A 54,440-nucleotide genomic window follows, 5' to 3' on the forward strand; every position below is an offset into this window, starting at 1 on the left:
CGGGCAAGGCGACCATCCTCGAGTCCGACGGGCGGATGCTCCGCTCCGAGCGCAGCGCGCTGCCGGCGCCGATCGTGCTCGTCCTGACCCGCTACGTGCACGTGCCCACCCGCCGGACCCTGCCGCCCACCCGTCGGACGGTCCTGCAGCGTGACGCCTTCCGGTGCGCGTACTGCGGGGCGGCGGCCGACACGGTGGACCACGTGCACCCCCGGTCGCGCGGGGGTCGGCACGAGTGGGGCAACGTCGTCGCGGCGTGCGTCCGCTGCAACCACCGCAAGGCGGACCGGCTGCTCACCGAGCTGGGCTGGGAGCTCGCCTACGTGCCCCGGGCCCCGCGCGGGGCGGCTGCGATCGTCCGGGGTGCGGGCGTCGACGAACCGGCCTGGTCGCCGTACCTCGTCGCCTAGGGTCTGCGTCAAGTCTCTCTCAAGTCCTCCCCGCGGTTCTCTCCGCGGAAGGTGCGGAAAGGGCATGCTCTGAGGCAGACTGACGGCTTGATCCACAGGAGGTCGGAGCGATGACGCACGAACGAGCGGTGCTGGTGGGGGTCGACGGGTCGGGCGCGAGCCTGCATGCCCTGGACTGGGCGGCGGCCGAGGCCCGGACCCGCGGGTGGCCCCTGCGGATCGTGTGCTCGTACTCGTTGCCGTCGTTCACGGCGGCCTCGCTCGACGGGGGCTACGCGGCGCTCGACGACACAGCGATCCTCGAGGGTGCCCGGGCGGTGCTGACCGAGGCCAAGGGGCGCGCGCTCGCGGCCGGGTCGATCGACGTGACCGCGACCGTCGCCACCGGTGACGCCGCGGGCGTGCTCGTCGAGATGTCGCGCGACGTCTGCCTCGCCGTCGTCGGCACGCGGGGGCGCGGGGGGTTCGCCGACCGGCTGCTGGGCACCGTGTCCTCGGCGCTGCCGGCGCACGCCCACTGCCCCACGGTCGTGGTGCCGTTGCGCGGACCGGGAGGCGCCGCGGTGCCCGACGACGGGGTGCTGCCCACCGTCCAGCCGCTGCGACGCATCGTGGTCGGCATCGATGGCTCGCCGCAGGCCGACCTCGCGCTGCGACGCGCGATCATCGAGGCCCAGGCGTGGGACGCCGAGCTCATCGCCGTCGCGGGGGTGCCTGTCGGCACCGGGATGGGTGTGCTGGCCTGGATGCCCGCGTCGATCGACCACGAGCAGCTGCTCGCGGACGCGACCGAGGGGCTCAACGTCGTGGTCGACCGGGCCCTGGCGGACTTCCCGGGCTTCACCGTGCGCCGCCATGTGCTGGACGGGTCGGGCGCCGAGCTGCTGACCGAGTTCTCGACCGCGACCGACCTGATCGTGGTCGGCTCGCGCGGGCGGGGCGGGTTCGCCGGGCTGCTGCTGGGCTCCACGAGCCAGGCGGTGCTGCACCACGCGAAGTGCCCGGTCATGGTCGTGACGAGTCGTGCCAAGGACTCCGAGACGCGGGGCTCCGAGGCCTGAGCGGCGAGGTGGCCGGCCCTCGGGCGAGCAGGGTCAGTCCGCGCGGGTCGGCGGCACGTCGGTGCGGCGCACGAGGGCCGAGAGCACCACGGTCGATCGCGTGCGGGCCACGAACGGCTCGGCCGCGAGCCGCTCGACGACCCGTTCGAGGTGGCGCATGTCACGGGCGCGGACCTGGATCATCAGGTCGACGTCACCCGTGACAGTGCTCGCCGCGACGACCTCGGGGTAGGTCTCGACCGCCGCCTGCATGGTCGCCGGGCTCGTCGAGCCGTGGCAGAAGAGCTCGATGAACGCCTCGGTGGTCCAGCCGAGCGCGGCCGGGTCGAGCCGCACCGTGAACCCCCGCACGACGCCGCGCGCCCGCAGCCGGTCGACGCGCCGCTTGACCGCGGGGGCCGACAGGGAGACCACGGCGCCGATGTCGGCGTAGCTCGACCGGGCGTCGACGGACAGCGCTCGCAGGATGGCCTCGTCCAGGGCGTCGAGCCCTTCGGGGCGCGGTTCGGGGGCGTGTGGCACCCGCTCATGATGCTGCACAGGCCGCCCACGTGCACCGACGCGATCCGGGGCACATCGCCCCTACAGGTTGCCGCCCCGGTTGCCGATGCTTGGGTGGTCGAGGAAAGTCGTGCACGACGAAGGGGATCCTCCATGGCGACCGTGCGGCACAAGCACCAACGGCGACTCGCGTCCATCCCGACGCAGCGGGGCAGCGAGCGGCTCGTCGAGGCGGCCGTGGCCCCCGTCGAGAGCCGTCCCGCGGCGTTCGTCCCCGCTCCCCGCGTGGACCCGTTGCCCCCCGAGACCGCGGCGCTGCTGCTCCCCGAGCTGGCCGGCCTGTTCGTTCCTACCGCCGAGCCGCTCACGGCGCCGGCCCCCACCGCCTCCCCGCTGCCGCTCCGGGCCCGGCCCTCGGTGGAGCGCCCCACCACGCAGCCTCCCGCCACGACGCCCGCGCAGCACGAGGCGCCCGCGGCCACCGGCCCCGACGGACGCCGGCGCACCGGCACGGTCGTGGTGAGCCTGGCCGTCGTGCTCGTGCTCGTGGGGACGGCAGGAGGCATCGCGCTGCACCTCGACCAGCAGGCCCGCGCCGCAGAGCTCGCCCTGATGCAGGAGCGCGTCGGCCGTGAGGTGGCCGCAGAGCGCGCCGACACCGCGTTCCTCCGGGGGCGCCAGGTCGAGGTCGCGACGGCCACGCGCCTCGCGTCACGCTCTGCCGAGGTCGCGGACACCGACGGCCTGATCGCCCAGGCCCGTGCCGTGCTGGACGCGAACCCGCAGGCGGGCGACGCCCCGCGCGCGGCCCTCCAGCAGGCCATCGACTCGCTGACCGCCGTGAGCGCGGCGCTGGGGCAGGGCACGAGCGCGCACGAGCTGCGTGCCGCCGGTACCACGCTCGCCGCACCGCAGCAGGCCGTCGTCGAGGCGCAGGCGGCGTGGCAGGCCGCCGAGGACGCCCGCATCGCCGCCGAGCGGGCCGCGGCCGAGGCCGCAGCGCAGGCCGCCGCAGCCAAGCAGCGGACCCGGGCACCCGCCGCGACGACCACCCGGACCCGCGCGACCACCACCGCTCCGGCCGAGTCGTCCGATGAGGCCGCGGCCCCGGTCGCCGGCATCGACGCGTACAGCGCGCAGGCGATCGGCAACGCGATCAACACCCACCGGGCCAACAACGGGCTGGGTGCGCTGAGCATCTCCGGGTCGTCGACCCTGCAGAACCACGCGGTCGCGATGGCCACCGAGGGGCGCATCTGGCACAGCGGCAAGGACAGCATCGTCGGATGGGTCCAGCCCGTGAGCGCGTCGGCCATGATCGACGCCTACGCGAACTCGCCGGCCCACAACGCGTGGATGCTCAACGCCGACGTCACGCGCATGTCGATCGGTGCTGTCACGCGCGACGGCCGGCTGTACACGGCTGTGCTCTTCAGCTGAGCGGCGACGGGTGGTCCGCACCGCTGCGGCGGTGCGGACCACCCGTCACGTTCGGCGGGTCTCGCTCAGCAGAGCGACTGGCCGAGCCGGTCGAGCGCCAGGTCGAGGTCCTGCCGGTCGATCGTGAGCGGCGGAGCCAGCCGGATCGTCGAGCCGTGCGTGTCCTTGGCCAGCACGCCGTGCGCCAGCAGACGCTCGCACAGCTCGCGACCGGTCATGAGCGCCGGGTCCACGTCGATGCCTGCCCACAGGCCGACCCCGCGGCTGCGGGCGATGAGCCCCGCCCCCGTCAGCGTGGCCAGCCGGGAGTGCAGGTGCTCCCCGAGCGTCCGGGCCCGGGCCTGCGGGTCGCCCGTGGCGAGCAGCTCGACCACGGCGAGCCCCACCGCGCACGCGAGGGGGTTGCCGCCGAACGTCGAGCCGTGCGTGCCGGGGGTGAGCACCTCGAGCACGTCCGAGCGGCCGACCACGGCGCTCACGGGGACGATCCCGCCGCCCAACGCCTTGCCGAGCGTCATGAGGTCGGGCTGCACGTCCCAGAGCTGGCACGCGAACGTGGTGCCGGTGCGTCCGAGCCCGGACTGGATCTCGTCCGCCACGAGCAGCACGTCGGCCTCGTCGCAGATGGCCCGCACCGCGGGCCAGTAGCCCGCCGGGGGGACCACGACGCCCTGCTCGCCCTGGATGGGTTCGAGCAGCACAGCGACCGTCGTCTCGTCGATCGCGGCGCGCACGGCGTCGGCGTCGCCGTAGGGCACCACGCGGAACCCGGGCGTGAACGGCCCGAAGCCGTCGCGCGCCTCGTGGTCGGTCGAGAACGACACGATCGTGGTGGTGCGGCCGTGGAAGTTCCCGTCCGCGACGACGATCGTGGCCTGCTCGGGGGCGACGCCCTTGACGTCGTAGCCCCACTTGCGGGCGGCCTTGACTGCCGTCTCGACGGCCTCGGCCCCGGTGTTCATGGGCAGCACGAGCGGGGTGCCGCGCAGCGCAGGTGCGGCCAGCGTCGCGAGCGCGTCGGCGAACGGCTCGAGCAGGTCGTGGCCGAAGGCCCGCGAGGACAGCGTGATCCGCTCGAGCTGGGCCCGAGCGGCCTCGAGCAGCGCCGGGTGGCGGTGACCGAAGTTCAGCGCCGAGTACCCGGCGAGCATGTCGAGGTACGCGCGGCCCTCGACGTCGCGCACCCACGCACCCGACGCCCAGGTGAGCGTGACCGGGAGCGGTGCGTAGTTGGGTGCGAGGCTGCTGCGTCGCGCGCCGGACTCCTGGTCACGGCTCACCGTGGTCGTCACGGCACGTCGCGGATCTCGAGCGTGCAGCACTTCGCGCCGCCGCCGCCCTTGAGCAGCTCGCTCGTGTCGACGGGGATCGTCGTGTAGCCGCGCTCGCGCAGCGCGGGGGCCAGGTCGACCGCGCCGGGGGCCACCACGACGTGCTCGCCGTCGCTCACAGCGTTCAGGCCGAGGGCCGCGGCGTCACGGTCGGTGGCGAGCACGGCGTCGGGGAACATCGCGCGCAGACGCTCCTGGGACGTGGGCGAGAACGCCGGGGGGTAGTACGCGACCTGCGGGTCGGCGGCGTCGCTCTGCAGCACCGTCAGTGCGGTGTCGAGGTGGTAGTAGCGCGCGTCGACCAGCTCGAGCGAGACGACCTCGTGGCCGGTGACCTGGGCGAGCTCGGCGTGCGCGGCGCGGTCGGTGCGGAAGCCCGTGCCGGCCAGGATCACGTCGCCCACCGGCAGGATGTCGCCCTCGCCCTCGTTGACCTCGGCCGCGGTGTGCGTGACGAAGCCGCGGTCGGCGAACCACTTCTGGTAGGCCGGGCCCTCGGGGCCGCGCTCGGGGTGGCGGAACCGGGCCGAGTAGACGATGCCGTCGACGATCAGCGCGCCGTTCGCGGCGTAGACCATGTCGGGCAGGCCCGGGATCGGGTCGATCGTGTCGACCGTGTGGCCCAGGTCCAGGTACACGTCGCGCAGCGTGCGCCACTGCTGGCGCGCGAGCTCGGTGTCGGTGTACCGGTTGACGTCCATCCACGGGTTGATCTCGTACGACACCGTGTAGTGCACCGGTTCGCACATCAGGTAGCGGCGCGGGGTGGCGACGCGGGGGGTGGACGAGCTCACGGCCATGGGGTGCTCCTTCAGGGGCAGGAGGGTGGGTGTCGCGTCATCGGGACGGAGTCACCTGACTCTACGAGGCGATCATGAACAACGTCGGACCGCGATGTTGTCCCCGAGGGCACGAATCATTGCGTGAATACCTGAGTGTGCGGCGATTCGTTGTGCGGCCCGGCGTTGCCGTGCGCGTGATGGTGCCGCCGCCGGTCGTCGACCTCGCGGGCCACCCGCGTCAGGGCTGCGCGCAGCATGAGCCGCAGCACCGGTGCCACCAGCATCCCGGCGGGCACCGGGCCCGCCAGGTGCACCCGCTCGGACCACGTGACCCGTGAGCGGTGCGCCCCGAGACCGGACACGACGATGCGCGCCTCGCCCGCGAGCACCGGACCGAGCTTGGTGAAGACCGCCACCCCCGGACCGTCACCGGGCGGGTCGAGCCGGTCGATGCGCATCCGGTCCACGATCCCCGGCGCGCCCTGCCGCGCGAACGGCCCCGACACCGCCACCACGACGGCACCGCGCACCGGCGGTCCCGGCGGCACCGCGACCCGCGTCCACGGGATCCACCGCACGTGGTGACGCAGGTCCACGAGCAGCGTGAAGGCCTCGGTGGCGCTCAGAGGGAGCACCCGGCTCACCGCGACCTCACGGCCGGGCCACGTGCGGGTCGCGTGCGTCCCGCGGTGCGTGCGCGGCATGCGCCACCCCCCTCGTGGGTTCGTGGGAACCCGCACGTTCCACGGTAGCGTCGCGGTCATGGAGAAGCGTGTGCTGGGACGAACGGGCAGGTCGGTCGGGGTCGTGGGCCTCGGCTGCTGGCAGCTGGGCGGGGACTGGGGCGAGGTGGCGGACGACGACGCCCTCGCTGTGCTCGACGCCGCGGTGGCCGGTGGCGTCACGTTCCTCGACACCGCCGACGTCTACGGCGACGGCCGCAGCGAACGGCTCGTCGGGCGCTTCCTGGCCCAGCGCGGCGGCACGCAGGACCTGACCGTCGCGACCAAGATGGGCCGACGCGCCGACCCGCACGTCGCGGGTGCCTACACCCTGGACGCGTTCCGCGCCTGGACGGACCGCTCGCGCGAGAACCTGGGCGTCGACACGCTCGACCTGGTGCAGCTGCACTGCCCGCCCACCGAGGTCCTCGGTCGTGACGCCGTCTACGACGCGCTCGACACGATCGTCGACGAGGGCCGCGTCGCGGCGTACGGCGTCTCGGTCGAGACGGTCGACGAGGCCCTCACGGCCATCGCCCGCCCGCACGTCGCGAGCGTGCAGATCATCCTCAACGCGTTCCGCCGCAAGCCGCTCGAGCAGGTGCTCCCGGCCGCGGCCGAGGCCGGTGTCGGCATCATCGCGCGGGTGCCGCTCGCGAGCGGGCTGCTCTCGGGCCGCTACGACGAGAGCACCACGTTCGCCCCGACCGACCACCGCACGTTCAACCGCCACGGCGAGTCCTTCGACGTGGGCGAGACCTTCGCGGGCGTGCCGTTCGAGGTCGGGGTGCGGGCCGCCCGCGAGGTCGCGGCGCTCACCCCCGCCGGGGCCACCACCGCGCAGCTCGCGCTGCGGTGGATCCTCGACCAGCCCGGCGTCTCGGTCGTCATCCCCGGGGCGCGCAACGCGGCCCAGGCGCAGGGCAACGCCGCAGCGGCCGATCTCCCGCCGCTCGACGACGCCACGAGCGACGCCCTCGAGCGCATCTACGACGAGCAGGTCCGCGCGCACGTGCACGGGCGGTGGTGAGCGGGGACCAGGTGCGCGCCGCCGCGCACCGGCCCGACGGCGACGCCGCCGGGCTGCACGTGGACACCAGCGCGGTGGACGCCTGGCTCGCGCACGGCACGCTGCCGTCGACGTGGCTCGTGGCCGCAGCCGCCGGAGACGAGGCCCCGCCCGTGGCGGCCCAGCTCCCGGACCCTGCGGTGCGGGACGACGTCGTCCGTGTCCGCGACGCGCTGCTCGACCTGATGCGGCCGTTCCGGCCGGCGCGGGAGGCGGCATGGCGCGCCGTGCTCGGCTCCCCGGAGGTGGGCACCGCCGGCGCGCACGTCGCGCTGTCCGTCGGGTGGCCCGCCCCGTACGACGCGGGCGTCCGCACAGCCCCGGACGGGACCGCGGTGGTCGTGCTCGACGTCGCGCGGCTGGCCGCGTACGGCCATCGCGCGGTGACCGGTGCGCGTCAGGTCCTGGACCACGAGCTCGCGCACGTCGCCATCGCCCGGTCGTGGCCGCTCCCGCCGCAGGCGGGCCACCTCGAGCGGCTGGACCACCTGACCTTCGACGAAGGTCTCGCGCACTGGCTCGCGCTCGGCGACCTGCCCCCCTTCGTGCCGGGGGCGCCCGGACGAGAGGGACGCGCAGCGACCGCCCGGGCGGCGCTCGCCGCGGCGCGCGAGCTCACCGGGCCCGAGGAGCAGCAGGCCGCTCGCGAGGCCGCGGCCGCGGCCGACGAGTTCTGGGACAAGTTCGGGTGCGTCGCCGGGCTGCTCGCGTTCGCCGACGCCGAGCACCGTGATCAGCTCCCCGGAGCGCGCCGCCTCGCCGCCGAGGGCTGGCGCGGGTTCAGCGCGTGCCTGCTCGACGACTGACCCGTCGCGGCGGACCGCTCGGGGGTGAGTGCGGGGAGGCCCTACCCGGTGCCACCCGAGCCCGGCGTGATCGAGCCGGGTGCGCCCTGGTCAGGGGCGGGGCGGAGCTCGGGGGCGCCGCCGCTCTCGATGACCTCGATGCGGGCCGGGAAGTGTGCCGGGGCCGGGCCGAAGGCGAGCCGCGCTCCCTGGATCACGGGCTTGCCGAGCGCCCGTGCCCCCGCGACCCCCACGGCCGCCCCGATGCCGAACGGCAGCAGCCGGCCGAACGCGAAACCGCTCTGCCTGGCTGCCTGGGCGCGGATCAGCCGACGGGTGAGCGTCGAGTTGACCGAGCGGATGGTCGAGGTGGGCATGCGCGTGAGCAGCGTCCGGGCGAAGTGCACGGTCGTGAGCTGCGCCGAGTCGGAGACGACCTTCGCGGCGGACTCGCCCAGGATCGTGGCGAGCAGCAGCGCGCGGCGCCGCTCGGCGTCCTCGACCTCGATGCCGTGCACGCTGGCCACCGCGAGCGAGAACGCCGCCGACGCCCCGAAGAACGTCGCCACGTCGCTCACGGTCAGCGCGAGCGCAACGCCTGTGCCCACGGACGGGGCGGCGGCCGCCACGCCCACCGCGGCACCGGTGCTCTGCACCACGCGCATGTACTCGCGCTCGAGCAGCCACACGATCTGCTGGGGCGAGGCCTCGGGGTTGCGCCGCCGCAGCGACTCGACGTGCGCGTGGATCGTGGCCGAGGGGATCGTCACGGCCTTGTCGAGCGCGGCGTCGAGGACGGGCGTGCGGCGCAGGTGCGGCGTCGCGGCACCCGGTCCGGTGACGTCGGTGCCGGGCGCCCCGCTGATCGATGCCCCGTTGCCCGACGCCCCGTTGCCTGACGCGCCACCGCCCGACGCGCCACCGCCCGACGAGTCGCGTCGTCGGCGCCGCGCGAGGCCGGGGCTCATCGTTCGCCCTCGACGGTCAGCTCCACCGTCGCGCCGTGGGTCAGGGTGCGGCCCACGGTGCAGTGCCCGTCGACGGCGCGGTGCACCACGGTCAGGAGCCGTTCGCGCTGCGCCGGGTCGAGGCTGCTCAGGTCGACCACGAGCCGCTCGGTCAGGACGGGGTACCGGTCCTCGTCGGGGTCGCTCGGGCCGGCGACGTGCACCTCGACGGCCACGTCGTCGCCCAGCCGGTGCGCGAGGGCCGAGTCGGCGCTCATGCCCGTGCACCCCGCGAGCGCGATCTTGAGCAGTTCGCCGGGGGTGAAGACGGCTCCGGCCTCGACCGGGCCGATCTTGACCTCGGCGCCGCGCGAGCTGCGGCCGGTGTACGTGCGTCGCCCGGTGCGCTCGACCCACAGGTCGGCGGGCGGCGCGGCAGGTGCGGGGACGGCGGGGGCCGGGTGCGGAGCCTGCGGTGCCTGGGGGGACTGCTCGGTGGTCATCCCGCGATCCTGCCACGGAGCCCCTGCGACGGCAGGGGCGACGGTCAGGCGGGGCGCGGTGCGCCGCGACGCACGTACGGCTCGAGCAGCTCACGGGCCCGGGCCCGTGCGGCATCCGCGTCGTGGCCGCCCTCGATCAGCCGGCTCGCGGTCAGGACGACGCCGTTGACGAGCTCGGCGGTGACCGCGGGGTCGGGCGCTCCGAGCTCGCGCAGGGCCTCGACCAGCGGCGTGAGGAGCATCCGGTGCATCTCGCGACTGTCCTGCGTGAGGGCGTCGCGGGGGGCGATCTCGGTCAGCGCTCGTGCGACGGCGTGCTCTCCCGAGGCCACGATGTCCAGGTTGGCGCGCACGTAGGCCAGGACGCGCTCGCCCGGGTCGGGGGAATCCATGGCCTTTTCCACGAGCGCGGACCACCGAGGGAAGATGTCGGCCACGAGCGCGCTGAGCAGCGCGTCGCGGGACGCGAAGTACTGGTAGACGCTGGGCCGGGCGAGGCCTGCCCTGGCCCCGACCGCGGCGAGCGTGGGCGGGGAGTCGGGGTGCTCGACGAGCAGCGCGTGCGCGGCGTCGAGGAGGGCCCGGTGCTGGGCTGCGCGGTGCTCGGCCACCGTCGCCGCCTGGATCTTCGGCACGGGCCCTCCTCGTCGTTCGTCGGTACGCCTGGTCGACGTCCCGGGTGGCGCGGCGGGGTCAGCGGGTCGCGGGCAGCGCGCCCGCGAGGGTCCCGTCGACCATCTCGTGCACGCGGTCGCAGTGCTGCAGGATGTCATGGTCGTGCGTGACCATCACCGTCGCGACACCCGCCTGGCGTGTCTCGCGGGCCAGCAGCTCGACGATCTCCTGGCTGCGCGCGCGGTCGAGGGCCGAGGTGGGCTCGTCGACCAGCAGCAGCGACGGCCCGCACACCAGGGCGCGGGCGATGCCGATGCGCTGACGCTCGCCGCCCGAGAGCTCGTGGGGACGGCGTCCGAGCTTTTCGCCCAGGCCGACCTCCTCGAGCAGCTCGCGCGGGTCGCGCCCGGGCGTGCCGCCGCGCATGTGCACCGCGAGGCGCAGCTGGTCGAGGGCCGTCAGGGCGGGCACCAGGTTGCCGGACTGGAACACGAAGCCGATGTGGTCGAGCCGGAAGCGGGTGCGCTCGCGGTCCTTCATGGCGGCGATGTCCCGGCCGTCGATCGTCACGGTCCCCTGGTCGGGCGTGGTGAGCGCACCGGCCACGGCGAGCAGGCTGGACTTGCCCGATCCGGACGGGCCGACGACGGCGACGAGCTCGCCGGGCCGGACGGTCAGCGAGACGGCGTCGAGCGCCGTCACGGTGCCGCCGCCGTCGCCGACCGTGAGCGTCACGTCGCGCAGCACCAGGCCACGGGCGTCGTCGGGTGAGACGTGGGTGGACGGGGTGGTGGTCATCGCTGTCCTCCGAGGGCCTTGAGCGGGTCGACCTTGGCGATGCGGGCGATCGCGAACGCTGCCCCGACGGTCCCGAGGACCACGAGCAGGGCGAACGCGAGCACGATCGCGGGGGCCTCGAGCGCGAACGGCATGGCCGTCCCGCTCAGCAGGCCGCCGCCGGCCACGCCGATCGCGACGCCGACGGCGCTCGAGGCCACGAGCACGATGAGCGCCTGGGCGAGCCCGTCGCGCATGAGGTACCCGGTGGACCCGCCCATGGCGCGCAGCACCGCGAGCTCCTGGCGGCGCTGGATGGTCCAGACGGTGAAGAACGCGCCGACGACGAGCGCCGAGATCGCGTACAGGAACACCTGGATGAGCAGGAGGGTCGAGGTCTCGGCGGTGTAGCCGGGCGACGCGCCGAACGACTCCGTGAGCGTCATGCTCGACGTCCCGGCGGCGGCGTCGCCGGCAGCGAGATCGAGGGTCGCGCCGTCCACGGCGCGTAGTGCGACGGCGCTGGCCTCGGTGTACGCGTCGGGCCGGACCTGTTCGCCCGCGGCGGCACCCGAGTGGATCTCCTGCCAGGTGGTCAGAGGCAGGTAGGCGACGTCGACGTGGCCGAACGTGTGCTGGTTGCCGGTGGTGCCGATGATCGTGAGCGTGGTGCCGATCCGGTCGATCGTCACGGTGTCGCCGATCGCGAGGCCGTCGTCGAGCACGGTCTGGCTCACGACGATGCCGTCGTCCGCGCCGAGCGCCTGGCCGTCGGCGACGTGGGGGTCGATGAACGAGCCGGGCTCGACGCCGAACAGCGCGAGGTCGACGGGCGCGCCGGCTGAGCTGTGCGCGTTGACGAGCATCGAGCCGAACGGGGCGGCGTCGGCGACGTCGGGCTGGGCGGCCCACGTGGTGACCTGCCCGAGGTCGACGATGCTCCGTGAGAACGCCGAGTCGGTCTTGGTGCCGCCGGCGAAGGCGAACGCGTCGACGGGCTGGTTCTTGAGGCCGGAGACGCCGTCGTTGACGAGGCCGGAGGACAGCCCGGAGAGGACGACCATGAGCACGGCGATGAGGGCGACGACACCTCCCATCAGGCTGAAGCGCGATCTGGCGAAGCGCAGCTCGCGGAGGGCGAGGAACATCGGGATCCTCTCGGGTCGGGGACGGTCGGCTCTTGCCGACGCCATGTCGACAAGATAGCAACATTGCGTCGGGAAGTCTGCACCGGGGGCGTGTGACGTCGCGCGGAGCGGTCCGCCATCCGGTGGACACGTGTCCACCGGATGAGACGATCGGACCGCACGGTGGACCGGGAAGCGCGTCGTGCGCCAAGATCCCCGCCATGAGCACCCCACGAGGAGCGGACGTCATGCGACTGGCCCAGGGCCACGTCGCGATGATGTGTTGTCGCCTCGTCGCGTGCCGCTGAGCCTGGCGCCGTACCGCCGCTAGGCCGCCGCCCCCGTCGCCGGGGGTGAGCCGCACCCCTCCGCCGCAGGTCGTCCTGCGCCCGAGGCTCGCACCGACCCCCCGCACACCCCGGCTCGCCACGCCTGTGGCGCACGCCCACGTGCACCCACCGGAAGGACATCTCCATGTTCCGCACCCTGATCCGCACATTTGCCGCAGCCTCGGCGGTCGCCCTGCTCGCCGCGTGCGGCAGCGCGGGTGACGCCGGCGGGTCCGACGACGCCGCGCCCGTGCGCATCGGCGTCGTCGGCGCGAGCGACGACTACTGGAAGGTCTTCACCGACGCGGCCGCCGCGGAGGGCATCGAGGTGAAGCTCGTCGACTTCACCGACTACACCCAGCCCAACCCCGCGCTCTCGCAGGGCCAGCTCGACCTCAACCAGTTCCAGCACCTGCAGTACCTCGCGCAGTACAACGAGGGGACCGGTGACGACCTGACGCCCATCGGCGCCACGGCCGTCTACCCGCTCGGCCTGTACTCCACGAAGTACACCTCGCTCGAGGAGATCCCCGCGGGCAGCGAGATCGCCATCCCCAACGACCCCACCAACCAGGCGCGCGCGCTGCTCGTGCTCCAGGACGCCGGGCTCCTGACCCTCAAGGGCGGCGGCAGCTCGGTCTCGATCCCCGCCGACATCGACGCCGCGAAGTCCACGGTCACCGTCACGCCCGTCGACGCGACGCAGACCGCCGTCGCGCTCCAGAGCGTCGCGGCCTCGATCATCAACAACGACTTCGTCACCGACGCGGGACTCAAGCCCACCGACGCGCTCTACCAGGACAAGGCCGACAGCCCCGGAGCGCGCCCCTACATCAACATCTTCGTGGCCCGGGCCGAGGACAAGGACAACCCCACCTACCTCAAGCTCGTCGAGATCTACCACTCCGACGCCGTGCAGGAAGCGTCGCTCGAGGCCTCGGGCGGCACCGCGGTGTTCGCCGACCAGAGCGCCGCCGAGCTGCAGGGCTACCTGGTCGACATCCAGAAGGCCGTCGCAGCCCAGGGCTGACGTCACGAGGCGACGGGGTCAGGAGCGCTCCTGGCCCCGTCGCCTCCGTACCCGCGGCCCCGCACCGGCCGCGCCCCCGCACCCCCAGGAGGACGAGCGCATGAGCGCCATGGTCACGTTCGAGCACGCCACGAAGGTCTTCGGCGGCGGTGAGCACGCCGTGCGGGCCGTCGACGACGTGAGCCTCGAGATCCGGCGCGGGGAGATCTTCGGCGTCATCGGGTACTCCGGGGCCGGCAAGAGCACCCTCGTGCGGCTCATCAACGCGCTCGAACCGGTCACGTCAGGGCGGGTCGTCGTCGACGGGCACGAGGTCAGCGCGCTCGGCGAGGGCGACCTGCGACGCGTCCGCTCGCAGATCGGCATGGTGTTCCAGCACTTCAACCTGCTCTCCTCACGCACCGTCGCAGGCAACGTCGGCTACCCGCTGCGCGTCGCCGGGTGGCCCAAGGAACGCCGGGCGGCGCGCGTCGCCGAGCTGCTCGAGTTCGTGGGGCTCACCGACAAGGCGCGGCAGCACCCGGCGCAGCTCTCGGGCGGGCAGAAGCAGCGGGTGGGCATCGCCCGGGCGCTCGCGGCCTCGCCCGCGCTGCTCCTGGCCGACGAGGCGACGAGCGCGCTCGACCCCGAGACCAGCCGCGACGTGCTCGCACTGCTGCGCCGCGTCAACCGCGAGCAGGGCGTGACGGTCGTGGTCATCACGCACGAGATGGACGTGGTGCGCAGCACGTGCGACCGCGTGGCCGTCATGGAGCACGGACGCGTCGTCGAGGTCGGCGACGTGTACTCGGTGTTCTCCGAACCGCAGGCGCCGGCCACCCAGCGCTTCGTCGGCACGGCCCTGCACGACCGCCCCGACGCCGACGTCCTCGCGCGGCTGCGGCACCGCCACCAGGGCCGCATCGTGACCGTCGGGGTCCGCGACGACGGCGGATCGGGCACCCTCCTGACGCGCGAGCTGCGCGAGCACGGGGTCGACGGCTCGATCATCTACGGCGGCATCTCCGAGATCGACGAGCGACCGTTCGGCAGCCTCACGCTCGAGCTCGTGGGCGACGACGGCGCGATCGACCGCCTGCTGTCCTCGCTGCGTCGCAGCACCGACGTGGTCGAGCTGACCGGAGGTGCCCGGTGAACCGCGGCTGGGACGTCCTGCTCCCCATCCTGTGGGAGTCGCTGGGCCAGACGCTCTTCATGGTGTCGGTGACCCTCGTGGTCGGCGGGTTCGCGGGGCTGCTGCTCGGGCTCGCGCTCTACACGACCCGCAAGGGCAGCCTGTTCTCGAGCGGGCCCGCGTTCAACGCGCTGAACCTGCTGGTCAACATCGTGCGGCCCATCCCGTTCATCATCTTCATCACCGCGATCGGCCCGCTCACCCTCGCGGTGATGGGCACCACGATCGGCACCACGGCCGCGATCTTCCCGATGACGCTGATGGCCACGTTCGCCACCTCGCGGATCGTCGAGCAGAACCTCGTCGGCCTCGACCCCGGGGTGATCGAGGCCGCCCGCGCGATGGGGGCCTCCCGGCTGCGCATCGTCGCCACCGTCCTCGTCCCCGAAGCGCTCGGCCCGCTGATCCTCGGCTACACGTTCCTGTTCGTGGGCATCGTCGACATGTCCGCGATGGTCGGCGCGATCGGCGGCGGCGGGCTCGGCAACTTCGCCATCGTCTACGGCTACCAGCGCTTCAACTGGCAGGTCACGTTCGTGACCGTCGTCGTGATCGTGGTGCTCGTGCAGCTCGCCCAGTGGCTCGGCAACACCCTCGCCAGGCGCGTCCTGCGGCGATGACCGGGTGTTGGTGGTCGGTCGTAGCGTGATCCGTACCGCAGGTCAGCCCGTCGATGCGAGGAGTCCTTGATGACCACACTGCCCGAACGACCGAACACCGCTCTGCTCGTGATCGACGTGCAGAACGGTGTCGTGGACGGAGCCCACGCACGCGAGGAGGTCGTCGCCCGGATCGCCGCGCTGGTCGGCAGGGCCCGCGACGAGCAGGTGCCGGTCGTCTGGGTGCAGCACTCGGACGAGGAGCTCGAGCGGGGGAGCCAGCCCTGGGAGTACGTCCCCGAGCTCGTCCGCGACGAGGCCGAGCCCGTGATCCACAAGAGCTACGGCGACTCGTTCGAGGGCACCGACCTCGAGGAGGTGCTGAGCGCGGCCGGGATCGGGCGGCTCGTGGTGGCCGGCGCCGAGTCCGACGCGTGCATCCGATCCACGATCCACGGTGCGTTCACCCGTGGCTACGACGTGACCCTCGTCGGCGACGCCCACACCGCCGGCGACAAGACCGCGTGGGGTGCGCCGCCCGTCGACCAGGTCATCGCGCACACCAACCTGTACTGGGGCTTCCAGGCGGCACCCGGCCGCATCGCCGCTGTGGTCCCGGCTGCCGAGGTGGCGTTCAGCGGCGTCTGACCCGGAACCGGCGGGCACGACGAGAGGGACGCACCCACCTGACGGTGAGCGCGCCCCCTCTCGTCGGTCAGGTCAGCGTGCGGCGACGAGCGCGGCCCACGTCTTCGGTCCGACGATGCCGTCGACCGTCAGGCCGTGCGACGCCTGGAACGACGTGACCGCGGTCCGGGTCGTCGCGTCGAACCGGCTGGTGACCGGGGCACCGAGGGCGCGCTGGACCACCGCGATCGCACTGGCGGAAGACCCGGTCCGGATGCCGCGGGCGATCTGCGCCGCCGGGACCGAGCTCGCGGTGAGCGGGGCGAAGCCCGAGCCGCCGTTGGCGACGTCGACGATCGCGGCCCAGGTGAGGGGGCCGACGATGCCGTCCGCGTACAGGCCGTGCGCGCGCTGGAAGGCCCTGACCGCTGCCGTCGTCTTCGCGCCGAACCTGCCGTCAGCCGGCGTCCCGACGACCGACTGGATGATCGAGACAGACGCCCCGCGGGCACCGGACCGGATGCCACGGTTGATGGTGGCGGCGGGGATGGCGCCGCTGCTGAGCACCGGCGCGGCCGCGGCGGGCGCAGCGGTCGCCGTGACATCCCACTCGAACACGAGGATCTCCGAGTGCGCGCCGTTCAGCGTGGCGCCCACCTGGATCTTGTGGTGGCCGATCGACAGGGCGGTCAGGTCGAAGGACGTGCCGGTCACGGCGATGGGGGAGGAGTTCTGCGCGCCCTCGGGCAGGTCCAGGAGGTACTCGACCTGGGCGCCTGCCGGCACCGTCACGGCGAAGTGCGCGTTCGTCGAGGTGGTCGACGCGGGCGGGGTGCTGGCCCACGCGATGGACGGCGCGACGGCGGTGACCTCGAAGGCGGTCGTGGTGCTCGTGCTGTTGCCGAGGCTGTCCACGGCCGTGAGGCGGAAGGTGTGCGCACCGGTCGCCAGGCCGGAGAAGCTGGCGGTCGTGGCGGTGCCCCAGCCGGCGGGCTCGCCGTCGAGCGACCAGGTGTAGCTGACGTCGGTGTCCGAGTCGGTCGACTCCCACCCGAACGTCACGTTCGCGGACGTCGAGATGGCGACCGGCGCCGTGACGATCGACAGCACCGGCGCGGTCGCGTCGACCGTGAAGGCGCCGGACGCGAAGGACGCGCCGTCGACCGAGGCATCCCAGTCGTAGCTGCCGTCTTCGTAGCTGGACCCGCTCCACTGCCAGAACCCGTCACCGTCCGCGACAGAGGTGTAGGCCGTGGACCCGACGTGGAGGTCGACCGACTCGCCCGGGATGGCCATGCCCTGGATCGTCGGGTCGGTATCCGTCGTGCGTGCGCTCGGTGACACCGTGACCGTCCTGGGAACCGGTACGGCGGTCGCCGGGGCGACCGTCCCGGCCGTCAGCGCTGCGGCGAGGATGCCGGCGGCGATGGTGCTGCGGCGCAGGCGCGAGGGGCGGGTCGTACGAGCCGACATGGTGGGCCTTCCGGTCACGGGCGACCCTGGTGGGACGCCCAGCACCCTTTGTATCGGCACCGACCGGTAAATAGTTGAACCTTCAGCGTCTCAAGATTTGATAGAAGCGGTCTCAGTCACCGAGCACGTCGTGCAGCGTGGTGGCGAAGCCGTCGGGGTCGCCCAGCATGCCGAGCGACCCGTCGAGGAACCCGACGTGGTCGCTCGGGAACACCACTGGTTCGAGGCCGAGCAGCCCGGCGATCGCCACCCCGGCCCGGTGCGCGAGCTGGCCCTCCGACTCGGCGCCGACCCCGATGACGATGCGGGTGGGTGCAGCCGTCAGCGCGTCGATGTCCGGCTGGTACGACGTGGACGTCACCAGGTTCTGCATCAGCAGCACGTCGTCGCGGCTGCCGTCGTCCTCGGTCGGCAGGCCGAAGGTCTGCGGGTCCGGCGCAGGGAGAGGCTCGTCCGGGAGCTCGCCCTCCCACATCGTCAGCCCGATGAACTGGGCCATCCCCGGACCGAACCCGTCTGCCGCATAGGTGGCGCGGACGGCGTCCACGGCTGCCCTCGCTGCCTCTCGATCGGGCAGCACCCCCGTGACGGGCGGCTCGTGGGCCACCAGCGTCACCACGTCCTCCGGGTACCGGGCGACGAGGGCGAGCGCGTTGATCGCACCGCCGCTGGTGGCGAAGAGGTCGACCGGACCGAGAGCGACCGCATCGATGATCTGGTGCAGGTCGTCCGCGTGCTGCTCGGGCGTCGACTCCGGCGCCGGGTCGGTGCGGGTGCTGCGCGCCGCGCCCCGCGGGTCGTACGTGACGACCGTGCGGGTGGGGAACCGGTCCACGAGCCCGCCGAACCAGCGGGCCTCCATCGGAGATCCGATGATGAACAGGGCGGCCCCGGTACCCGGGTCTCCGTCCCGCACGTCGTAGTGCAGCTCGGCTCCCTCCACGTCGAGGGTGTGGCTCGCTGCCGCGGTCGTTCCGTCGTCGGTCGCCATGCTCGCGACGCTACCCGGGTCATCCCGGGACGAACAGCCCAGACGGGGGCGTCGCCGGTCGGGCGACGTCCTCTCTCAGGCGGAGGCGTCGGCTGCCTGGCCGACGAACAGCTCCGACCGGTACGGCAGGGCGAGCTGACCGCCGTCGGCGTGGGCCGAGGCGAGGGCGCGCACGCGATCGAGGAACGCCGCACCGTCCACGGCCACGGCCCGTTGCACGTGGGCAGACGACGCGGCCATCTGCACGAAGTCGTCGACCGACATCGGGCGGGTCCACGTCACCGCTGAGGTGTGGACCTGCCCGCCGGCCGGGACGAACTGCGCCGCGAGCTCGCCCGCGACGTCGAGCACGCGGTACCCGCGGGTGTAGCCCGGGCTGCGCTCCTCGAGCAGGTCCTCGTACGCGCTGAGGAACGGGTCGCTCGCGTGGTCACGGTTGTTCTGCAGGATCGCGAGCAGACCACCGGGTGCGAGCGCCCGCAGCACGGCCCGGACGAACCGCTCCCGGTCCAGCCAGTTGTACGCCTGCGCCGCCACGACGACGTGCACCGGACGCCCCAGCGTCTCGAGGAACGGCTCGGCCTCGGTCAGCATCCAGGTGACCTCGGGGAACTTCGCCCGGCCCGCGGCGACCATGCCGTCCGACACGTCGACCGCGAGGTACTCGTGCACGTCGCGCAGCGCCGGGACCAGCCCCTCGAGCGCGATGCCGGTGCCGGCCCCCGCATCGACCACCGTCAGCGGTGTGCCCCGGGGTGCCAGCTCGGCGATCGTGGCGAACAGCTCGGACGGGTAGCGCGGGCGGCTGGCGTCGTAGTCGACCGCCAGGGCGTCGAACTCGCTCTTCGTCGTCATGCAGGGGGCCTCCTCGCACCAGGCACCGTTCGTGCCCGGTGCGATCCGACCGCCGGCTGCACGCCGTCCGCCCGCACGCCGTCCGCCCGCACCGGCGGGCCCAGCCCTGCCGGCGCACGAAAAGTAGCACCTGCCTGGTCGCGGGCCGGGGGACGATCGCCGTGCGCGAGGCGGTCGGGGCGTGCCTCAGGAGGTGACGGGTCGGAGGCCCTGCATCACGACCGCGAGGTAGAGACGGACGGCGGCGGCGCGGTCTGCGGTGTCTGTGGTGCGCAAGGTTGCCGCGTGCACGACCCCGCAGACGAGCGGCACGAGGTCTGCCAGCGTGACGTCCGGGTCGACCTCACCGATCCCATGAGCCCGGCTGAGCAGCTCACCGAGCAGCCCGACCAAGCGCTGCGCGCTCTGGGTCGTGGCCGGGAGGTCGTGCTGCGAGGCGGCGAAGACCTGGGCCAGGGCCGGGTCGGCAGCCTGTGCCTGCAGTGCGTCGAGCAGGAACTCCTCGAGCGCGCCCGCGGGATCCTGACCGGTCATGGCGCGCTCGCCGCGCTCGATCAGGTCGGCCATTCCCGGCTGCGCGAGCGTCTCCATGAGTGCTCCGGGCCCGGGGAAGTGCCGGTACACCGTGGCGACGCCCACCGAGGCGGCTCGTGCGATCTCGTTGAGCTGGATGGCGCGACCCGCATCGACGTGCTCGCGGCCGACCTCGACGATGCGCTGCCAGTTGCGGGCGGCGTCGGTGCGTGGCCGGGTGGTCGTCATGCTCTCAGGGTAACCGGATGGTGAATCCGGTTCGTGCTACGGTTCTCCGGATAGGCCATCCGTTTAGCGGTTCGACCTCGGCGTCGACACAGGCGAGAGCCACCGCGACCTGCGAGGGAGAGCTGACGATGAACGTCGATGTCAACGGGGTGGCCCGGAGCGTCACCGTGGTCGGTCAACCTGGGCACGAAGGCACCCGCGACCTCGTGCTGGTCTTCCACGGCTCGCGCCAGAACGGGCAGCGGCACCGCGCGTTCACCGGGAACTCCTACGATCGGCTCGCCCAGCAGGGCGCGGTCGTCGCCTACCTCGATGGCTACCGAGGCAACTGGAACGACGCTCGTCGGCAGAGTGCGTTCCCCACCCGGCTCAAGGGCACTGACGACATGGGCTTCGTCCGCGCGGTGATCGACGCCCTGGTGATGAGCCACGGAGTCGACCGCCGGCGAGTGCTCGCCGTGGGCTACTCCAACGGCGGGCAGATGGTCCTGCGCATCATCCACGAGGCGCCCGAGCTCATCGCGGGTGCGGCCGTCATCGCAGCCACGATGCCGGCCCCGGAGGACTTCCTCGTACCCGACGCACCAGCCGTGCCGTTGCCGGTGCTGCTGGTGCACGGCACCAAGGACCCGATCGTCCCTTACGGCGGGGGCGAGATGTCACGCTGGGCCCAGAGAGTGTTCAAGGTCGGCGGACGCTCGCTGTCGATGCCCGAGACGGCCGCCTACTTCGCCGGGCGCAACGGGATCAGCGCTGCACCGGTGCGCACGACGGTCCCCGGGCGCGATGGGGGGCGGCGCCGGACCTGGGTCGAGCGCACCCGCTACGGGCAAGACGGCTCAGCTCCCGTGGAGCTGTACACCGTGCACGGTGGCGGGCACACCGTTCCCGGCCCGCGCAGCGCACCGTTCGTCCTCGGCGCGACCACTCACGACGTGAGCACGGCCGACCTCGTGAGCGAGCTCTTCCGACCCCGGGACTGACTCGCGGGATACTCCGCACGTGCCATCCCGTCGGGTCCACAGAGAGGCCTCAGCCATGTCGCTCGCGCACCCCCTGATCCCCGTGTTCGTCGCGGGCATCGGCAACTCCGGGCCGGCCCACTGGCAGGCCGCCTGGCACGACGAGATGCCGCACGGCGTCTGGGTCGAGCACGAGTCGTGGGACAGGCCCGTCCGCGATGCCTGGGTGCGCGAGCTCGATGAGACGTTGCGGGCAGTCGAGGGCCCGAAGGTGCTGGTCGCGCACAGCCTGGGGTGCACGCTCGTCACCGAGTGGGCGGCCGAGCACGTCGACGACGAGGTGGTCGCTGCTCTTCTGGTGGCGGTGCCCGACGTCGGAGGGTCGGAGTTCCCCGCCGAGGCCCGTGGCTTCGAGGCCCCGAGGCGTCGCAGGCTGCCCTTCCGGACGATCGTCGTCACCAGCGAGAACGACCAGTTCGGGACGCCTGAGCATGCCGCTGCCGTCGCTCACGAGCTCGGGGCGGAGCTCGTGAGCGTCGGGCGCAAGGGCCACATCAACGAGCAGTCCGGTCTGGGTGGATGGTCGGAGGGCAAGGCCATCCTCGACGGGCTGCTGGACCGACGGCTCCGCGACCGCGTCGACCCGGAGTGAGCGCCCAGGTCGCGAGGTCGAGGTAAGCGGGAACCCGACCTTCCGGGTCAAACGCCGCGCTCCCGCTGCGGGCCCGGCGGGGGCCGGATAGAAGTCCCTGTGTGTCTCTCGCCCTAGCGCCTCCCATAGCCCCACCCCGGGTCCCCGCCGAAAACGCTCCCCGTCTGAGGGTCCTCGACCTGCTCCGGCTGGTCGCGGCGGTCGCCGTGGTGCTCTTCCACTTCACCGCAAGCACGAGACCACAGCAGGTGGCCGGGCGGGCTCCCGGCGGAGGTGTTCCCCGACCTGTCGTCCGTGACGCGCTACGGCTACCTCGGCGTGCACCTGTTCTTCGTGATCAGCGGCTTCGTCATCCTGTCGTCGGCATGGGGTCGCCCGGTCGGCTCGTTCGCGGCGTCGCGCGTCAGCCGCCTCTACCCGGCCTTCTGGGCCGCGGTGCTGCTGACCGCGACGCTGCGGTACCTGTGGCCGAGCTTCGAGGCGCGCTCCCCGGGCGAGGTGCTCGTCAACCTGACGATGCTGCAGGACCTGTTCGGCGTCCCACGCGTCGACGGCGTGTACTGGACGCTGTGGGTCGAGCTGCAGTTCTACCTGCTGATCGCGGTGTTCATGCGGGCCGGCATCACCACGAAGCGGGTGCTGGCCGTCGCCGCGACGGCACCTGCGTTCACCGTCCCGGCCACGCTGGTCTTCCCTGACCTGATCCGCACGTTCACGGTGATCGAGTGGCTCCCGCTGTTCTGCGCGGGGATGGTGGTCTACCTGATGCACCGCGGCGGGTCCAGCCGTCTCGCGTGGCTGGCCCTGGCCATCGACGTCGCCGCCGCTGCGCTCACGTCCGTGGTCAACACGACGAGCGCGATCGACCAGGTCGCCTCAGGCGCGCGGACGTCGTCGGCGGTCGTGGCGTGCGGCGTGGTGCTCTGCGTCGCCCTCGTCGCTGGCGCGACCCTCGTCCCGCGCGTGGCTCGCGTCGACTCGCGGTTCCTGACCCGTGCCGGGCTGCTGACGTACCCGCTCTACCTGACCCACGAGTACACCGGGTGGGCGTCGATCGAGGTGCTCGCCACCCACCTCCGCCCGATCCCGGCGCTGGTGCTGAGCGTAGGCGTCTGCCTGGTCGTCGCAGGGCTTGTGCACCTCATCGCGGAGCGATCGGTCCAGAAGCCGATGCGCCGGTACCTCGAGCGGACGCTCGGTGCGCCGCGGACGTCGGCAGCCCCGGCGCCCGGGCTGCGGCGCGACGCGTATCAGGCGGCCTCGGTCGCGGGGGCGAGCGCGGGCTGCGGGGGCTGAGCCGAGCTGCGGGTGGGGCGGGTGGCGCCGGCCCAGAACGTCACGACGCCGACTACCAGCCACGTCCCGAGGGCCAGCAGGGGAGCGCCGATGGCGGCGCCGTCGAAGAACGCGACGTCGCGCAGCAGGGTGCCGGTCGCACCGGGAGGCAGCGTCTGGCCGATCGCACCCCACGGCAGGGGCAGCATCTCGGGTGCGCTGGCGAGCCCGGACAGCGGGTTGCCGAGGATCACGACGACGAGCGCGGCGAGCCCGATGCCGATGCGGCCGAGCAGCTGCTCCAGGCCGAGCACCGTCATGCCGGTGGCGAGGACGCCGAGCGTCGCCGCGGCGGACGTCGCCAGGTACGAGCCGGTGAGCGTCCCGAACCAGAACTGCAGCACCGCGGTCATCGCCAGGCCCGCGAGGACGGCGAAGCCGAGCATCACCCCGACCCGTCGCCACGTGCCGGGAACGGCCAGCGAGATGGCGACGCCGGCGATCATCCCTCCGAGAGCGATCGGCAGCGCACCAGCGGCCAGGCCCACGCCTCGAGGGTCGTCAGGCGACATCGGCACCACGTCCTCGACGCTCGCCGTGAGGTCCAGCTGCGTCGCGAGGGCCTGGCCGACCGCCGTGACCACCTGCGCGACCGACGGGCTGGCCGCCGTCGCGGTCTGGATCTGCAGGCCGTCCGGGCCGAGCACGAGCGCGCCGTACACCTCGCGGTCCTCGATCATCGTGCGGGCCGCGTCGGACGAGGGGGCGACCGTGATCGCGAACGCACCGGGTTGCGCCTGCTCGAGGCCGGCCTCGACCTGCTCCGCCACCGCGGTGGGCGCGACGAGGGCGAGCGGGACGTCACGGGGCGCGGAGTGGATGGCCGGCAACCCGAAAGCGAGGAGCAGCATGCTCAGCAGCAGGGTGAGCGCGACGGGCAGGCCGATGACGACGCGCCGGTCAGCGCGGGGGCTGGTGGTGGCCATGGTTCCTCGATCTCGGATCGGAGCACTAGATACGGTCCGTATCTAAGCACGTCCGGGCCTCCGGGTCAGGCACGATGGGGCCGTGACTGAACCCCCCGTGCGGCGGCGTCGGCGAGCCGAAGAGCTGCAGGCCGAGATCCGGCAGGCCGTGCGCGCCGAGCTGTATGAGCGCGGCTACGCCGGGGTGACCTACGAGGGCGTCGCTCGACGGGTCGGCACGAGCAAGCCGGTGCTGTACCGCCGGTACGGCAGTCGAGCCGTGATGGTCCTCGACGCGCTGGTGCTGCCGGATGCCGAGCCGCTCCCCATCGCACCCTGCGGCCCGTTCGTGCAGGACTTCGCCGCACTGGTCGGCGTGGTCACGGACCGGTTCGGTCCGGCCAGCGTCAAGACGTTCCTCGGGCTCATGGCGGAGGCCGACGACGACACCGTCGCCAGGGCCACCGAGCAGATGTTCGGGGTCGTCGAGAGGTGGCTCGCGCAGATCGTCGACGAGGCGCGACTGCGAGGCGAGCTCGGGCCGCGGCCTGTTCCCCGACACGTCCTCGGGGCGGTGCTCTCGCTGGTCCGGGGCGAGGTCCTCTTCGCCCGCAGCACCAGGCGCGACGTCGACATCGACAGGCTTGCCGGCGACGTGATCCTGCCGCTGCTGCGCGTCACGACGACGCCCGCGTAACCGACCCTCGAGGCTCTGCGTCGTGAGCGGGGGTTCAGCCCCGGACCAGCTCGGTCGCGGAAGGGTCGCCGTCCAGGGCGGGGGCGTCGGTCGGGCGGGCCCAGTAGCTCCACCACGCCCAGCCCGACCCGACGGGCATCCAGCCGTCGCCGCTCGGGACAGACCCGTGGGTGCGGGTGTGCTCCCACTGGCGGTCGTCGCGTTCGACGATGTGGAACAGTGGGCCGTAGGCGACCGAGTGCCAGCCGTAACGGCTGGCGCGGGCGAGGACCGACATCTCGTTGAACGCGGTCAGCGGGCGCAGGATGAGCTGCGGTCGCGAGCCGCCGCCGGTGGTGGCCGCGGTCGCGGACGCGTCGGGCTGCCCGTAGCGCTGCTGGGCTGCCTGGCGGGTCATGCCCAGCACCGATCCGACCTGCTCCCAGGTGCAGCCGGCACTGCGCGCGGACTGCACCGCGGCGGCGAGCAGCACGTCGGTCTCGGAGCGTGCGGCGCGGGCCAGTGCGACGAGTTCGAGGTGCGCGTCGGCGTCGTGCGTGAGGCGCTCGCTCAGGGTGGGGTCGACGTCGTGCAGCGCGCGGGCTAGGTGGTCGCGGAGCGTGTCTCCGCCGGGCTGGGTGGGGCCGTCGTCGGGGGTCATGTGTCAACTATTGCTTGACGACATGAGTGCTGTCAACCACCAATTGACGAGGGAGTTTCTGCGGTCGCACCGCGCGAACGCTGGCACCCCGGCGGCGAACGGGCGCACGGTCGAGCTGACCCGCGCGCGTTCGAATGGTGGGGATGGCTGGCGCCATCGGCCCCTGAGGACTGCTTCCTCACTTCTCGGTCAGCTTGTCCGATACGGAAGATCAGCGGGGCGCGTGAGGCCGCCCTCGCACCGACCAAGGGATCGATGGACATGCCCGCTCGGAGCCGCCGAACAACTGCTGCCGTGGCAACGGCCCCCCTCGTACTGGAGAGCTCGTCGCACATCCTCACGATGAACTGGACGGAGCGGTCCTGATGCAGATCTCCGGAACGGCCGCGAACTACGCGACTGGCGCACGGCCTCAACGCAGTCCAGGGCCCAACGCGCTCGAGAGCCTCACGGATGAGGACCGTGCGTTCATTGCGGCGAGCACCGGTGTCGCTCTCACAGCCGACTCGATCGCGGCTCCCGCCGCTGCTTTTGACATCGCGTACGACCGTCAGGCTGGCATCCTGACCGGACAGATCGACCGCAGCTATTTGGACTCCGTCCTGTTCCGGTCGGAGGCCAGCGTCGCGGAGCAGACCAACGATCTCGGTCACGGGTCGAACGACGCCATCGAGTCGAGTCGCGACTACTACCAGCAGTGGTGGCGGGCCGCTGTGGTCGCCCTCGGCGAGGACACCAGCTCGGTCGACCTGGACCTCTGAGTTGCTCGACGCGGACCCATACTGCTCGACAGGGGGTTTCCGCGTTGTCATGGGCGCCGCCGACACGTCGGTACTTCTTGTACTTGGGTGGGCCGCGGCGTGCGACAGACCGAAACCGGACGTGGAGCGCCGACTGTCGTCGGGGCGACCCGATGGCCCCGCTCACCAGCTGCCCGAGTGGGCGGCTCCTGCCTGGTCCGTCGACGAGTTCGACGCAAGGGCGGACTCCGCCCTTGCGTCAGCTCACATGTCGCACTCGCAGACGTGGTTGAACTCCACGACCTGCTCGCCGACCTCCGGGTGCGCCCACGCCTCCGCCTCGGCGCGGCTGCAGAACGACCGACCGGCCAGACGTCCATTCGCAAGAAGGACGCCGACCTCGATGTCCTCGCGGGGGTCCGCCTGATCGGTGGTGGACGCAGGTGCTGTGGTCATGCGGACCTCCACGATGAACGGCGTTCGGTGTCGTCCGCCTCAACGCTCACGCGGGCGCGTCTATTCAGCGGCCGGCGGATGGATCTGGGACGCGACCAGGACAGGCGTGCACATCCGTGCGCTGAGCACGACCGCGGCCGGCAGTTGGTGCTGTGGCTCCCCAGGAGCCGTGAACCGCAGCGCGTCCCCGCCGTGCACGGTGGGCGGGACGAAGAACATCAGCGCACCCGACCCGCGCGCGGACGGCCAGTACTGCTGGACCCGGCCGCGGGCGACGACCGCACGCTTGTCGTAGGCGGTCACCGGACCGGACCGGTGGGCTTCCTCGAGGGCGCGGAGGTCCTGCTCGCGCACCTCGCCGTCCAGGACGGCGTCGCTGAGCGCGTCCCCGCTGGCGTAGAACAGCGCCGTCTGCGTGTGCTCCACGTCGAGCAGCGCCGCCGACGGCGTCGCGACCCCGAGGAGGTCGAGCACGGGGAACGCGGCAGGGATCGGGGTGAGGACCCGGCCGGGGAACGGCTCGAACTCCTGGCTCGCGAGCGCCGGGGTCCTCTTTCCCTGCCACCAGGTCGTGGCGGGGAACTCCAGCTGTGCGGGGTCGTACGTCGGCCAGCTCACGAGTACATCCGATCGATGGTCCTGGCGAGCAGGACCGTGGTGTTCATTCGGGCAGAGGCCACGATCACGTCACGAACCACGGCGGGCAGGTCGGTGGCGCTCAGCCTCACCATCAGCCCGTCCACGTTCGACAGGTCGTACTCGCCTCTCACGGTCGGCGCGCAGACCAGGGCGTACTCCCCGGTCACGTCCGAGTGTGCGGGCCACAGGCGCAGCAGGTTGCCGCGGTGCGCGATCGCGCGCTTCTCACGGGTGAACAAGACCGCGCGGTCGAAGTTGAACCAGTCGTGCTGCTCACGAGTCATGTCGGCGGGATTCACGTGGGCGTCGCTGACCTGGTACCCGATGCTGTAGAACCACGCGGTCGTCGCGTGCTCGAGATCGAACAGCGGCGCGGTCCCCGCATCGCCCAACGTCCCGGTCTCCAGACGCGGGAACGGCACAGGTGTGGGGACAGCGGGCGACGTGGCGTGCCATGACGTGTCGTCGGTGAGGGCGGCCAGCCATGCGGGGTCGATGCGCGCGGGGACGTACCCGTCCGGGAGCGCGTCGGTGATGGGTGGGCTCATGGACTGGATCGTGCCACCTGCAGAACTGACCGACCAGGTCCACGAAGTGCGGTGCCTTCGTGTGGAGGTCCATCGCCCGCAGGTCCTCGATAGCCCCGGTCGCCACCTGCCCGAGTCGCCGCCTCCTGCTGTGGCCCCTCGACGAGTTCGGCGGGTTCACTCGACCCCGGCCCACCCCGCTACCGTTTCGCGTGCTCCGCTGCCGATCACGGTAGAGTTCACGCGTCCGAACCAGCCCCGTCAGGGTCCCCGACGGACACCTCGGCACGAGTCAGTCTCCGCCAGAACCCGCGCGGGAATACCGCACGAGCTTCTGACCACGTTGCTGACCAGTGCCACGCGCCTGTAGCTCAGGGGATAGAGCACCGCTCTCCTAAAGCGGGTGTCGGCAGTTCGAATCTGCCCAGGCGCACTGTGTGTTGTTGCAGGTCAGGAGCGGTGGGTGTGCGTCGACTGACGTCACCGCGGTCCTCGCGCGGGCCTTGTGGTCAGCAAGCCCCGCAGCGGACGTTCGATGCCACGCGTGAAGTCAGTTGATCGGCCGGATCGCCGTCGCCTCCGCGGCCGCCGTCGTCAAGAAGGCCTTCGCGTAGATCTCCAACGCTGCCGCCTGCGCGGCTTCCATGTCTTGCGCGAGGGCCGCCGACTGGGCTTCTCGCTGTTCCGGGGACCAGTCCGGCACCGGGTCAGGTGCGGGACGGACGACGACGTCGAACTCGAATTCGGTCCTGATGCGTGGCCCGTAGGTGCAGACGGCGGCCGGGCACCAGAGGTCGAGCACGCCGGAGCCGTCGTCGATCGCGACGCGGCGGCCCGCGGCGGAGGCGGCGAGGCTCGTGACTACAGCGCGCACGGTCCCCTCCGATACGGCGCCCGTGGCGGCTTGCTGGAGCAGGTCGGAGATTGTTGTCGTCGCGCCCCGCAGTCGTCTCTTCTCGGGCGTTAGCCCGTCGGCGAGCAACCAGTGCTCCGGCCATGCAAGGACGTCTTCGTCAAGCTTCCGGACGTGCCCGAAGTGGTGAAGAGGCTGCGCCGCTGAAAGGCGCACGCTCAGCGCGTCCTCCCATCGGTCGTCTGGATCGAACTCGATGTACGAGTGGGTCTCGAGCTGATGATGGACGAATTCCCCCAGCTCGATCATCGTGGCCAGCAAGTCGACAAACGCTGACAGCGTGGGGAAGAGCAAAGAGTAGGGCGAGCCGGCGTAGGCCCAGCGAAACACGGGTCCTCCGCTTCCCCGACCGTCCTCCAGCTCGACGAAGAGGAACCCGTGGCTCTCGTACGCGACGGGAAAGAGAAGACGTGGCGTCATGCCGGGGAACTCGTCGCGGTGCGACTTCCAGCAGTGCAGCGCGAACGCGGCGTCGGTCGGATGCGGATACGGGGCGACGCTGATCGATGCCGGGTCGACGCGCTGCCAGAATCTCTCGAGTTCTGGGGGCAGGCGCAGCGGGGCGATCTCGGCGCGGATCTCAGCGAGGACTGCGTCGACGTCCTCCGCCGGACGGATCGGGGGCAGGCCCCGGCTCTTGTACGCAGTTTCGAGGTGGTCCAGGGCTTGGTCGATCATCTGGGGTTCCTTGGTCACTGTGGAGAAGTCGGCGCGCCGGGCGGCGGAGTTGAGGGAGGCATCGCCACGTCCTTGGCACATCAGGACTGACTCCCGGCGTGGGCGGGTGTTGGAGGAGCATCGGCATCCGTTCCATAGCCACCCAGCGCGCTTCGGAGAACAGGTGGGGGTAGAGGTCCATCGTCATCATCGCTGTGGCGTGCCCGAGGATCATCTGGACCGCCTTCACGTCGGCGCCGGCGGCGATGAGGAGCGAGCGGCGGTGTGGCGGAGGTCGTGGATCGTCGTGCCGGCCAGGCCGACCGCCTGCGTGGTCTCGGTCCAGCGGGAGCGGACCCAGAAGTTGGTGTTGGTCCAGATCGCGCCCGTCGGGCTGGGGAACAGGTGCGACCCGGGCTGGGACTCTCGATCTGGTCCCGGACGTAGGTCTCGAGCGTCGGCGGGACCGGCTCAGTGCGGGTCTGGTGCGCCTTCGTCGTTCCGAAGATCGCTCCGCTGGTTCGCGTCGACTGCGGAGCGGCCACCACACGAACTACCGGCGTGTACTTCCGCAGTTCAGTGCGTTATCCACGGGCAAAGATCGAACTTCTAAGCGGGTGTCGGCAGTTCGAATCTGACCAGGCAATGTTTGTGCTCACTGGGGATTTCCGTGACGTGAGCGTCCGGGCTGCGGTGTCCGTTCGGACGACAGCGGACGTCGGAGGCACGGCCGGTTCCAACCACTGCGGCCTCGACCAGCAGGGTCGGTCATCTGGGGCGCAAGACCGTCTGGGGGCACCGTCCCATGCCACGCGCGCAGCGACGAAATCGGGCGAAGGGTGGACTGCCTACGGCGCAGCGGCGCCCCTGACCCCTCCCCTCGGCGGTGGCTCAGTGATCTCACGTCCGTGGTGTTGCCGGTGTCGGCGCGACGCTGCACGCTGTAGCCCTCGTCCCGACGGAGGGCACCATGGGCAAGCTGATCTACGCGGCCAACATCTCGCTCGACGGATTCCTGGAGGACGAGTCAGGTTCGTTCGACTGGTCCGTGCCTGACGAGGACGTGCACGCGTTCTGGAACGAGCACGAGAGCCACATCGGCACGTCGCTCTATGGGCGCCGGATGTACGAGACGATGCGCGTCTGGGAGAGCGACGACTGGTTGGCGGACGAGCCTGCGGTGGTCCGCGAGTACGCGAACATCTGGCGCGACACCGACAAGATCGTCTACTCCTCCTCGCTCACCGATGTCTCGACCGCGCGCACGACGATCGAGCGGAAGTTCGAGCCGGCGGCAGTGCGACGGCTCAAGGAGTCCTCCGGTTCGGACCTGAGCATCGGAGGCGCGGGAATCGCGGCGGAGGCGTTCCGGCAGGGTCTGGTCGACGAGTGCGTGCTGCTGCTCTGCCCGGTCGCTGTGGGCGGCGGCAAGCCGGCGTTGCCCCGGGGCGTACGGCTCGATCTCGAGCTGCTGGACGAGCGACGGTTCGACAACGGCGTGATCTACGTGCGCCACGCGGTCCGGAACTCCGCCTGAGGCCTGCGGCCCCGGGCGACTGCTTCTGTGCCAGCGCACGCGGAAGATGCCGCTGCGACGTCAGCCGGATGATGATCGGGACGGGACAGGGCCCCCACCCGTGGTCGCCGGGCGGCATGAGGTGTCGTGAGCTGTTCCTGACCAAGCGGTGGATGGCCTGCGGGTAGGCTACGAACCACCACACCAGAGCGTCGGCCGTCAACGGTCCGCCCTCTCGTGCAGCGGGTGTCGGCAGTCGAATCTGCCCAGACGCACTGTGTCTGACGTCATGATGAACCGTCGCGCCAGGTGAGCGGAGTGCGGCGGACGCCCATGGGCGTAGGCGTGGGCAGATGGATGACGCCTGTCGCCCACGGAGTGAGCACGGACCCGCGATCGGCGCAGGCGGGGATGCTGCACCGTGCCCTGTGCTGTCGCCCGAGGCAGCCGTGGCGTGGCGCGCTGTGCCGCAGCAGCGGTACGGACGTACGAAGGAGGAGATGTGGCTCGACCAGGTCAACGCGGGTCCGGTCGCGCGCGCACCGACTCCGGCGCCCAGCGCCGCCGCCCCCAGCGTCCGGCTGAGCAGGGGATCATCCCCGTGCTCGCCGAGGTCGCCCGCGAGGTCGACAACGCCGTGCGACGCCCCCCGACACGCCCGGCGGTGCGCACGAAGTTCCAGGTCGTGGCGCTGCTCGTGCGTGAGGAGCGAGCCCGGTTGATGGCTGACAGCGGCCTGTCCGCGTCAAAGCGCACCGAGCAGCTCAAGCGGCTCGACGGGGTGGCGACGCAGCTGGCGAAGACCGCCGCCCGGGACACCTCGCTGCTCGAGCTTCTCGCTGAGGACGCTCGGGTCACCGACGCCGCGCGTGCCTTCAAGGCGACCGTGATGCGCGCCGGCGGGCTGGAGCCGCCGGAGGAGCCCGAGCCCGTGGCGCCGCCCGCGCCGTCGTTCAGCGCCGCGCCCCAGGTGGTGCCCCGCTCGGTGATCTCGCGCCAGCTGGCGAACCCGTTCCTGGCTCCGGACTACGAGGCCGCGGCCGAGCGGATCGCGACGCGGGCCCGCCGACTGGCCGGCTGGGAGCTGCTCGAACCGCTCTTCAGGTCGTTCGAGCGCGCCGCGACCGGCGCGCCAGCCTGCATGCCGCTGCCCGATCCGCGCCCGGTGCACACGCCTCTCGGCCGGGAGCTCATGCCGCACCAGGCCCGGGTCGTCACCGCCACGGCCCGCGGTCACCGCACGTTCCTGCTCGCGGACGAGCCCGGGCTCGGCAAGACGGCGCAGGCGCTGCTCGCCGCCCAGGTAGCCGACGCCTACCCGCTGCTGGTCGTGGTGCCCAACGTGGTGAAGACGAACTGGGCGCACGAGGTCGAGCTGTGGACGCCGCACCGTCGAGCCACGGTCGTCCACGGTGACGGCGACCAGGTCGACGGGTTCGCGGACGTCGTGATCGTGAACTACGAGCTGCTGGACCGGCACGTCGGCTGGCTCGGCGACCTGGGCTTCCGCGGCATGGTGGTCGACGAGGCGCACTTCATCAAGAACAAGACGTCGCAGCGCTCGCAGCACGTCCTGGCGCTGTCCGAGCGGATCCGCGCCCGCACCGGCCGCCCGCTGCTGATGGCGCTCACCGGCACCCCGCTGATCAACGACATCGAGGACTTCCGGGCGATCTGGCAGTTCCTCGGCTGGATCGACGACAAGCAACCGCTCGGCGCGCTGCAGGGCGCCCTCGAGGAGACCGGGCTCACCCCGGCCGACCCGGGGTTCTACTCTGCCGCGCGGGCCAGCGTGATCGACATGGGCATCGTGCGCCGCCGCAAGGTCGACGTGGTCGCCGACATCCCCGCCCGCCGCGTGGCGGACCTGCCGGTCGAGCTCGACGGCGCCGCCGGACGCTCGATCCGCGCCGCCGAGGTCGCGCTCACCCGTCGCATGGTCGAGCGCTACCGCGCCGCCATGGAGGTGCGCAGTGCCGAGGGGGTCGCGGACGGGATCGACCACGAGCTCGTGCGCCGGGTCGCGGCTGCCGAGCTCAAGGACTCCAGCTCGAAGGCCAGCGGCGAGAACGTGTTCACGATGGTCCGCCGGATCGGCCAGGCCAAGGCAGGGCTGGCCGCCGACTACGCCGCGCAGCTCTCCCGCAACGTCGGGAAGGTGGTGTTCTTCGCCAAGCACGTCGATGTGATGGACCAGGCCGAGCAGACCTTCGCCGACCGCGGCATCCGTTACGCCTCGATCCGCGGCGACCAGACGCCCAAGGCGCGCGAGAAGAACATCGCCGCGTTCGTCGACGACCCTGAGGTGTCGATCGTCGTGTGCTCCCTGACGGCCGCCGGCGTGGGGCTGAACCTCCAGGTCGCCTCCAACCTGGTGCTGGCCGAGCTGTCCTGGACCCACGCCGAGCAGACCCAGGCCATCGACCGGATCCACCGGATCGGCCAGTCGGAGCCCGTCACCGCGTGGCGGATCATCGCCGCGCAGACCATCGACTCCAGGATCGCCCAGCTGATCGACAGCAAGTCGGGACTGGCCGCCCGGGCGCTCGACGGGGCAGCCGACGAGGATCTCCCCTCGTCGACCGACGTCCAGCTCGAGGCGCTGGTCGGGCTGCTGACCGACGCGCTCGCCGCCGAGGGCATGGGCTGAGCCACGAGCAGGGCGCCGCTGCCGTGGATCAGTGTGCGTTGATCAGGCCACCTGGCCGCTGAGCCAGTTCTGCCACGCCTCGGTCTCGGTCGACGGGTCTCGGTTGTCGAAGTAGTGCGCGGTCGCGAAGACCATGTCGTTGTAGCCGTGGATCAGCATGTACATCGCGTCGTCGGTCTGCATGCCCACGAAGCTCGGCGGGCTCGCGAACTGCACGGTGCCGTCCACCGGCTCGATCCCGGGCACGCTGAGCCGCGCCGGCTGACCGTCCGCCGCGTCCTCGCCGACGCCGACCGCCGCGGTCAAGGCCGCCCACGAGTCCTGGGTGATCGGTCCCGGCAGGAAGAGTGAGCTCGTCGCGGTGCGCGGCGCGAAGTGGTTCAGGTAGAAGGCGAGATTGGCCATGTAGAGGCGGTCGCCGGCGGACAGGGCGTTGTACTCGCCCTCCCAGTCCTCGCCGAGGAGACCGCTGTGCGCCACGCGCACCACCGCGCCGCCCCCGTCTCGCGCCTCGATGAGCCACTCGTATGCCGTGAACGTGCCGTCCGGGTTCTCGTCCTCGTGCCACGCGTAGCGGTGACCGGGCTCCCAGGCCGTGATGGTGCCGTGGGACACCTCGCCGAACATCTCGAACCTGACGGTCTTCGTGGCGCTGTCGATCTCGGTGCGCCCCATGAGCCAGGAGTCGACTCCCGGCCCCGACGCGATCGCCTCCCACACCTCGTCCGGCGTGGCGTCGACGGTGAACTCGTCTCGGATCTCGAAGGGATGCGTCATGACGGCTTCTCCTCTGCTGGAGGGTCGGCGCCCGCGGTGATGCTCGGGTGCACCGCCACGACAAGGCGGTGCGGTCGACCGGTGTCGGTGTCGTACCTGCTGATCAGCTCGGCGAGCGTGTCCGTGAGCTCACCCACGAACGCGGCACGGTCTGCTGGCTTCGCGAACCGCACCTCGGCGTCGAGCCCGAACGTGGCGAGCGGCTTGTTGGCCCGCGCCGCCCCGTTGATGAGCGTGCCCGTCTCCCGAACGAGCCGCGCGGCGAGCGCGAGCAACCAGCGCGCGGACAGCCGATCGGGCGACTGAGCCGGATCGGGCGCGACCGCGGCGAGCGCGGCCGGCGAGATCACGTAGGCCGCTGCGGAAGCCCGCACGACCCGCTCGGTCATGTTGCCCTTGCGTCGCTCCTCGACCAGCTCCACCAGACCGTGCTGCTCGAGGACCTTGACGTGGTAGTTGACCTTCTGCCGGGCAAGTCCCAGCCGTGCCGCGAGTGTGGTCGCGGTGTGTGGCTCGGCCAGCGCTGCCAGCATCCGGGCCCGGATCGGATCGAGCGAGACCTCCGCGGCTGCGGCGTCCTCGATCACTGCGACATCGTGCATCTCCCAACGCTGTCACCGACAATTCCTGTTGTCAAGACCGCAAGAACTGTCGGTGAAGCGTCCTCTATGGCTCGTGCTCACCCGCCACAGCCATCGCAGACCTCGGGCCGGGGCCGGGCGCCAGGGAGCAGAGCGGGTTCCGTACTGGAAGCACACATGACCGGGTGGTCAGCCCTCCGCGGCGGACCGCGGCCGCCGACACGGCGACGAGGATCACGGCATGTCGACGAACCCTAGATGCCGGAACAGGCGCGCAGCCCGCTCGTTGGCGACGCTGACCCACAGCGCGACGGAGTCGTACCCGTCGGCCGCGAGCGCCTGGCACACCCGCCCGACCAGCCGCGTGGCCACCCCTCGACCCACCGCGTCCGGCACGGTGAAGAGAAACGCGACGAGGGGCACGTCGTCGGAGAGCACGGTGACGGCGGCTCCGACTGGCTGGCCGTCCTCGAGAGCCCACAGCCCGGTGGGCAGCAGCACCATCCACACCAGCGCGTAGTCGCGGATCATCACCGCGAAGAACAGGTCGAGGCCCACACCGACCACGAGCCCGAGGGCGTGCAGAGCGACCCGGCAGGAGCCAGCGCGCGCCTGCGGCAGGCGCGACCTGACCCGTCTGCCGCCTCCACCTTTCGATGCAACCTCCGACGTTCGTCCCTCTGCCCGGCGCGGCACGAGGCCCCCGATTCCTAACGTCAAGTCACGTCACCGACACACTTCGACGAGAGGACCCCCGATGAGCGTCATCACAGCTGAGGCCACCGCACCTCCCCGGCGCGGCGGCGCGCTCGACGTCGTCCGGCGCCGCCCGATCCTGTCGTTCTTCGTGCTGGCGAACGCGGCCAGCTGGATCGCGTGGATCCCGTACATCCTGTCGCTGCACGGCCTGGGCGTCTGGAACTTCCAGTTTCCGGGCGGGGCCATCGGCGGACAGCTCCTGGGCATGCTGCCTGGCGCCTACCTCGGCCCCATCGGCGCCGCGCTCTTCGTGACCGCGGTCGCGGACGGCCGTGCGGGGGTGCGTGCGTGGGTGCGGCGGCTGTGGCGGTGGAAGGTCAACTGGGGGTGGTACGTCGGCATCCTGGTCGGCGTCCCCGCCGCGATGGTGCTGTCCGCGCTGGTGTTCTCCGGCGGTGAGGCGCAGCTGCCGCGCGTGACCATTCTGGTTCCCCTCGTCGTCGGGCTCATCATGCAGATGCTGACGACCGGGCTCGCGGAGGAGCCGGGCTGGCGCGACTTCGCGCTCGTTCGCGTGCAGCGACTCCTGGGCGCACCCTCGGCGGCGGTCATCATCGGCGTCATGTGGGGCGTGTGGCACCTCCCGCTGTACCTGACGGAGTGGGGCGGCTGGCCCGACGTGCCCTGGTACCGGCCGGTCGAGCTCATCGCGTTCTGCGTCGCGTTCAACGTCGTGATGACGTGGGTGTTCAATCGGACCGGGCAGAGCCTCCCGATGGCGATGCTGCTGCACGTGAGCATCAACAACACGGCAGGGACCGTGTGGGGCGAGATGTTCCCCGCGATGCACAGGGACATGGGCCAGCACGCGCTGCTGGTGGGGGCGACGGTGGCCGCGGTCGTGGTGCTCATCGGCACCCGCGGGCGCCTCGGCTACCAGCCGGAAAGCCTCGACAGCGAGAGCGCTGACCAGCGCGTGGCGGCGCGTCTATCGTGACGTGGGTGATCGAGCGCCTCGCTCAGCACGGCCGCCGGACGGCGTACGTCGTCCCGGCGGCCTGCTGGGTGCTGTCGATGAGCCTTCTCGCCGCCTCCGTGATGGTGCAGCAGTCCGACCCGTCGGCCGCCCGTGGCGTGCCGGGGTTCGGCGACGCGGCGTGGTGGTGGTCGGCAGCGGTGCTGACCCTGCAGGCGGTCGTGCTCTGGGGGTGGCGGGCGTACCCCCGCGCCGCGCTCCTCGCGGTGGCCGCGGGGCTGCCCGCGCTCATGTTCCTCGGCGAGGCCATCGGTGTCGGCCTCGTGGCGGTGCTCGTCGCGACGTACCGGGCGGCCCTCGCGCCGCCCGCCCGGCGGCTCGCGCCGACCCTGCTCGGGGCCGGCGCCCTGGTGGCCGTGGGCGTCACCGCCGCCGGGATCCGGACCAGCAGTGCGGGGTCGGCCGCGGTCGTCGGGGGTCTGCTGCAGGGGTTGGCGGCAGTCGGCCTCCCGCTCTTGCTCGCGATCCTCGTCGGCGCACGGCGTGAAGCCGACGCCGCGCTCGCGGGCACGGCCGAGGCGCAGAGCCGGGAGCGTGACGCCCTGGTGCAGGTGGTCGTCGAGCGGGAGCGGACGGCGATGGCGCGCGAGCTGCACGACATCGCAGCCCACCACCTCTCGGGCATCGCGGTGATGACCGCGGCCATCGGCCGGCAGATCGACGTCGACCCGGAGGGCGCCAAGCGCGCGGTCGCGCAGGTCCGCGAGCAGAGCACGGCGATGCTGCGGGACCTGCGGAACCTCGTGGTGCTGCTGCGCGACACCGATGCGCCGTCCGACCCTGCCGGCCCGGTACGGGTGGAGACGCTGGCCGGCATCGCGGACCTCGTCGGGCGGGCGCAGGAGTCAGGTCTGGACGTCGCGCTCGAGACGTCCGGGCCCGTCGAGGAGGTGGCAGCCTCGGGCGCCATCGGCCCGCTCGCGCAGCTCGCGGCGTACCGGGTCGTCCAGGAGGCCCTGGCCAACGCCGCCAGGCACGCGCACGGGGCGCGCTGCACCGTGCGGCTCGACGTGCGCGAGGGCGAACACGTCGAGGTGCTGGTCCGCAACAGCGCACCCGGCCGCGGCGAGGCGCTGGTCCACCACGACCCCGGCTACGGTCTTGTCGGGATGCGGGAGCGTGCCGAGCTGACCGGCGCCACGCTCCGGTACGGGGCCACCGACGACGGTGGGTGGCGGGTCGCGCTCGCGATCCCTGTCGCAGTCGTACCTGCGGCGCAGACGACGAGCACGGGGGAGGCCTCATGAGCGACCTCAGACCGGCCCTCGCGACCGTGCGGGTGCTGGTCGCCGACGACCAGCCGCTCGTCCGCGCCGGCCTGTCCACGATGCTCGGCACCGAGCCGGGCGTCGAGGTGGTCGGGCAAGCCGCCGACGGGGCGACCGCGGTCGACCTCGCCCGCGCGCTCCGGCCCGACGTGGTCTGCATGGACATCCGCATGCCCGGCAAAGACGGCATCACCGCGACGCGCGAGCTGTGCGGCCCTGGCGTGGCGGACCCCATCCCCGTCCTCGTCCTGACGACCTTCGACGTCGACGAGTACCTGTTCGGTGCTCTCGAGGCGGGCGCGTCGGGCTTCCTGCTCAAGGACGCCGAGCCCGCGACGCTCATCGAGGCGGTCCGCTCGGTGGCCGCCGGTCACGGCATGCTCGCGAACGAGCTGACCAGGCGGGTGCTCCGCGAGGTCGTGACCCGGCGCCGGACGCAGCCCGTGACGGCCGCACGCGCGAGCGAGCTGCTGACACCGCGTGAGCTCGACATCCTGCTGCTGCTGGCGCAGGGCATGTCCAACGAGGAGATCGCGCGCGAGCTGTTCCTCGAGGTGTCGACGGTGAAGTCGCACCTGGCCCGGTCCATGCCGAAGCTCGGCGTCAGGTCGCGGCTCCAGGCGGTGGTGTGGGCGTACCAGAACGGCATCGTCGACATCGGAAGCTGATCGGGCACGGACCGCCCGGCGCCCTGCCGTCTCCCGCTACGCTCCCGCGGGGAGGTGGGACATGACCGGTTTGACCGCACCGTCACCTGGCCGATCGGAGACCCCGCGTCGGCAGCCACATCCGCGCTAGAGACAGAGGACGCTCGATGAGACCGCGGATCTCCCGGGCACCCCGGACCGTCGCCGTTCTGATGCTCCTCGGCGCAGCCATGGCGGCGTGCACGCCGGGGTCGGCCGATCCTGCGAGCGCGAGAAGCACCATGCCCGACGAGTCGCCGACGAAGTCCGGCACGGGCGAGGTCCGGCACGAGCTGGAGCCGCTGGTGAGCAGGATCCCGGCGCTGTCCGCGGCCACGGACGCGACGTGGTTGAGCGGCACGCTCGGCGACTCACGGGCGCCGGGACCCTCGCTCTACTGGATCGACGCCGTGGTCGTCCTGCCCGACGAGGCCGCTGACGGGATGCGTGCGTCGCTAGACCTTGAGCCCGCCGCGGGAGCGCCCGAGGTCGCCGACGGACTCGAAGCGACGCTGCCTGAGGGTGACCTGTTGCAGGGGGATGCGCTCGACGAGGCGTTCTCGGCCGGCGACTGGCAGACGACGGCGTACCTCGAGGCTCAGGGCAACCGCCTGGTGCTCCTGGTCGTCGGGCGATAGCGGGCGCCGGGGCGGACACCGAGATGCCCGACCGCCGTCCATCCGGCGGTCGGGCATCCCAGCGTGTCAGCGGCGGTTCGGTGGGTTCAGCGGGTGGTGGTCTGCGTCAGCGGCCCGAGCCGCCAGGGCGGGGCGTTGTCGTCGCCCGACACGTTCGGAGGCGGCGATCCGCCGGAGGATGACCGGGTTCACCGGGTCCCACCGGAGCTCATCGCCTGGACGGTCAAGCGTTGAGGGTCGCCGCCGCGGGCGTGCCGCGTCGCGCGCGAGCGGTTCCCCAGCAGACGAGCACGGCGGCGAGCGCTGTCAGCACCAATCCTCCGATCCTCACGGCGTGGCTGAACTCCGCGGCCTGCGCGGCAGTCCAGGTGGAGGCCGTGACGTCGCCGGTGAACAGCGCCGCGAGGATGGTTCCGCAGACGGCGATCCCGATGGCGGTGGCGACCTCGCTGGCGGTGTCGACCAGGGCGGCGCCGATGGTGGTGCGCTCCTTCGGGAGGCCCCTCATGACGTTGGTGCCCGCGACGACGCCGTTGACCCGCATGCCCGCGGCGACGAGCACCAGGGCGACGGCGACCCACACGTACGCGTACGTGCCCAGCGCGGCGTAGACGGACAGCCCGCACACGACGGCGGCGGCACTGAGCCACGCTGCCTTGTCGAACCCGAGTCGCTGCACGACCGGGCCGACGAGAGCCCCGCCGGCGATGAGCACGACGACCTGGGGCAGCAGGCCGATGGCCGCCTGCGCGGGCGTCCAGCCCCAGGCGAGCTGCAGCTGCAGGGTCACCAGGTAGCTGAGGCCCGCGGTCGCCAGACCCGTGGCGGCCTTGAACGCAAGACCGCTCGACACGAGCGGGCGTGCGACCAGCGCGAGGTCCAGGAGCGGGTGTCGAGCGGATCGCTCCCGCACGACGAAGGTGATCGCCGCGCCGACCGCCCCTGCGGTGATCGTCCAGGGGAGCCACGAGTCGGCCCCGATCTCGACGAACAGCGACGGCCCGATCAGGGCCAGCACGATCGTCAGGGTGCCCAGGATCGCGCCAGCGACATCGATGGGGGTGCGATGCAGATCGCTCGGGTCGTCGGTGGCGATGCCATGGCGGATGCAGACGAAGGCGAGCCCGGCGATCGGTACGTTCACGAGCAGCAGCACCTGCCACGGGGCGAAGGACAGCACGAACCCGCCGACCGTGGGTCCGAGGGCGAGCCCGATGAGCCCGACCGTGGAGATCAGCGTCGTCGCGCGGACGCGCAGCGCATCGTCGTCGAAGAGGCGGAAGGCCAGGGCGAGCGATCCCGGCGTCGTCATCGCGGCGGCCACACCCATCGCGGCGCGGACGACGATGAGCTGCTCCGCGGTCGTGACGACGGCGGTGGCCAGGCTCGCCGCGGCGAGCAGCGCCAGCCCGATGAGCATGACCCTGCGCCGTCCCACGCGATCGGCCAGGGCGCTGAGGGCCAGCATGAGCCCGCCGAAGACGACGGCGTACGCGCTCGTCACCAGCTGCAACGCTGACGCCGACGCGTGCAGCTCGCGACCGATGGTGGGCAGGGCGACGTTGAGGATCGAGTTGTCGAGCATCTCGAACAGGAACACGGCCGACAGGCCGGCGAGAGCGACCCACGCCTCGCGCAGCGTGCGAGGGGATCGAGCAGGGCGCTGGGCTGTGGCGAGCTGCTGAGCCGAAGAGGACATCTGGGCACACTCCTTCACGGGGAAGAAGTGGCGACTCATCCGATGCCGCGTGCGCGCGCCGGCCGCGAGAACTGTCCGGGCCTGCGTCTCTACTTCAGATGGCAGGACTGTACAACGAAACGGGTTCTGCGCACGTGCCGGGCAAGAGCGGGCGCCGGGGCAATCACCGAGATGCCCGACCGCCGTCCATCCGGCGGTCGGGCACCCCAGCGTGTCAGCGGCGGTTCAGTGGTTCAGCAGCTGGTGTTGGTCTGCGTCAGCAGCCCGAGCCGCCAGGGCAGCGCGTTGTAGTCGCCGGACGCGTTCGGATCCAGCCCCTGGTAGAGGTACCGCAGGTTGCAGGGGCTGATCTCCATGGTCTGGTCGGTGCCGGAGCGCACCATCTCGCCGTGGCTGATGTCGCGCGTCCAGGCGCCGGCCGGGAACGTGACGTTGTTGGCCCGGGCGAAGGGGTTGGCCTCGGTGTCGGCCAGCGCCGACCAGGAGCCGGTGATGGACGGGGCCGTCCAGGACCGGAAGTACCGCTTGCCGTCTGACCCGATGGCCTCGTGGACCATGAGCCAGCTGTTCTGCCCGGCGATCTTGTAGATGTTCGAGGCCTCGAACAGGCGGTTGCGGTTGGAGTCCTGCATCGCGATGACGGTGTTGGTGAAGCCGTTCGGGAAGTTCGCGACCGTCGTCTCCGAGCGGTACAGGTGCCCGTTGTCGTCGGAGGAGAACAGGTAGCACTTCGCGGTGTCGCAGACGGTCCAGAAGTCGACCCAGTACCCGTTGCCGATGTTGTCGCTGATGATCTGCGGCTGCGAGGAGTAGAAGTTCTTCGGAGCCGACCAGGACGCGGGGTTGGAGATGTCAGTGGTGGTCGAGTACGAGCCCCCGGCGCCGGTCTGGTAGACGAGGTACCACTGGTTCTGCGGGGCGAACCAGAACACCTGGGGTGCCGCGCGGTACCCGGAGCCGATGCCGGACCGGTCGAGGTAGTAGGGCGTCGCGGACGAGGCCTGCGACCAGTCCGTGAAGCTCGTGTACATCATGTTGTAGCCGTTGGCCCAGACCGTGGCGAAGACGTGCCACTTGCCGTTGGCGTACACGACGGTCGGGTCCTTGACCGAGGTCACGGCGTGCGAGCTGTCGGGCTTGGGGCTGATGAGCGCCCCGCTGGACGACCACCGGAAGCTCGACGGGAGGGCACCGGTGGATGCGGTCGGTGTCGGCGTGGGCGTCGGGCTGGTGGAAGGCGTCGGGGTGGTCGTGGGTGTCGGCGTGGGGTTGACGCTGCCGTTGCACAGCGTGCCGTTGAGCCGGAAGCTCGTCGGGTTGGTGTTGGTGCCGCTGAACGCACCGTTGAAGCCGAACTCCGTGGTGCCGCCTGCGGCGATCTGCGCGTTGTAGTCGACGTTGCGCGCGGTCACCTGGTTGCCGCTCTGCGTCACAGCGGCGCTCCAGGCCTGCTGCACGGTCTGGTTGCCGGGGAACGCCCAGGTCAGGTTCCAGCCGTTGATCGCGGAGCCATGGTTCGTGATCCGCACGTTGGCGGTGAACCCGTTGTTCCACTGGCTCGGTGCGGCGTACGTGACCGTGCAGCCGGCGCCGGCCGGCGGCGTGGTCGTGGTGGGTGTCGGGGTCGGCGTCGTGGTGGGTGTGGGGGTCGGCGTCGTGGTGGGTGTCGGTGTCGGGGTGGTGGTCGGGGTCGCCGCGTTGAGAGCGTCGAGCGTGGAGGTGTACGCGGCCTTCTTGTTGCCGGACGAGTCGAAGAGCAGCGGGTTCTCCCCGGTGCGCCAGGAGTCGTTGTCACGCACGCCCCACACCGTGATGCCGGTGCATCGCGCCACCGCCAGGCAGGCGCGCGTCACGGTCTGGTAGATGTTCGCCTGGTTGCCGCCCTGCGCGACGTCGAGCTCGGTGATCTGCACGTCCACGCCGAGGTCCGCGAACCGTTGGATGTTGGCCTGGTAGTCGCTCGCGATCGTCGTCCCGAGGTGGCTCTGGAGACCGACGCAGTCGATGGGCACGCCGCGGGACTTGAAGTCGCGGACCATGTTGTAGATGCCCGTGGACTTCGCGTTGATCCCGTCGGTGTTGTAGTCGTTGTAGCAGAGCTTGGCGTTGGGGTCGGCGGCGCGGGCTGCCCGGAAGGCGGCCTCGATCCAGTCGTTGCCCGTGCGCTGCAGGTTGGAGTCGCGGCGCCCGCCTGAGGAGCCGTCGGCGAACGCCTCGTTCACGACGTCCCAGGTGTGGATCTTGCCCTTGTAGTGCGTGGCCACCTGGGTGATGTGGTTGATCATGGCGTTGCGCAGGGCGGTCCCGGACAAGTTCTGCATCCAGCCCGGCTGCTGCTGGTGCCAGGCCAAGGCGTGGCCGCGCACCGTCTTCCCGTTGCTGGTGGCCCAGTTGAGGATCCGGTCGCCGTTGGTGAAGTTGAACTGGTTCTGCGACGGCTCCGTCGCGTCCATCTTCATCTCGTTCTCGGCCGTGATCATGGAGAACTCACGGTTGGCGATGGTCGTGTAGGCCGAGTCGCTGAGCTTTCCTGCCGCCAGTGCGGTGCCGAAGTAGCGACCGCTCTGTGCGGCGGCCGCGCCCAGGGTGCTGGCTGCAGCCTGGGCCGGGCCGGCCGCGGACAGTCCGGCGAGCACGAGCGCGGCGGACAGGGTGGTGGCGGCGAGTGCTTGTCGTCTCCGTCGTGGTGAGGGGGTCATGCGGGCCTCTCTCTTTCGAGCACCTGGCGTCGCCGACAGGTGGGCGGGACCGAGTGAGCCGTCCCGTTCTTCGCCAGCCGGCGGGCCGCTGCCGGACTCCTGCCTGCGGGCACGCGTGTGCGCCGCCGACCGGACCCCAGCTCGTGCGGACGTCCGTTGTCCGCGCCGGTGGGGTGTGCCTGTGGGAAGGACGAAAACGATCTCCAAGGCCGAGTGAGCGCTCACACTGGCACCGGTGCCGACGCGGGTTCCAGATGTGAAACGATTTAGTTCGCCAGATGGGGGACCGGCGCCACAACATCAGAGCTCGCGGCAAAGGAGCCACCATGAGCCAGGTCGAGCAGCTCGTGCCGATCACGCTTCCCGACGGGACGACCCTGCGCGCCACGGTCCATCGGCCGGTGACGACCCACCCGGTGCCCGTCGTGCTGGCGCTCACCCCCTACCCGGTGGACGCCGCCCGGCAGGAGATGGGGGAGTCGGAGCTCGTGGCCCGCGGCCTCGCGGTCGTCGTCGTGGCCCTGCGCGGCACCGGCTCGTCGGAGGGCACGTTCGTGCCGTGGCGACGGCACGTCGAGGACGCGCACGCGGTGATCGAGTGGTGCTCGCAGCAGCCGTGGTCCACGGGGTCGGTGGTGGGCTGGGGACGCTCCTACCTGGCGCAGACCCAGCTGTACCTGGCATCCACCGGTCACCCGGCACTGCGCGCGATGCACCTGGGGGTGTGCCCGGGCGACCCCGTGGGGATCATCTACCGCGGCGGCGCGGTGGTGCTGGGCTCGGCTCTCAGCTGGGCGACGGCGATGTCGCGCGGGGAGCTGATGCGCGCGGCGGCGCGGGGCGAGGACATGACGGCCGAGCTCGCCGAGTGGGAGGAGCTCGCGGCCGACCCCGACGCCGCTGCCCGCACAGCGCCGCTCGCCGACATCCCGCTGCTGGACCGGCGCTTCCCCGCCTGGCGGGACTGGATGACCCACCCGGCCGGTGACCCCTGGTGGCAGGAGCGGGCGCTCCCGCCCCGACCGGCCGTGCCGACGCTGTTCGTCGCCGGCTGGCACGACCTGTTCCGGGACCTCACGTTGCAGCAGTTCGCCGTCGCGCAGCACCCCGCGTCCCGGCTGGTCGTCGGGCCGTGGGGTCACGGCTTCCCCGCACAGGCGATGGGCGAGGTCGACTACGGGCGCGCGGCCGCACGCGGCGCCGAGCACCTGGGTGCGGACGGCATCGAGTTCCTGGTGGCGCACGCGACCGGTGCGCCCGACGAGGCGACCGGCCCGCGGGTCCGCGTCTTCGTGATGGGTGAGAACGAGTGGCGGGACCTCGAGGCGTGGCCGCCGCCGGGCACGGCCCCGACGCCGTGGCATCTCGCCCCCGATGGTGGGCTGGCGCCGGAGGTCGTGGACGGCACTGCCGAACCGTCCACGTTCGTCTTCGACCCGTGCGACCCGGTGCCGACGGTCGGGGGACCCAACCTGTTCGCCCGCGGCGACGCCGCCCGAGGGGCCGGACCGTGGGACCAGCGCCCGCTCGACGATCGGGCCGACGTGCTGCACTTCGTGTCCCCGCCGCTCGCCGACGACCTCACGGTGCTGGGCGACGTGGTGGTCCACCTGTTCGCGGCGACGGACGCGGTGGACACCGACTGGACCGCGAAGCTCGTCGACGTGCACCCCGACGGCACGGCCATCGCGGTGCTCGACGGGATCGCCCGGGTCCGCGAGGTGCTGGGCGAGCTGGTCCCACCCGCCGAGGTCCACGAGGTCCCCGTGGAGCTCGGCGCCACCGCGTACCTGTTCCGGGCGGGCCACCGCCTGCGCCTGGACATCTCCAGCTCCAACTTCCCCCGCTTCGACCCCAACCCCGGGACGGGCACCGGAGCAGGGGTCACCGACCGGTCGCAGTTCCGGGTGGCCCACCAGCAGGTGCACCACGACGGTCCCCACCCGTCGCGGCTCGTCCTGCCCGTCGCACCGTGAGCACGCGACGGTCCGTCACGGCGCCGCTCCCGCGGGGTGCGCTCGGCGCTGCGCTCGGCGCTGCGCTCGGCGCTGCACTCGGAGCCGCGATGCGGGCCGGGCCCCCGGTGCTCGCTACCGGTACTCGGCCACGACCTCGATCGACCCGACGATGTGCCGGTTGAGGTCCTGGAGGTCCTCCGCGGGGATCCAGTACTCCAGGATCGTCTGACCGCCGGCCTGCTGGACCTCGTAGCGATCCAAGAACGCCTTCTCGACCTCGAAGCGCGTCACGTAGCCGACACCACTTGCCTTGACGTTCCAGTCGCGGGCGATCTTGGTCGCGTAGTCCTCGTTGAGCACGGGGTAGAAGATCGGCTGATCAGGCAACCGTGGCGGCCACTCACGCCAAGCAGACGCCTCGACCAAAGCGAGCTCTTCCGGGCCGGTCGGACGCCAGAGCGTGACAGTCTCCACGCGGTGAATGGTGCCACGCGACGTCCGGACCGGCGCGTACTGCACCCGCGTCACCTGAGCTTGATGAGGCCGGCGTTCGTCGGGACGAACCCGCACGCGTCGAAGTAGAAGTTGCGCAGGTCGTCGTCGAAGTCCACGTGCAACCACTCGCAGCCAGCGGCGGCGGAGTGCTCACGCGCGACGGCGATCAGCCGTTCGCCGATCCCTTGGCGGCGGGACCGGAGAGCGACGGAGGTGTCCTCGACGAAGGCATGGACGCCGCCGTCCCAGATGATGTTGACGAAGCCGACGAGGCCCTGGTCGTCGCAGGCGATGACCCATCCCAGGCTGAGCCGGTCCAGCTGGCCGTTCCAGTCGTCGTCCACCAGGCGGTGGTCGAAAGCCTCCGCGTGCAGGGCGTTGACCTCCTCGTTGGTGAAGGTCCCTCGCCACTCGTAGTGGAGGGGTTCGCCAGCGGGACGAGGCACGGGAGGGCTCCTTGATGCGATGGGCAGGCGGGCCGACTCGTGACGATATCGACCGCGGCGGGGCGAGCGTCCAGTGGGGTTCGACGGGACGTCACCGCTGGCTCGGACGTCAGCCGACCCAGACGATCGCCGCGAGCCAGGCCGCGACGCCGGCGAGGACCAGCAGCGTCAGGTTCAGCCCGATGTTCTTGGCCTCGCCGCGCGACAGGTGCAGGCCCGCGGCCCCGATCTGCAGCAGCACCAGCCCGATCGCCGCGGCCAGCGCGAGCTCCGGCGCGACACCGGTCAGCGGCGGGAGCACCAGCCCGACCACCCCGAGCAGCTCCAGCACCCCGATGGTGCGGACCAGACCCAGCGGCATGTCGTCGACCCAGGCCATCATGGGCCGCAGCTGGTCTTTCGTCTGCAGCACCTTCTTTCCCCCGGAGTAGAGGTAGAGGACGCTGAGCAGGCCTGCGACGATCCAGTAGGCGACGGTCATGGGATTCCTCCGGCGTGGGTGACGAACGATGAGCAGCCACATCGTGGGTCACCGTCGAGACGGCTACAAAAGCCACATCCGTGTGCGTGACTGACAGGGAGCAGCGCATGTCGCAGTACGAGCAGGCGTGCCTGATCCGCGGTGACGCCGGGCGGGCCATCCGGGGGATCCTCGACCGGATCGGTGACAAGTGGACGCTGCTGGTCGTCGCGACGCTCGAGGGGGAGAGGTTGCGCTTCACCGAGCTGCAGCGGCGCGTCCCGGGCATCTCGCAGCGCATGCTGTCGCTCACGGTGCGACACCTCGAGCGGGACGGTCTGGTGCTGCGCACGGTGCATGCCGAGGTGCCTCCGCGCGTGGAGTACGAGCTCACGGGCATGGGCCGGACCTTGATCGGCCCGGCAGTCGCGCTCGCCGAGTGGGCGGTCGAGCACAACCCGGCGATCGAGCGCGGTCAGGCGGCCTACGACGCGGCGAGACAGCCCGCGAGCTGACCACCTTCCTGGGGTCGCCGGTAGTCTGAACCGGCGCGAGTGCGCCCGGCCGTCGTTCCGGCCCGCCCTCGCCGCCGTCGTGTGCAGTGCTGCGCGCACCCCCGCCTTGTCCATCAGGCCAGGTCGCGCGACCTGGTCGTGGGGCACCCGTGCCCCGAGACCGTGAACGGAACCTCACTGTGCCCAGCGCGCTCCGTGCCTCCCTGCCCGACGTCGCCGCGCGTCCGCAGCCCTCGCCGGGTGCGCCCGCGGCCGACGAGGTGCACTCCGTGCTGGCGGCGCTGCGGTCCCCGCGGCGGCTCAAGACCGAGGTCCTCGCAGGCCTCGTCGTCGCGCTCGCGCTGATCCCCGAGGCGATCGCGTTCTCGATCATCGCGGGTGTCGACCCGCGCATCGGCCTGTTCGCGTCGTTCACGATGGCGGTCTCGATCGCGTTCCTCGGTGGGCGCCCCGCGATGATCTCGGCCGCGACCGGCGCGGTCGCCCTGGTGGTCGCGCCGGTGGTGCGCGAGCACGGCCTCGACTACCTGGTCGCGACCGTGATCCTGGGCGGGGTCATCCAGGTGGCGCTCGGGCTGCTGGGCATCGCGAAGGTCATGCGGTTCATCCCGCGCGCGGTGATGGTCGGGTTCGTCAACGCGCTGGCGATCCTCATCTTCGTGTCGCAGCTCCCGCACCTGACCGGGGTGCCGTGGATGGTCTTCCCGCTGGTCGCCGTCGGCATCGCGATCATGGTCCTCCTGCCGCGCTGGACCACGGTGGTGCCGGCCCCGCTGGTTGCGATCGTGCTCCTGACGGCCACGACCGTCCTGGCCTCGATCAACGTCCCGACCGTGGGCGACGAAGGTGCGCTGCCCGACTCGCTGCCCTCTCTCGCCCTGCCCGACGTCCCGTTCGATCTGGCGACGTTGCGCATCATCGCCCCGTTCGCCCTCGCGATGGCCCTCGTCGGGATCCTCGAGTCGTTGCTCACCGCGAAGCTCGTCGACGACGTCACCGACACCCGCTCCAACAAGACCCGGGAGGCATGGGGGCAGGGCACCGCGAACATCATCACCGGCTTCTTCGGCGGCATGGGCGGGTGCGCCATGATCGGCCAGACCATGATCAACGTGAAGGTCTCGGGTGCCCGCACCCGCATCTCGACGTTCCTGGCGGGGGCGTTCCTGCTGGTCCTCGTCGTGGGGCTCGGCGACGTCGTCGCGATCATCCCGATGGCGGCCCTGGTCGCGGTCATGATCATGGTGTCGGTCGGCACGTTCGACTGGCACTCGGTGCGCCCCTCCACGCTGCGCCGCATGCCGAAGTCCGAGACCACCGTCATGGTCGCGACCGTCGCGGTCACGGTCGCCACGCACAACCTCGCCTACGGCGTGATCGTCGGCGTGCTCGTGGCGATGGTCCTGTTCGCCCGCCGCGTCGCGCACTTCACGACAGTGACCCGCGTGGACTCCGCCGACGATGACGACGCCCGACGCGTCTACGCCGTCGAGGGCGAGCTGTTCTTCGCGTCCTCCAACGACCTCGTCTACCAGTTCGACTATGCGGGCGACCCGCAGGACGTCGTCATCGACATGACGAACGCGCACGTCTGGGACGCCTCGACCGTCGCCACCCTCGACGCCATCACCACCCGGTACGCGGCCAAGGGCAAGACGGTCACCATCGTCGGCCTGAACCCCGACAGCGCCGCCCGCCACGACCGCCTCGCCGGGAACCTCGGCGCCGGCCACTAGACCGGGTCAGGTCCTGCGTGCTCGCAGGACGGTGTCGTGCACGGTGATCGGGTGCCCGTCGGGGTCTTCGGCCTGCCGGGGGCGGGCCTCGGCGACGAGCACCTGCCAGGTGTCGGGGTCGAGGGCCAGCTCGGCGACGAGCTGCTCGGGAGTGAAGAGCATGCTGCGCAGCCTCAGGCGGGGCAGCACCTGCAGGTCCAGGGGGTGGTGGCCCACCAGCAGCAACGTGCCGCCGGGTGCGACCGCCTCCGCGAGCCGGCCGAACATCCGGACCCTGGCGTCCGCCGGCAGGTGCATGAACTGGGCTGTGACCAGGTCGTAGGCGTCGGCCTCGGGCGGGTCCGCGAGCAGGTCCGCGTGCCGCCACCCCACGTCCAGGCCCTGCGCCTCGGCCTGGGCGGCGGCGCGCGCGAGGGCCACCGTGGAGATGTCCGTGGCGGTCACCCGCCAGCCGCGGGCAGCCAGCCACAGCGCATCGGCCCCCTCGCCGCAGCCCACGTCCAACGCGGAGCCGGGTGCCAGGTCGGTGGCCTCGGCGACCAGGACGGGGTTGGGCCGGCCGCTCCAGATCCGGTCCTCCTTCTCCCGGTACCGGGCTTCCCAGGCGTCCTGGCCGAACACGCGGTGCTCGTCGACGGCGATGCGGGTGTCCTCGGCGATCAGGTCGCCGTTGAGGGCTGCCCCCGCGGTGAGGCCCGCGGCGGCCGACGTGATGACCTGCGCTCGCGGATCGGCGACGTTGCCGGCCACCCAGACGCCGGGCACGGCCGTCATGCCGGTCGGGTCGGACGCGACGAAGCTGCCGACCACCTGCCCGCCCATCTCGAGGTCGGTGGTCGTCAGGCCGAGCGTGACCAGCGCGTCGGCGCGGGCATGGAGCGTCGTTGCGACGACCAGCGCCTGCCGCGGGACCAGCTCGCCGTCGGCGAGACGGACGCCGTCGGGCTCCCACGCGGCGACCTCGCCCTCGACCACCCGGATGCCGCGGGCCGCGAGCTGCTCGGCCTCGTCGTCGGTCGGCTGCGGCGCCGTGTGCAGGAACAGCACGACGTCGGCGCTCCACTGCCGGAACATCAGGGCCTGGTGCACGGCGAGGGCGCTGGTCGCGAGGACGCCGAGCGCCTGGTCGCGCACCTCCCACCCGTGGCAGTAGGGGCAGTGCAGCACGGTGCGGCCCCAACCCTCGGCGACCCCGGGGACGTCCGGCAGCTCGTCGACGAGACCTGTGGTGACGAGCAGGCGTCGGGCGGCGACCGACCGGTCGGCCAGTGTCACGAGGAAGGTGCCGTCGGGCTGTCTGCTCACGTCTCGAACGGTGCCGTCGTGGACCTGCACGCCGTACTGCTGCACCTCGCGGCGGCCGATCGCGAGCAGCTCGCCCGGCGGGGTCCCCTCGCGCCCCAGGTAGTTGTGCACGTGCCCGGCGGGAGCGTTGCGCGGCTCGCCCGCGTCGACCACCAGCACCGATCGGCGTGCCCTGCCCAGGGCCAACGCCCCGCTCAGCCCGGCAGCGCCGCCACCGATGACCACCACGTCGTACGTCTCGTCGTCCATGGGTCCAGCGTCCGTGCCCAGCCCCAGGTCTACCTAGGTTTGTTGCCGATACGGCAAAGTGGGGGCATGGCGAACCACCAGGACGTGCTGAAGGCGGTCGGACCACGGCTGCGGGCGCTGCGCCTGAAGAGCCGGCGGACGCTGGCTGACGTCTCCGAGGCGACGGGGATCTCGATCAGCACCCTGTCGCGCCTGGAGTCCGGGCTGCGGCGGCCCACCCTCGAGCTGCTGCTGCCGCTGGCCGAGACCTACCAGGTCCACCTCGACGAGCTCGTCAAGGCCCCCGCGACGGGCGATCCGCGCATCCACCTCACCCCGCTGCGGGTGCGTGGCTCGACGTACATCCCGCTGACCCGCCGTCCCGGCGGCGTGCAGGCCTACAAGCAGGTCATCGCCCCGAACTGGCCGACGGCGCCGCCCGAGCTGTCGGTCCACCCCGGCTACGAGTGGATGTACGTGCTGTCCGGCCAGGTGCGCCTGCTGCTCGGCGACCAGGACGTGACCCTGAGCGTCGGGGAGGTCGCGGAGTTCGACACGAACCTGCCGCACTTCGTCGGCAACCCCGGGCCGCACCCCGCCGAGATCCTCAGCCTGTTCGGTCGCCAGGGCGAGCGGATGCACGTCCGAGCCCGCCCGCGCACAGCCGACCGAGGCTGACCCGCACCCTCGCGGCCGCCCGCGCCGTGCATGTTGCGGGCGACACCCGTTGCCCTCGACTGGTTGCGCGTATAGCGTCTTGGTCATGGGTACAGCCCAGACCGTCGACGGTCGCCCGAGCTCGGACCTGACCGCTCGCGCGCGGATCCGCGACGCGGCGATCGAGTGCTTCGCCCGCGACGGGTTCGAGGCGTCGTTCCGCTCCATCGCGACGCGGGTCGACGTGTCGCCCGGGCTCATCACGCACCACTTCGGGTCGAAGGCCACCCTGCGCGCCGAGTGCGACGCGGAGGTGCTGCGCCAGTACCGGCTCGTCAAGGCCGACGCGATCACCCGCCCGAGCGCGCATCTGCTCGAGGCGCTCGCGGCCCCCGGGCTGAGCGGGACGCTGCTCGTCTACATCCTGCGGGCGATCCACGCTGGCGGGCAGCCCGCGCGCGAGTTCCTCGACCACCTGATGGCCGACGTCCGCGGGGTCATGGCCGATGCCGTCGCGAGCGGGCTCGTGCGTCCGTCGCGCGACGAGGAGGCGCGGCTGCGCCACCTCACGTACCAGACGATGGGCGCGCTCCTCGTCGAGTTCGTCACCTCGCCCGGCCTGACCCCTGACGAGTTCGTCGCCGCGCTCCACGCCGGGACGCGGGAGTCGGTGCTCCCGACGCTCGAGCTGTTCAGCGAGGGGCTGCTCACCAGCACCGACATGCTCGACGACTACCTGACCTACCGCGGTCGCCATCCCGCGGACGAGGCTCCGCCGGGCGAGACGGAACGCGCTGCTCGACCCACGTGACGGCTCCGGCCCGTCGTCGTGGTCCTACTCCGCCGGTGAGGGGAAGCGCATGTCAACGAACCAGACGATGGCCGTCGAGGTCGACGGCCTGACGAAGAGCTTCGGTCGGGTGCACGCGTTGCGGGGGCTCGACCTGACGGTGCCCACCGGGCAGGTCACCGGGTTCCTCGGGCCGAACGGATCGGGCAAGTCGACGACGATCCGCATCCTGCTCGGCCTGCTGCGCGCCGACGGCGGCACCGCCCGTCTGCTGGGCGGGGACCCGTGGGCCGACGCGGTCCGGCTGCACCGGTCGATCGCCTACGTCCCGGGCGACGTCGCGCTGTGGCCCAACCTCACCGGCGGCGAGGTCATCGACATCTTGTGCCGGCTCTCGGGCGGGCTCGACGCGCGGCGCAAGGCGGTGATGATCGAGCGGTTCGACCTGGACCCGACCAAGAAGACGCGCACGTACTCCAAGGGCAACCGGCAGAAGGTCGCGCTCGTCGCAGCCCTCGCGACCGACGCCGAGCTGCTCCTGCTCGACGAGCCCACCTCGGGGCTCGACCCGCTCATGGAGGCCGCGTTCACCGAGTCGATCCGCGAGGCGAAGGCAGCCGGCCGCTCCGTGCTGCTGTCGAGCCACATCTTCGCCGAGGTCGAGAAGCTCGCGGACCGGGTGACGATCATCCGCGACGGCGCCACGGTCGAGCAGGGCACCATCGCCGAGCTGCGGCACCTGACCCGGACGACGTTCACCGTCGTGCTCGGCGCGGGCGCGGACGCGGACACCCTCGCCGCGCAACCGGGGGTGCACGACCTGCGCACCGTCGACGGCCGCCTGACGTTCGCGGTGGACGACGTCGACCTGCCTGCGGTCCTCGCGCTCGTCGCCCGGCTGCGCCCGCGCTCGCTCGTCGCGAACCCGCCCTCGCTCGAGGAGCTGTTCCTGTCCCACTACGGCGACGAGCTCGCCGCGCTCGACGGAGCCCACCGATGACCGCGACCACTCACCCCCGGGTGGGTGCCGCCGCACCGGCCCGGCGTCACCCGGCGACCGGCACGCTCGCGGGCACGGGCACCCTGGCACGGCTCGTCGTGCGGCGCAGCCGGGTGCGGCTCGCGGTGTGGTGGGTCGTGCTGGTCGGGATGTTCGCGTACGTGGGCGCGTACTACCGCTCGCTGTTCGACACCCAGCAGCTGCTCGACGACTTCGCCGCACTGGGCCGCACCCCGGGCATGCGCGCGCTCACCGGTGTCGCCGCCACGCCGGACACCCTCGGGGGAGCGGTCTGGACCAAGATCTGGATGACGTGCGCCCTCGCGCTGGCCTTCGCCGTCCTGTTCCTCGTCACCCGGCACGGACGCGCCGACGAGGAGCTCGGCCGCACCGAGCTGCTGCGCTCGCGGGTCACGGGCCTGCACGCCGGGTCGGTGGCGTCGTGGCTCGTCGTCGGTGCGCTGTGCGTGGCGGTCGGGGCGGGCATCGCGCTGGTCTCGGTCGCGGTCGGCCTGGACCCCGAGGGTGCCGGAGTCACCGGCTCGCTCGTGCTCGGCGCCTCGGTCACGGGGGTCGGGCTGATCGGCCTGGGAGTGGGAGCGGTCGCCGGTCGGGTCGCGAGCACAGCGCGGGGCGCCAACGCCCTCGGCTCAGCTGTGCTCGGCGGGTTCTACGTGCTGCGGATGGTCGGTGACCTCGGCGACGGTCGGCTCAGCTGGGCGTCGCCGGTGGGCTGGGCGCAGCAGATGCAGCCGTGGGGCGCCGACCGGTGGTGGCCGTTCGGGCTGATCGTGCTTCTCACCGCGGCGCTGCTCGCGCTGGCGACCCGCATCGAGGCCCACGCCGACCTCGGCAGCGGCCTGCTCGCCGCCCGCCCCGGACCGTCCGGGGCACCCGCCCGCTACGCGAGCCCGCTCGCCCTCGCGCTGCGGCTGCAACGGGGCGCGATCATCGGCTGGACGGCCACTGTCGTCCTCACCGGGCTCTTGTGCGGCTCCGTCGTCCAGTCGATGACCGACCTCGTCGCGTCCGCGGACGCCGCCGCGTCCATCGCCGGCGGCACCGGCACCGCCGCGCTGCTGTCGCTGCTCGTGGTCATGATTGCCCTGGTCACCGCCGTGTTCGGGCTGCAGACCGCGGTCCAGCTCCGCACCGACGAGGCCAGCGGCATCATCGAGCCGCAGCTCACCGGGGCTCTGTCCCGCACCCGGTGGGCCGGGCAGCGGCTGCTCGTGCCCGCCGTCGGGTCGGCCGCGCTGCTGCTGATCGGCGGCGCGTGCCTGGGTGCGGCCTACGGCGCCGCCGTGGGTGAACCGGCCCAGGTCGGGGCGCTCGCGCTCGCGGCCCTCGCGTACTGGCCGGCCGTCATGGTGCTCGTGGGGATCGGCGTCGCGCTCTTCGGCTGGGTGCCGCGGCTCGCTGTCCCGGGGACGTGGGCCGTCCTCGCGGCGACGTGGTTCGTGGTGCTCATCGGCGACGCGCTGAACCTTCCCGGCTGGGTGGTCGACGTCCTGCCGTTCTCGGCGACGCCCTACCAGCCGCTCGACCCGATGACCTGGATCCCGCTG

Annotated in this window: 55 protein-coding genes and 1 tRNA gene (2 of these 56 running past the window's edge); 28 read left to right on the forward strand and 28 right to left on the reverse strand. The window is 72.0% G+C overall.

Features of this window, described 5'->3' with window-relative positions; genetic code table 11:
- Positions 1-410: the 3' portion of an HNH endonuclease gene (locus tag ACGIF2_RS07405; RefSeq protein ID WP_396045698.1), read on the forward strand. 91 nt of this gene lie to the left of the window's left edge; the window shows 410 of its 501 coding nt (coding positions 92-501); its start codon lies off the left edge, out of view; it ends in the stop codon at positions 408-410.
- A 110-nt stretch (positions 411-520) separates the two neighbouring features.
- Positions 521-1,471 carry a universal stress protein gene (locus ACGIF2_RS07410; RefSeq protein ID WP_396045081.1) on the forward strand — a complete coding sequence of 317 codons (951 nt, stop codon included), beginning with the start codon at positions 521-523 and terminating at the stop codon, positions 1,469-1,471.
- 33 nt (positions 1,472-1,504) lie between these two features.
- Here ACGIF2_RS07410 and ACGIF2_RS07415 read toward each other — a convergent pair whose 3' ends face one another.
- Entirely contained in the window at positions 1,505-1,993 is a 489-nt protein-coding gene (locus ACGIF2_RS07415; protein ID WP_396045083.1) for an Lrp/AsnC family transcriptional regulator, read from the reverse strand.
- A 132-nt stretch (positions 1,994-2,125) separates the two neighbouring features.
- Here ACGIF2_RS07415 and ACGIF2_RS07420 point away from each other — a divergent pair, with 132 nt between their 5' ends.
- On the forward strand, positions 2,126-3,412 hold the full coding sequence (locus tag ACGIF2_RS07420; protein ID WP_396045085.1) for a CAP domain-containing protein: 1,287 nt from the start codon (positions 2,126-2,128) through the stop codon (positions 3,410-3,412).
- 65 nt (positions 3,413-3,477) lie between these two features.
- Here the strand turns inward: ACGIF2_RS07420 and rocD are convergent, their stop codons facing one another.
- The 3 genes from rocD to ACGIF2_RS07435 all read right to left on the reverse strand — a co-directional run bounded on the left by rocD (position 3,478) and on the right by ACGIF2_RS07435 (position 6,229).
- Positions 3,478-4,704, reverse strand: coding sequence for an ornithine--oxo-acid transaminase (rocD, locus tag ACGIF2_RS07425; protein WP_396045087.1), 1,227 nt, complete (start codon positions 4,702-4,704; stop codon positions 3,478-3,480).
- Positions 4,701-5,543, reverse strand: a complete 843-nt coding sequence (ddaH, locus tag ACGIF2_RS07430) for a dimethylargininase (RefSeq protein ID WP_396045089.1) — start codon at positions 5,541-5,543, stop codon at positions 4,701-4,703. The genes rocD and ddaH overlap by 4 nt, the downstream gene beginning before the upstream one ends.
- A 116-nt stretch (positions 5,544-5,659) precedes the next feature.
- The gene (locus ACGIF2_RS07435) at positions 5,660-6,229 is read right to left on the reverse strand and encodes an SRPBCC family protein (RefSeq protein ID WP_396045091.1); all 570 of its coding nucleotides are present in this window, start codon (positions 6,227-6,229) and stop codon (positions 5,660-5,662) included.
- Between the two features lie 58 nt (positions 6,230-6,287).
- On the opposite strand from ACGIF2_RS07435, the gene ACGIF2_RS07440 reads away from it, so the two are divergent.
- Entirely contained in the window at positions 6,288-7,277 is a 990-nt protein-coding gene (locus ACGIF2_RS07440; protein WP_396045093.1) for an aldo/keto reductase, read from the forward strand.
- Positions 7,274-8,122: a hypothetical protein gene (locus ACGIF2_RS07445; protein ID WP_396045095.1), complete on the forward strand. Its 849-nt coding sequence runs from the start codon at positions 7,274-7,276 to the stop codon at positions 8,120-8,122. The genes ACGIF2_RS07440 and ACGIF2_RS07445 overlap by 4 nt, the downstream gene beginning before the upstream one ends.
- Before the next feature lie 41 nt (positions 8,123-8,163).
- Here the strand turns inward: ACGIF2_RS07445 and ACGIF2_RS07450 are convergent, their stop codons facing one another.
- From ACGIF2_RS07450 to ACGIF2_RS07470, 5 genes are read right to left on the reverse strand one after another with little or no spacing between them, the layout of a single operon-like run.
- Complete coding sequence (locus ACGIF2_RS07450; RefSeq protein WP_396045097.1) at positions 8,164-9,069, reverse strand: hypothetical protein; 906 nt, start codon at positions 9,067-9,069, stop codon at positions 8,164-8,166.
- Positions 9,066-9,551: an OsmC family protein gene (locus ACGIF2_RS07455; protein WP_396045099.1), complete on the reverse strand. Its 486-nt coding sequence runs from the start codon at positions 9,549-9,551 to the stop codon at positions 9,066-9,068. Before ACGIF2_RS07455 ends, ACGIF2_RS07450 begins: the two co-directional genes overlap by 4 nt.
- Positions 9,552-9,595: 44 nt before the next feature.
- Complete coding sequence (locus ACGIF2_RS07460; protein ID WP_396045101.1) at positions 9,596-10,186, reverse strand: TetR/AcrR family transcriptional regulator; 591 nt, start codon at positions 10,184-10,186, stop codon at positions 9,596-9,598.
- Positions 10,187-10,244: 58 nt separating this feature from the next.
- A complete protein-coding gene (locus ACGIF2_RS07465; protein ID WP_396045103.1) occupies positions 10,245-10,964 on the reverse strand; it encodes an ABC transporter ATP-binding protein in 720 nt (239 codons plus the stop codon).
- Positions 10,961-12,136: an ABC transporter permease gene (locus tag ACGIF2_RS07470; protein ID WP_396045105.1), complete on the reverse strand. Its 1,176-nt coding sequence runs from the start codon at positions 12,134-12,136 to the stop codon at positions 10,961-10,963. Before ACGIF2_RS07470 ends, ACGIF2_RS07465 begins: the two co-directional genes overlap by 4 nt.
- Before the next feature lie 408 nt (positions 12,137-12,544).
- Between ACGIF2_RS07470 and ACGIF2_RS07475 the strand changes: the two genes are divergently transcribed.
- From ACGIF2_RS07475 to ACGIF2_RS07490, 4 genes are all read left to right on the forward strand, one after another.
- On the forward strand, positions 12,545-13,429 hold the full coding sequence (locus ACGIF2_RS07475; RefSeq protein WP_396045107.1) for a MetQ/NlpA family ABC transporter substrate-binding protein: 885 nt from the start codon (positions 12,545-12,547) through the stop codon (positions 13,427-13,429).
- 100 nt (positions 13,430-13,529) lie between these two features.
- Positions 13,530-14,564 (forward strand): methionine ABC transporter ATP-binding protein, encoded by a 1,035-nt coding sequence (locus ACGIF2_RS07480; protein ID WP_396045109.1) that lies wholly within the window; start codon positions 13,530-13,532, stop codon positions 14,562-14,564.
- 59 nt (positions 14,565-14,623) lie between these two features.
- Positions 14,624-15,223 carry a methionine ABC transporter permease gene (locus ACGIF2_RS07485; protein ID WP_396045700.1) on the forward strand — a complete coding sequence of 200 codons (600 nt, stop codon included), beginning with the start codon at positions 14,624-14,626 and terminating at the stop codon, positions 15,221-15,223.
- Positions 15,224-15,292: 69 nt separating this feature from the next.
- Positions 15,293-15,850 (forward strand): cysteine hydrolase family protein, encoded by a 558-nt coding sequence (locus ACGIF2_RS07490; RefSeq protein WP_396045111.1) that lies wholly within the window; start codon positions 15,293-15,295, stop codon positions 15,848-15,850.
- Between the two features lie 72 nt (positions 15,851-15,922).
- Here ACGIF2_RS07490 and ACGIF2_RS07495 read toward each other — a convergent pair whose 3' ends face one another.
- From ACGIF2_RS07495 to ACGIF2_RS07510, 4 genes are all read right to left on the reverse strand, one after another.
- A complete protein-coding gene (locus ACGIF2_RS07495; protein WP_396045113.1) occupies positions 15,923-17,302 on the reverse strand; it encodes a peptidoglycan-binding protein in 1,380 nt (459 codons plus the stop codon).
- A 112-nt stretch (positions 17,303-17,414) separates the two neighbouring features.
- Positions 17,415-18,293: an alpha/beta fold hydrolase gene (locus ACGIF2_RS07500; RefSeq protein WP_396045115.1), complete on the reverse strand. Its 879-nt coding sequence runs from the start codon at positions 18,291-18,293 to the stop codon at positions 17,415-17,417.
- A 75-nt stretch (positions 18,294-18,368) separates the two neighbouring features.
- Positions 18,369-19,148, reverse strand: a complete 780-nt coding sequence (locus tag ACGIF2_RS07505; RefSeq protein WP_396045117.1) for a class I SAM-dependent methyltransferase — start codon at positions 19,146-19,148, stop codon at positions 18,369-18,371.
- Positions 19,149-19,334: 186 nt separating this feature from the next.
- Positions 19,335-19,910, reverse strand: coding sequence for a TetR/AcrR family transcriptional regulator (locus tag ACGIF2_RS07510; RefSeq protein ID WP_396045119.1), 576 nt, complete (start codon positions 19,908-19,910; stop codon positions 19,335-19,337).
- Positions 19,911-20,038: 128 nt separating this feature from the next.
- Between ACGIF2_RS07510 and ACGIF2_RS07515 the strand changes: the two genes are divergently transcribed.
- The 3 genes from ACGIF2_RS07515 to ACGIF2_RS07525 all read left to right on the forward strand — a co-directional run bounded on the left by ACGIF2_RS07515 (position 20,039) and on the right by ACGIF2_RS07525 (position 22,820).
- Complete coding sequence (locus ACGIF2_RS07515) at positions 20,039-20,893, forward strand: alpha/beta hydrolase family esterase (protein WP_396045121.1); 855 nt, start codon at positions 20,039-20,041, stop codon at positions 20,891-20,893.
- Between the two features lie 55 nt (positions 20,894-20,948).
- Positions 20,949-21,524, forward strand: a complete 576-nt coding sequence (locus ACGIF2_RS07520) for an RBBP9/YdeN family alpha/beta hydrolase (RefSeq protein ID WP_396045123.1) — start codon at positions 20,949-20,951, stop codon at positions 21,522-21,524.
- A gap of 294 nt (positions 21,525-21,818) precedes the next feature.
- On the forward strand, positions 21,819-22,820 hold the full coding sequence (locus ACGIF2_RS07525; protein ID WP_396045125.1) for an acyltransferase family protein: 1,002 nt from the start codon (positions 21,819-21,821) through the stop codon (positions 22,818-22,820).
- Here the strand turns inward: ACGIF2_RS07525 and ACGIF2_RS07530 are convergent.
- Positions 22,775-23,785 carry an ABC transporter permease gene (locus tag ACGIF2_RS07530; RefSeq protein ID WP_396045127.1) on the reverse strand — a complete coding sequence of 337 codons (1,011 nt, stop codon included), beginning with the start codon at positions 23,783-23,785 and terminating at the stop codon, positions 22,775-22,777. The two genes, ACGIF2_RS07525 and ACGIF2_RS07530, sit on opposite strands and share 46 nt — an antisense overlap.
- Positions 23,786-23,867: 82 nt before the next feature.
- On the opposite strand from ACGIF2_RS07530, the gene ACGIF2_RS07535 reads away from it, so the two are divergent.
- Complete coding sequence (locus ACGIF2_RS07535) at positions 23,868-24,461, forward strand: TetR/AcrR family transcriptional regulator (protein WP_396045129.1); 594 nt, start codon at positions 23,868-23,870, stop codon at positions 24,459-24,461.
- Positions 24,462-24,495: 34 nt separating this feature from the next.
- Here the strand turns inward: ACGIF2_RS07535 and ACGIF2_RS07540 are convergent, their stop codons facing one another.
- Positions 24,496-25,101, reverse strand: a complete 606-nt coding sequence (locus ACGIF2_RS07540; RefSeq protein WP_396045131.1) for a hypothetical protein — start codon at positions 25,099-25,101, stop codon at positions 24,496-24,498.
- Positions 25,102-25,466: 365 nt separating this feature from the next.
- Here ACGIF2_RS07540 and ACGIF2_RS07545 point away from each other — a divergent pair, with 365 nt between their 5' ends.
- Positions 25,467-25,862 carry a hypothetical protein gene (locus ACGIF2_RS07545; RefSeq protein ID WP_396045133.1) on the forward strand — a complete coding sequence of 132 codons (396 nt, stop codon included), beginning with the start codon at positions 25,467-25,469 and terminating at the stop codon, positions 25,860-25,862.
- A 243-nt stretch (positions 25,863-26,105) separates the two neighbouring features.
- Here ACGIF2_RS07545 and ACGIF2_RS07550 read toward each other — a convergent pair whose 3' ends face one another.
- The 3 genes from ACGIF2_RS07550 to ACGIF2_RS07560 are packed head-to-tail and all read right to left on the reverse strand — an operon-like array spanning position 26,106 to position 27,484.
- Positions 26,106-26,297, reverse strand: coding sequence for a hypothetical protein (locus ACGIF2_RS07550; protein WP_396045135.1), 192 nt, complete (start codon positions 26,295-26,297; stop codon positions 26,106-26,108).
- A gap of 60 nt (positions 26,298-26,357) precedes the next feature.
- On the reverse strand, positions 26,358-26,915 hold the full coding sequence (locus ACGIF2_RS07555) for a hypothetical protein (RefSeq protein WP_396045137.1): 558 nt from the start codon (positions 26,913-26,915) through the stop codon (positions 26,358-26,360).
- The gene (locus tag ACGIF2_RS07560) at positions 26,912-27,484 is read right to left on the reverse strand and encodes a hypothetical protein (RefSeq protein WP_396045139.1); all 573 of its coding nucleotides are present in this window, start codon (positions 27,482-27,484) and stop codon (positions 26,912-26,914) included. The genes ACGIF2_RS07555 and ACGIF2_RS07560 overlap by 4 nt, the downstream gene beginning before the upstream one ends.
- A gap of 339 nt (positions 27,485-27,823) precedes the next feature.
- Between ACGIF2_RS07560 and ACGIF2_RS07565 the strand changes: the two genes are divergently transcribed.
- A tRNA-Arg gene (locus tag ACGIF2_RS07565) sits at positions 27,824-27,896 on the forward strand.
- A gap of 117 nt (positions 27,897-28,013) precedes the next feature.
- On the opposite strand, the gene ACGIF2_RS07570 is transcribed toward ACGIF2_RS07565, so the two are convergent.
- Positions 28,014-29,054, reverse strand: a complete 1,041-nt coding sequence (locus tag ACGIF2_RS07570) for a hypothetical protein (protein WP_396045141.1) — start codon at positions 29,052-29,054, stop codon at positions 28,014-28,016.
- Positions 29,055-30,003: 949 nt separating this feature from the next.
- On the opposite strand from ACGIF2_RS07570, the gene ACGIF2_RS07575 reads away from it, so the two are divergent.
- Together ACGIF2_RS07575 and ACGIF2_RS07580 are read left to right on the forward strand one after the other, a co-directional pair.
- Positions 30,004-30,570, forward strand: a complete 567-nt coding sequence (locus ACGIF2_RS07575; protein WP_396045143.1) for a dihydrofolate reductase family protein — start codon at positions 30,004-30,006, stop codon at positions 30,568-30,570.
- A gap of 481 nt (positions 30,571-31,051) precedes the next feature.
- On the forward strand, positions 31,052-33,199 hold the full coding sequence (locus ACGIF2_RS07580; RefSeq protein ID WP_396045145.1) for a DEAD/DEAH box helicase: 2,148 nt from the start codon (positions 31,052-31,054) through the stop codon (positions 33,197-33,199).
- 42 nt (positions 33,200-33,241) lie between these two features.
- Here ACGIF2_RS07580 and ACGIF2_RS07585 read toward each other — a convergent pair whose 3' ends face one another.
- The 3 genes from ACGIF2_RS07585 to ACGIF2_RS07595 form a co-directional block, all read right to left on the reverse strand.
- Complete coding sequence (locus tag ACGIF2_RS07585) at positions 33,242-33,976, reverse strand: SRPBCC domain-containing protein (protein ID WP_396045147.1); 735 nt, start codon at positions 33,974-33,976, stop codon at positions 33,242-33,244.
- Entirely contained in the window at positions 33,973-34,578 is a 606-nt protein-coding gene (locus ACGIF2_RS07590; protein WP_396045149.1) for an ArsR/SmtB family transcription factor, read from the reverse strand. The genes ACGIF2_RS07585 and ACGIF2_RS07590 overlap by 4 nt, the downstream gene beginning before the upstream one ends.
- 213 nt (positions 34,579-34,791) lie before the next feature.
- A complete protein-coding gene (locus ACGIF2_RS07595; RefSeq protein WP_396045151.1) occupies positions 34,792-35,124 on the reverse strand; it encodes a GNAT family N-acetyltransferase in 333 nt (110 codons plus the stop codon).
- A gap of 190 nt (positions 35,125-35,314) precedes the next feature.
- Between ACGIF2_RS07595 and ACGIF2_RS07600 the strand changes: the two genes are divergently transcribed.
- From ACGIF2_RS07600 to ACGIF2_RS07615, 4 genes are all read left to right on the forward strand, one after another.
- Positions 35,315-36,253, forward strand: coding sequence for a CPBP family intramembrane glutamic endopeptidase (locus tag ACGIF2_RS07600; RefSeq protein ID WP_396045153.1), 939 nt, complete (start codon positions 35,315-35,317; stop codon positions 36,251-36,253).
- 5 nt (positions 36,254-36,258) lie between these two features.
- Positions 36,259-37,539 (forward strand): sensor histidine kinase, encoded by a 1,281-nt coding sequence (locus tag ACGIF2_RS07605; RefSeq protein ID WP_396045156.1) that lies wholly within the window; start codon positions 36,259-36,261, stop codon positions 37,537-37,539.
- Positions 37,536-38,228 (forward strand): response regulator, encoded by a 693-nt coding sequence (locus tag ACGIF2_RS07610; RefSeq protein WP_396045158.1) that lies wholly within the window; start codon positions 37,536-37,538, stop codon positions 38,226-38,228. The genes ACGIF2_RS07605 and ACGIF2_RS07610 overlap by 4 nt, the downstream gene beginning before the upstream one ends.
- A 260-nt stretch (positions 38,229-38,488) precedes the next feature.
- Positions 38,489-38,884 carry a hypothetical protein gene (locus ACGIF2_RS07615; RefSeq protein ID WP_396045160.1) on the forward strand — a complete coding sequence of 132 codons (396 nt, stop codon included), beginning with the start codon at positions 38,489-38,491 and terminating at the stop codon, positions 38,882-38,884.
- Positions 38,885-39,107: 223 nt separating this feature from the next.
- Here the strand turns inward: ACGIF2_RS07615 and ACGIF2_RS07620 are convergent, their stop codons facing one another.
- Positions 39,108-40,583, reverse strand: a complete 1,476-nt coding sequence (locus ACGIF2_RS07620; protein WP_396045162.1) for an MFS transporter — start codon at positions 40,581-40,583, stop codon at positions 39,108-39,110.
- A 233-nt stretch (positions 40,584-40,816) separates the two neighbouring features.
- Complete coding sequence (locus ACGIF2_RS07625; RefSeq protein ID WP_396045164.1) at positions 40,817-43,282, reverse strand: non-reducing end alpha-L-arabinofuranosidase family hydrolase; 2,466 nt, start codon at positions 43,280-43,282, stop codon at positions 40,817-40,819.
- 326 nt (positions 43,283-43,608) lie between these two features.
- Here ACGIF2_RS07625 and ACGIF2_RS07630 point away from each other — a divergent pair, with 326 nt between their 5' ends.
- Positions 43,609-45,258: a CocE/NonD family hydrolase gene (locus ACGIF2_RS07630; protein WP_396045166.1), complete on the forward strand. Its 1,650-nt coding sequence runs from the start codon at positions 43,609-43,611 to the stop codon at positions 45,256-45,258.
- A 114-nt stretch (positions 45,259-45,372) separates the two neighbouring features.
- On the opposite strand, the gene ACGIF2_RS07635 is transcribed toward ACGIF2_RS07630, so the two are convergent.
- The 3 genes from ACGIF2_RS07635 to ACGIF2_RS07645 all read right to left on the reverse strand — a co-directional run bounded on the left by ACGIF2_RS07635 (position 45,373) and on the right by ACGIF2_RS07645 (position 46,662).
- The gene (locus ACGIF2_RS07635) at positions 45,373-45,714 is read right to left on the reverse strand and encodes a hypothetical protein (protein WP_396045168.1); all 342 of its coding nucleotides are present in this window, start codon (positions 45,712-45,714) and stop codon (positions 45,373-45,375) included.
- A gap of 50 nt (positions 45,715-45,764) precedes the next feature.
- On the reverse strand, positions 45,765-46,181 hold the full coding sequence (locus tag ACGIF2_RS07640; RefSeq protein ID WP_396045170.1) for a GNAT family N-acetyltransferase: 417 nt from the start codon (positions 46,179-46,181) through the stop codon (positions 45,765-45,767).
- A 109-nt stretch (positions 46,182-46,290) separates the two neighbouring features.
- Positions 46,291-46,662 (reverse strand): DoxX family protein, encoded by a 372-nt coding sequence (locus ACGIF2_RS07645; protein WP_396045172.1) that lies wholly within the window; start codon positions 46,660-46,662, stop codon positions 46,291-46,293.
- A gap of 107 nt (positions 46,663-46,769) precedes the next feature.
- Here ACGIF2_RS07645 and ACGIF2_RS07650 point away from each other — a divergent pair, with 107 nt between their 5' ends.
- Together ACGIF2_RS07650 and ACGIF2_RS07655 are read left to right on the forward strand one after the other, a co-directional pair.
- A complete protein-coding gene (locus tag ACGIF2_RS07650) occupies positions 46,770-47,156 on the forward strand; it encodes a winged helix-turn-helix transcriptional regulator (protein WP_396045174.1) in 387 nt (128 codons plus the stop codon).
- A gap of 179 nt (positions 47,157-47,335) precedes the next feature.
- The gene (locus ACGIF2_RS07655; protein WP_396045176.1) at positions 47,336-48,892 is read left to right on the forward strand and encodes a SulP family inorganic anion transporter; all 1,557 of its coding nucleotides are present in this window, start codon (positions 47,336-47,338) and stop codon (positions 48,890-48,892) included.
- A gap of 6 nt (positions 48,893-48,898) precedes the next feature.
- Here the strand turns inward: ACGIF2_RS07655 and ACGIF2_RS07660 are convergent, their stop codons facing one another.
- A complete protein-coding gene (locus tag ACGIF2_RS07660; RefSeq protein ID WP_396045178.1) occupies positions 48,899-50,446 on the reverse strand; it encodes a methyltransferase domain-containing protein in 1,548 nt (515 codons plus the stop codon).
- Between the two features lie 66 nt (positions 50,447-50,512).
- Here ACGIF2_RS07660 and ACGIF2_RS07665 point away from each other — a divergent pair, with 66 nt between their 5' ends.
- The 4 genes from ACGIF2_RS07665 to ACGIF2_RS07680 all read left to right on the forward strand — a co-directional run.
- Entirely contained in the window at positions 50,513-51,103 is a 591-nt protein-coding gene (locus ACGIF2_RS07665; RefSeq protein WP_396045180.1) for a helix-turn-helix domain-containing protein, read from the forward strand.
- Between the two features lie 85 nt (positions 51,104-51,188).
- Positions 51,189-51,893 carry a TetR family transcriptional regulator gene (locus tag ACGIF2_RS07670; protein ID WP_396045182.1) on the forward strand — a complete coding sequence of 235 codons (705 nt, stop codon included), beginning with the start codon at positions 51,189-51,191 and terminating at the stop codon, positions 51,891-51,893.
- A gap of 49 nt (positions 51,894-51,942) precedes the next feature.
- Positions 51,943-52,872 (forward strand): ATP-binding cassette domain-containing protein, encoded by a 930-nt coding sequence (locus ACGIF2_RS07675; protein WP_396045184.1) that lies wholly within the window; start codon positions 51,943-51,945, stop codon positions 52,870-52,872.
- A protein-coding gene (locus ACGIF2_RS07680) for an ABC transporter permease (RefSeq protein WP_396045186.1) crosses the window boundary here: on the forward strand, positions 52,869-54,440 show its 5' portion. 81 nt of this gene lie beyond the right edge of the window; the window shows 1,572 of its 1,653 coding nt (coding positions 1-1,572); its start codon is at positions 52,869-52,871; its stop codon lies off the right edge, out of view. The genes ACGIF2_RS07675 and ACGIF2_RS07680 overlap by 4 nt, the downstream gene beginning before the upstream one ends.

The sequence above is a fragment of the Cellulomonas sp. P22 genome, assembly GCF_044392165.1.

Excerpts from the sequence above, each read along its gene's own strand:
- ACGIF2_RS07515 (WP_396045121.1), top strand. The coding sequence starts at position 20,039 with ATGAACGTCGATGTCAACGGGGTGGCCCGGAGCGTCACCGTGGTCGGT.
- ACGIF2_RS07600 (WP_396045153.1), top strand. The coding sequence starts at position 35,315 with ATGAGCGTCATCACAGCTGAGGCCACCGCACCTCCCCGGCGCGGCGGC.
- ACGIF2_RS07670 (WP_396045182.1), top strand. The coding sequence starts at position 51,189 with ATGGGTACAGCCCAGACCGTCGACGGTCGCCCGAGCTCGGACCTGACC.
- ACGIF2_RS07530 (WP_396045127.1), bottom strand. The coding sequence starts at position 23,785 with ATGGCCACCACCAGCCCCCGCGCTGACCGGCGCGTCGTCATCGGCCTG.
- ACGIF2_RS07440 (WP_396045093.1), top strand. The coding sequence starts at position 6,288 with ATGGAGAAGCGTGTGCTGGGACGAACGGGCAGGTCGGTCGGGGTCGTG.
- ACGIF2_RS07455 (WP_396045099.1), bottom strand. The coding sequence starts at position 9,551 with ATGACCACCGAGCAGTCCCCCCAGGCACCGCAGGCTCCGCACCCGGCC.
- ACGIF2_RS07485 (WP_396045700.1), top strand. The coding sequence starts at position 14,624 with ATGGTGTCGGTGACCCTCGTGGTCGGCGGGTTCGCGGGGCTGCTGCTC.
- ACGIF2_RS07495 (WP_396045113.1), bottom strand. The coding sequence starts at position 17,302 with ATGTCGGCTCGTACGACCCGCCCCTCGCGCCTGCGCCGCAGCACCATC.
- ACGIF2_RS07505 (WP_396045117.1), bottom strand. The coding sequence starts at position 19,148 with ATGACGACGAAGAGCGAGTTCGACGCCCTGGCGGTCGACTACGACGCC.
- ACGIF2_RS07520 (WP_396045123.1), top strand. The coding sequence starts at position 20,949 with ATGTCGCTCGCGCACCCCCTGATCCCCGTGTTCGTCGCGGGCATCGGC.
- ACGIF2_RS07480 (WP_396045109.1), top strand. The coding sequence starts at position 13,530 with ATGAGCGCCATGGTCACGTTCGAGCACGCCACGAAGGTCTTCGGCGGC.
- ACGIF2_RS07650 (WP_396045174.1), top strand. The coding sequence starts at position 46,770 with ATGTCGCAGTACGAGCAGGCGTGCCTGATCCGCGGTGACGCCGGGCGG.
- ACGIF2_RS07620 (WP_396045162.1), bottom strand. The coding sequence starts at position 40,583 with ATGTCCTCTTCGGCTCAGCAGCTCGCCACAGCCCAGCGCCCTGCTCGA.
- ACGIF2_RS07435 (WP_396045091.1), bottom strand. The coding sequence starts at position 6,229 with ATGCCGCGCACGCACCGCGGGACGCACGCGACCCGCACGTGGCCCGGC.
- ACGIF2_RS07615 (WP_396045160.1), top strand. The coding sequence starts at position 38,489 with ATGCCCGACGAGTCGCCGACGAAGTCCGGCACGGGCGAGGTCCGGCAC.
- ACGIF2_RS07450 (WP_396045097.1), bottom strand. The coding sequence starts at position 9,069 with ATGAGCCCCGGCCTCGCGCGGCGCCGACGACGCGACTCGTCGGGCGGT.
- ACGIF2_RS07575 (WP_396045143.1), top strand. The coding sequence starts at position 30,004 with ATGGGCAAGCTGATCTACGCGGCCAACATCTCGCTCGACGGATTCCTG.
- ACGIF2_RS07550 (WP_396045135.1), bottom strand. The coding sequence starts at position 26,297 with ATGACCACAGCACCTGCGTCCACCACCGATCAGGCGGACCCCCGCGAG.
- ddaH (WP_396045089.1), bottom strand. The coding sequence starts at position 5,543 with ATGGCCGTGAGCTCGTCCACCCCCCGCGTCGCCACCCCGCGCCGCTAC.
- ACGIF2_RS07645 (WP_396045172.1), bottom strand. The coding sequence starts at position 46,662 with ATGACCGTCGCCTACTGGATCGTCGCAGGCCTGCTCAGCGTCCTCTAC.
- ACGIF2_RS07465 (WP_396045103.1), bottom strand. The coding sequence starts at position 10,964 with ATGACCACCACCCCGTCCACCCACGTCTCACCCGACGACGCCCGTGGC.
- ACGIF2_RS07410 (WP_396045081.1), top strand. The coding sequence starts at position 521 with ATGACGCACGAACGAGCGGTGCTGGTGGGGGTCGACGGGTCGGGCGCG.
- ACGIF2_RS07560 (WP_396045139.1), bottom strand. The coding sequence starts at position 27,484 with ATGAGCCCACCCATCACCGACGCGCTCCCGGACGGGTACGTCCCCGCG.
- ACGIF2_RS07545 (WP_396045133.1), top strand. The coding sequence starts at position 25,467 with ATGCAGATCTCCGGAACGGCCGCGAACTACGCGACTGGCGCACGGCCT.
- ACGIF2_RS07610 (WP_396045158.1), top strand. The coding sequence starts at position 37,536 with ATGAGCGACCTCAGACCGGCCCTCGCGACCGTGCGGGTGCTGGTCGCC.
- ACGIF2_RS07475 (WP_396045107.1), top strand. The coding sequence starts at position 12,545 with ATGTTCCGCACCCTGATCCGCACATTTGCCGCAGCCTCGGCGGTCGCC.
- ACGIF2_RS07420 (WP_396045085.1), top strand. The coding sequence starts at position 2,126 with ATGGCGACCGTGCGGCACAAGCACCAACGGCGACTCGCGTCCATCCCG.
- ACGIF2_RS07660 (WP_396045178.1), bottom strand. The coding sequence starts at position 50,446 with ATGGACGACGAGACGTACGACGTGGTGGTCATCGGTGGCGGCGCTGCC.
- ACGIF2_RS07470 (WP_396045105.1), bottom strand. The coding sequence starts at position 12,136 with ATGGCGTCGGCAAGAGCCGACCGTCCCCGACCCGAGAGGATCCCGATG.
- ACGIF2_RS07570 (WP_396045141.1), bottom strand. The coding sequence starts at position 29,054 with ATGATCGACCAAGCCCTGGACCACCTCGAAACTGCGTACAAGAGCCGG.
- ACGIF2_RS07585 (WP_396045147.1), bottom strand. The coding sequence starts at position 33,976 with ATGACGCATCCCTTCGAGATCCGAGACGAGTTCACCGTCGACGCCACG.
- ACGIF2_RS07490 (WP_396045111.1), top strand. The coding sequence starts at position 15,293 with ATGACCACACTGCCCGAACGACCGAACACCGCTCTGCTCGTGATCGAC.
- ACGIF2_RS07500 (WP_396045115.1), bottom strand. The coding sequence starts at position 18,293 with ATGGCGACCGACGACGGAACGACCGCGGCAGCGAGCCACACCCTCGAC.
- ACGIF2_RS07540 (WP_396045131.1), bottom strand. The coding sequence starts at position 25,101 with ATGACCCCCGACGACGGCCCCACCCAGCCCGGCGGAGACACGCTCCGC.
- ACGIF2_RS07665 (WP_396045180.1), top strand. The coding sequence starts at position 50,513 with ATGGCGAACCACCAGGACGTGCTGAAGGCGGTCGGACCACGGCTGCGG.
- ACGIF2_RS07675 (WP_396045184.1), top strand. The coding sequence starts at position 51,943 with ATGTCAACGAACCAGACGATGGCCGTCGAGGTCGACGGCCTGACGAAG.
- ACGIF2_RS07630 (WP_396045166.1), top strand. The coding sequence starts at position 43,609 with ATGAGCCAGGTCGAGCAGCTCGTGCCGATCACGCTTCCCGACGGGACG.
- ACGIF2_RS07625 (WP_396045164.1), bottom strand. The coding sequence starts at position 43,282 with ATGACCCCCTCACCACGACGGAGACGACAAGCACTCGCCGCCACCACC.
- ACGIF2_RS07590 (WP_396045149.1), bottom strand. The coding sequence starts at position 34,578 with ATGCACGATGTCGCAGTGATCGAGGACGCCGCAGCCGCGGAGGTCTCG.
- ACGIF2_RS07510 (WP_396045119.1), bottom strand. The coding sequence starts at position 19,910 with ATGACGACCACCCGGCCACGCACCGACGCCGCCCGCAACTGGCAGCGC.